This window comes from Neisseria sp. 74A18 (genome assembly GCF_001308005.1).
GTDB classification, from domain to species: domain Bacteria; phylum Pseudomonadota; class Gammaproteobacteria; order Burkholderiales; family Neisseriaceae; genus Neisseria; species Neisseria dumasiana.
Genome location: NZ_LGZA01000021.1, coordinates 1 through 47,493 on the forward strand (window position 1 = coordinate 1; position 47,493 = coordinate 47,493).

The 47,493-nt window shown below is 48.6% G+C and carries 45 protein-coding genes, 1 tRNA gene and 2 pseudogenes; 20 read left to right on the forward strand and 28 right to left on the reverse strand.

Translation table 11 applies throughout. From position 1 onward, the window contains the following. Nucleotides 1-194, forward strand: a pseudogene (locus AKG43_RS07600) (IS1595 family transposase); the annotation flags it as partial. A gap of 20 nt (nucleotides 195-214) precedes the next feature. On the opposite strand, the gene AKG43_RS07605 reads toward AKG43_RS07600, so the two are convergent. From AKG43_RS07605 to AKG43_RS07630, 6 genes are all read right to left on the reverse strand, one after another. Next, complete coding sequence (locus tag AKG43_RS07605; protein WP_054599971.1) at nucleotides 215-1,051, reverse strand: crotonase/enoyl-CoA hydratase family protein; 837 nt, start codon at nucleotides 1,049-1,051, stop codon at nucleotides 215-217. A 443-nt stretch (nucleotides 1,052-1,494) separates the two neighbouring features. Next, nucleotides 1,495-1,851 (reverse strand): 50S ribosomal protein L20, encoded by a 357-nt coding sequence (gene rplT, locus AKG43_RS07610; protein WP_054599972.1) that lies wholly within the window; start codon nucleotides 1,849-1,851, stop codon nucleotides 1,495-1,497. Between the two features lie 12 nt (nucleotides 1,852-1,863). Then, the gene (gene rpmI / locus AKG43_RS07615) at nucleotides 1,864-2,061 is read right to left on the reverse strand and encodes a 50S ribosomal protein L35 (protein WP_004284178.1); all 198 of its coding nucleotides are present in this window, start codon (nucleotides 2,059-2,061) and stop codon (nucleotides 1,864-1,866) included. 151 nt (nucleotides 2,062-2,212) lie between these two features. After that, complete coding sequence (infC, locus tag AKG43_RS07620; RefSeq protein ID WP_082403024.1) at nucleotides 2,213-2,734, reverse strand: translation initiation factor IF-3; 522 nt, start codon at nucleotides 2,732-2,734, stop codon at nucleotides 2,213-2,215. A gap of 170 nt (nucleotides 2,735-2,904) precedes the next feature. Continuing rightward, on the reverse strand, nucleotides 2,905-4,809 hold the full coding sequence (gene thrS / locus AKG43_RS07625) for a threonine--tRNA ligase (protein WP_054599974.1): 1,905 nt from the start codon (nucleotides 4,807-4,809) through the stop codon (nucleotides 2,905-2,907). A gap of 86 nt (nucleotides 4,810-4,895) precedes the next feature. Beyond that, nucleotides 4,896-4,972: transfer RNA gene (locus AKG43_RS07630), tRNA-Val, on the reverse strand. Nucleotides 4,973-5,241: 269 nt separating this feature from the next. On the opposite strand from AKG43_RS07630, the gene grxB reads away from it, so the two are divergent. Continuing rightward, on the forward strand, nucleotides 5,242-5,889 hold the full coding sequence (grxB, locus tag AKG43_RS07635; protein ID WP_054599975.1) for a glutaredoxin 2: 648 nt from the start codon (nucleotides 5,242-5,244) through the stop codon (nucleotides 5,887-5,889). 72 nt (nucleotides 5,890-5,961) lie between these two features. Here grxB and ccoP read toward each other — a convergent pair whose 3' ends face one another. Genes ccoP through ccoN form a run of 4 tightly spaced genes read right to left on the reverse strand, consistent with a single transcriptional unit; the run spans nucleotide 5,962 to nucleotide 9,605 of the window. Beyond that, nucleotides 5,962-7,326: a cytochrome-c oxidase, cbb3-type subunit III gene (ccoP, locus tag AKG43_RS07640; protein WP_082403025.1), complete on the reverse strand. Its 1,365-nt coding sequence runs from the start codon at nucleotides 7,324-7,326 to the stop codon at nucleotides 5,962-5,964. A 30-nt stretch (nucleotides 7,327-7,356) separates the two neighbouring features. Then, on the reverse strand, nucleotides 7,357-7,524 hold the full coding sequence (locus AKG43_RS07645; RefSeq protein ID WP_054599976.1) for a CcoQ/FixQ family Cbb3-type cytochrome c oxidase assembly chaperone: 168 nt from the start codon (nucleotides 7,522-7,524) through the stop codon (nucleotides 7,357-7,359). A gap of 4 nt (nucleotides 7,525-7,528) precedes the next feature. Continuing rightward, complete coding sequence (gene ccoO / locus AKG43_RS07650; protein ID WP_054599977.1) at nucleotides 7,529-8,140, reverse strand: cytochrome-c oxidase, cbb3-type subunit II; 612 nt, start codon at nucleotides 8,138-8,140, stop codon at nucleotides 7,529-7,531. A 28-nt stretch (nucleotides 8,141-8,168) separates the two neighbouring features. After that, nucleotides 8,169-9,605 (reverse strand): cytochrome-c oxidase, cbb3-type subunit I, encoded by a 1,437-nt coding sequence (gene ccoN, locus AKG43_RS07655; protein ID WP_197273135.1) that lies wholly within the window; start codon nucleotides 9,603-9,605, stop codon nucleotides 8,169-8,171. Nucleotides 9,606-9,927: 322 nt separating this feature from the next. On the opposite strand from ccoN, the gene AKG43_RS07660 reads away from it, so the two are divergent. Next, entirely contained in the window at nucleotides 9,928-11,679 is a 1,752-nt protein-coding gene (locus AKG43_RS07660; protein ID WP_054599979.1) for a M61 family metallopeptidase, read from the forward strand. Between the two features lie 97 nt (nucleotides 11,680-11,776). Further along, a complete protein-coding gene (locus AKG43_RS07665; protein WP_054599980.1) occupies nucleotides 11,777-12,214 on the forward strand; it encodes a TIGR01244 family sulfur transferase in 438 nt (145 codons plus the stop codon). Between the two features lie 164 nt (nucleotides 12,215-12,378). Here the strand turns inward: AKG43_RS07665 and AKG43_RS07670 are convergent, their stop codons facing one another. Next, on the reverse strand, nucleotides 12,379-13,947 hold the full coding sequence (locus tag AKG43_RS07670) for an inorganic phosphate transporter (RefSeq protein ID WP_054599981.1): 1,569 nt from the start codon (nucleotides 13,945-13,947) through the stop codon (nucleotides 12,379-12,381). A gap of 236 nt (nucleotides 13,948-14,183) precedes the next feature. Here AKG43_RS07670 and AKG43_RS07675 point away from each other — a divergent pair, with 236 nt between their 5' ends. Beyond that, complete coding sequence (locus AKG43_RS07675) at nucleotides 14,184-15,287, forward strand: anhydro-N-acetylmuramic acid kinase (protein WP_082403026.1); 1,104 nt, start codon at nucleotides 14,184-14,186, stop codon at nucleotides 15,285-15,287. 9 nt (nucleotides 15,288-15,296) lie between these two features. Here the strand turns inward: AKG43_RS07675 and AKG43_RS13320 are convergent, their stop codons facing one another. The 5 genes from AKG43_RS13320 to AKG43_RS07695 form a co-directional block, all read right to left on the reverse strand. Beyond that, on the reverse strand, nucleotides 15,297-15,503 hold the full coding sequence (locus tag AKG43_RS13320) for a signal peptidase (protein WP_231718134.1): 207 nt from the start codon (nucleotides 15,501-15,503) through the stop codon (nucleotides 15,297-15,299). Further along, nucleotides 15,464-16,069 (reverse strand): nucleoside triphosphate pyrophosphatase, encoded by a 606-nt coding sequence (locus AKG43_RS07680; RefSeq protein WP_054599983.1) that lies wholly within the window; start codon nucleotides 16,067-16,069, stop codon nucleotides 15,464-15,466. Before AKG43_RS07680 ends, AKG43_RS13320 begins: the two co-directional genes overlap by 40 nt. Next, nucleotides 16,066-16,908 carry an SDR family NAD(P)-dependent oxidoreductase gene (locus AKG43_RS07685; protein ID WP_054599984.1) on the reverse strand — a complete coding sequence of 281 codons (843 nt, stop codon included), beginning with the start codon at nucleotides 16,906-16,908 and terminating at the stop codon, nucleotides 16,066-16,068. The genes AKG43_RS07680 and AKG43_RS07685 overlap by 4 nt, the downstream gene beginning before the upstream one ends. A 239-nt stretch (nucleotides 16,909-17,147) precedes the next feature. Further along, nucleotides 17,148-17,594, reverse strand: coding sequence for a hypothetical protein (locus AKG43_RS07690; protein ID WP_054599985.1), 447 nt, complete (start codon nucleotides 17,592-17,594; stop codon nucleotides 17,148-17,150). Further along, a complete protein-coding gene (locus tag AKG43_RS07695) occupies nucleotides 17,587-17,976 on the reverse strand; it encodes a YbjO family protein (RefSeq protein ID WP_156300639.1) in 390 nt (129 codons plus the stop codon). Before AKG43_RS07695 ends, AKG43_RS07690 begins: the two co-directional genes overlap by 8 nt. A gap of 108 nt (nucleotides 17,977-18,084) precedes the next feature. Between AKG43_RS07695 and AKG43_RS07700 the strand changes: the two genes are divergently transcribed. The 5 genes from AKG43_RS07700 (at nucleotide 18,085) to AKG43_RS07720 (ending at nucleotide 21,679) form a co-directional block, all read left to right on the forward strand. Further along, the gene (locus tag AKG43_RS07700; protein WP_054599987.1) at nucleotides 18,085-18,465 is read left to right on the forward strand and encodes a hypothetical protein; all 381 of its coding nucleotides are present in this window, start codon (nucleotides 18,085-18,087) and stop codon (nucleotides 18,463-18,465) included. Between the two features lie 93 nt (nucleotides 18,466-18,558). Next, nucleotides 18,559-18,969 carry a YqaA family protein gene (locus AKG43_RS07705; protein ID WP_054599988.1) on the forward strand — a complete coding sequence of 137 codons (411 nt, stop codon included), beginning with the start codon at nucleotides 18,559-18,561 and terminating at the stop codon, nucleotides 18,967-18,969. Between the two features lie 122 nt (nucleotides 18,970-19,091). Continuing rightward, nucleotides 19,092-20,102: a ferrochelatase gene (gene hemH, locus AKG43_RS07710; protein ID WP_054599989.1), complete on the forward strand. Its 1,011-nt coding sequence runs from the start codon at nucleotides 19,092-19,094 to the stop codon at nucleotides 20,100-20,102. A gap of 127 nt (nucleotides 20,103-20,229) precedes the next feature. After that, nucleotides 20,230-20,568 (forward strand): iron-sulfur cluster insertion protein ErpA, encoded by a 339-nt coding sequence (erpA, locus tag AKG43_RS07715; RefSeq protein WP_054599990.1) that lies wholly within the window; start codon nucleotides 20,230-20,232, stop codon nucleotides 20,566-20,568. 442 nt (nucleotides 20,569-21,010) lie between these two features. After that, nucleotides 21,011-21,679: a hypothetical protein gene (locus tag AKG43_RS07720; RefSeq protein ID WP_054599991.1), complete on the forward strand. Its 669-nt coding sequence runs from the start codon at nucleotides 21,011-21,013 to the stop codon at nucleotides 21,677-21,679. Nucleotides 21,680-22,067: 388 nt separating this feature from the next. On the opposite strand, the gene AKG43_RS07725 is transcribed toward AKG43_RS07720, so the two are convergent. Next, nucleotides 22,068-24,527, reverse strand: coding sequence for a FimV/HubP family polar landmark protein (locus AKG43_RS07725; RefSeq protein WP_054599992.1), 2,460 nt, complete (start codon nucleotides 24,525-24,527; stop codon nucleotides 22,068-22,070). A 237-nt stretch (nucleotides 24,528-24,764) separates the two neighbouring features. Between AKG43_RS07725 and AKG43_RS07730 the strand changes: the two genes are divergently transcribed. From AKG43_RS07730 to AKG43_RS07750, 5 genes are all read left to right on the forward strand, one after another. Continuing rightward, nucleotides 24,765-25,298 carry a septation protein A gene (locus AKG43_RS07730; RefSeq protein WP_054599993.1) on the forward strand — a complete coding sequence of 178 codons (534 nt, stop codon included), beginning with the start codon at nucleotides 24,765-24,767 and terminating at the stop codon, nucleotides 25,296-25,298. Between the two features lie 4 nt (nucleotides 25,299-25,302). Next, entirely contained in the window at nucleotides 25,303-25,593 is a 291-nt protein-coding gene (locus AKG43_RS07735) for a YciI family protein (RefSeq protein WP_054599994.1), read from the forward strand. After that, nucleotides 25,593-25,865, forward strand: a complete 273-nt coding sequence (locus AKG43_RS07740) for a BolA family transcriptional regulator (RefSeq protein ID WP_054599995.1) — start codon at nucleotides 25,593-25,595, stop codon at nucleotides 25,863-25,865. Before AKG43_RS07735 ends, AKG43_RS07740 begins: the two co-directional genes overlap by 1 nt. Before the next feature lie 63 nt (nucleotides 25,866-25,928). Beyond that, nucleotides 25,929-26,804, forward strand: coding sequence for a peptidyl-prolyl cis-trans isomerase (locus tag AKG43_RS07745; RefSeq protein ID WP_054599996.1), 876 nt, complete (start codon nucleotides 25,929-25,931; stop codon nucleotides 26,802-26,804). 21 nt (nucleotides 26,805-26,825) lie between these two features. Continuing rightward, entirely contained in the window at nucleotides 26,826-27,593 is a 768-nt protein-coding gene (locus AKG43_RS07750; protein ID WP_054599997.1) for a peptidyl-prolyl cis-trans isomerase, read from the forward strand. Between the two features lie 154 nt (nucleotides 27,594-27,747). Here the strand turns inward: AKG43_RS07750 and AKG43_RS07755 are convergent, their stop codons facing one another. The 6 genes from AKG43_RS07755 to pyrF form a co-directional block, all read right to left on the reverse strand. Continuing rightward, nucleotides 27,748-28,455 carry a GntR family transcriptional regulator gene (locus AKG43_RS07755; RefSeq protein ID WP_054599998.1) on the reverse strand — a complete coding sequence of 236 codons (708 nt, stop codon included), beginning with the start codon at nucleotides 28,453-28,455 and terminating at the stop codon, nucleotides 27,748-27,750. A 193-nt stretch (nucleotides 28,456-28,648) separates the two neighbouring features. Next, complete coding sequence (locus AKG43_RS07760; protein WP_054599999.1) at nucleotides 28,649-29,068, reverse strand: OsmC family protein; 420 nt, start codon at nucleotides 29,066-29,068, stop codon at nucleotides 28,649-28,651. 5 nt (nucleotides 29,069-29,073) lie between these two features. After that, on the reverse strand, nucleotides 29,074-29,568 hold the full coding sequence (gene rraA / locus AKG43_RS07765; RefSeq protein WP_054600000.1) for a ribonuclease E activity regulator RraA: 495 nt from the start codon (nucleotides 29,566-29,568) through the stop codon (nucleotides 29,074-29,076). A gap of 132 nt (nucleotides 29,569-29,700) precedes the next feature. Next, a complete protein-coding gene (gene rfaD / locus AKG43_RS07770; RefSeq protein WP_054600001.1) occupies nucleotides 29,701-30,702 on the reverse strand; it encodes an ADP-glyceromanno-heptose 6-epimerase in 1,002 nt (333 codons plus the stop codon). Nucleotides 30,703-30,765: 63 nt separating this feature from the next. Further along, a complete protein-coding gene (rfaE1, locus tag AKG43_RS07775) occupies nucleotides 30,766-31,737 on the reverse strand; it encodes a D-glycero-beta-D-manno-heptose-7-phosphate kinase (RefSeq protein WP_054600002.1) in 972 nt (323 codons plus the stop codon). Between the two features lie 63 nt (nucleotides 31,738-31,800). Then, entirely contained in the window at nucleotides 31,801-32,541 is a 741-nt protein-coding gene (gene pyrF, locus AKG43_RS07780) for an orotidine-5'-phosphate decarboxylase (protein WP_054600003.1), read from the reverse strand. A 184-nt stretch (nucleotides 32,542-32,725) separates the two neighbouring features. Here pyrF and mnmC point away from each other — a divergent pair, with 184 nt between their 5' ends. Beyond that, on the forward strand, nucleotides 32,726-34,399 hold the full coding sequence (gene mnmC / locus AKG43_RS07785; RefSeq protein ID WP_054600004.1) for an FAD-dependent 5-carboxymethylaminomethyl-2-thiouridine(34) oxidoreductase MnmC: 1,674 nt from the start codon (nucleotides 32,726-32,728) through the stop codon (nucleotides 34,397-34,399). A 584-nt stretch (nucleotides 34,400-34,983) separates the two neighbouring features. Here the strand turns inward: mnmC and AKG43_RS07790 are convergent. Both AKG43_RS07790 and AKG43_RS07795 read right to left on the reverse strand, forming a co-directional pair. After that, on the reverse strand, nucleotides 34,984-36,027 hold the full coding sequence (locus AKG43_RS07790) for a hypothetical protein (protein ID WP_054600005.1): 1,044 nt from the start codon (nucleotides 36,025-36,027) through the stop codon (nucleotides 34,984-34,986). Between the two features lie 200 nt (nucleotides 36,028-36,227). Beyond that, nucleotides 36,228-37,787 (reverse strand): surface lipoprotein assembly modifier, encoded by a 1,560-nt coding sequence (locus AKG43_RS07795; RefSeq protein ID WP_082403028.1) that lies wholly within the window; start codon nucleotides 37,785-37,787, stop codon nucleotides 36,228-36,230. Nucleotides 37,788-37,991: 204 nt separating this feature from the next. Here AKG43_RS07795 and AKG43_RS07800 point away from each other — a divergent pair, with 204 nt between their 5' ends. From AKG43_RS07800 to AKG43_RS07810, 3 genes are all read left to right on the forward strand, one after another. Beyond that, on the forward strand, nucleotides 37,992-39,020 hold the full coding sequence (locus tag AKG43_RS07800) for a Slam-dependent surface lipoprotein (RefSeq protein WP_054600007.1): 1,029 nt from the start codon (nucleotides 37,992-37,994) through the stop codon (nucleotides 39,018-39,020). A gap of 307 nt (nucleotides 39,021-39,327) precedes the next feature. Continuing rightward, a complete protein-coding gene (locus AKG43_RS07805) occupies nucleotides 39,328-41,769 on the forward strand; it encodes a TonB-dependent hemoglobin/transferrin/lactoferrin family receptor (RefSeq protein WP_054600008.1) in 2,442 nt (813 codons plus the stop codon). Between the two features lie 75 nt (nucleotides 41,770-41,844). Beyond that, nucleotides 41,845-42,450: a biliverdin-producing heme oxygenase gene (locus tag AKG43_RS07810; RefSeq protein WP_054600009.1), complete on the forward strand. Its 606-nt coding sequence runs from the start codon at nucleotides 41,845-41,847 to the stop codon at nucleotides 42,448-42,450. 259 nt (nucleotides 42,451-42,709) lie between these two features. On the opposite strand, the gene AKG43_RS07815 is transcribed toward AKG43_RS07810, so the two are convergent. The 3 genes from AKG43_RS07815 to AKG43_RS07825 all read right to left on the reverse strand — a co-directional run bounded on the left by AKG43_RS07815 (nucleotide 42,710) and on the right by AKG43_RS07825 (nucleotide 46,966). Next, the gene (locus AKG43_RS07815; protein WP_054600010.1) at nucleotides 42,710-43,582 is read right to left on the reverse strand and encodes a DUF1853 family protein; all 873 of its coding nucleotides are present in this window, start codon (nucleotides 43,580-43,582) and stop codon (nucleotides 42,710-42,712) included. Between the two features lie 116 nt (nucleotides 43,583-43,698). Then, entirely contained in the window at nucleotides 43,699-45,489 is a 1,791-nt protein-coding gene (locus tag AKG43_RS07820; RefSeq protein ID WP_054600011.1) for an aminopeptidase P family protein, read from the reverse strand. A 25-nt stretch (nucleotides 45,490-45,514) separates the two neighbouring features. Further along, a complete protein-coding gene (locus AKG43_RS07825) occupies nucleotides 45,515-46,966 on the reverse strand; it encodes an oligopeptide:H+ symporter (protein WP_054600012.1) in 1,452 nt (483 codons plus the stop codon). 309 nt (nucleotides 46,967-47,275) lie between these two features. Between AKG43_RS07825 and AKG43_RS12780 the strand changes: the two are divergent. Then, nucleotides 47,276-47,493, forward strand: a pseudogene (locus tag AKG43_RS12780) (IS5/IS1182 family transposase); the annotation flags it as partial.

Below are 47,493 nucleotides of genomic sequence, written 5' to 3' on the forward strand. Positions count from 1 at the left end.
AAAAGTTTGCCGACCGACACAACCATATCAACGGCATTGAGAATTTTTGGAATCAGGCGAAACGTGTCTTGCGCAAATACAACGGAATCGACCGAAAATCTTTTCCTCTGTTCTTGAAAGAATGTGAATTTCGTTTTAACTTCGGGACACCAAAGCAGCAGTTAAAAACTTTGCGGCTTTGGTGTGGTGTTTAGGGCTAATCTACTTCAGCCCCTTAATTTTTAACCTTAACAAACTTATTGGCTTGTCGATGCAACAAATGTGACATCACGTGCAAATCACGCTCAGTCAATTTCAACGCAGCATCTACCCAAATCGTTGTAATATCTATCAGCTCTTTATACGAAACAGGATTACAATAATCTTTCACTTTTCGCATAGCCCGATAACTGTTGGGCGTCTTCTCAACTTTTTCCATATACTGCAACACTGCATCACGTCCGCAACCTTTTTCGGTCAAAATATCTACCACTCCCATTTCAAAAAGCTGCTCGGCAGTATAGATTTTACCGCTCATAATAATTTCTTCAGCCATCCCCGCTCCGACTTTGCGCAACAACATCGAATACGCCCCCATACCCGGGAAAAGGTTAAACATCACTTCCGGCAGACCCATACGGGAACCTTTTTCTGCCACCAAAACATTACCCGCCAAAGCACCCTCAAAACCGCCGCCCAAGGCGTCGCCCGCAACACAATTAATCGTAGTTAACTCTTCACACCCCAAATGAGTCATAACTGCATAAAGAACGTCAATACAATCTGTTGCATAAGCCATTAATGTATCACGATCTCTATTTCTAATTGCCTGAGAAAACAGCTGTAAATCTCCGCCAAGGTTATACACTCCTGTTATAGCAGAAGTTCCTACAATATATCGGTATTTATCTCCGTTCCGTTTCATTTCTGCGCGCACATCGTCAAAATATGCCAGCAAACTTTTTAATAATGTTGACGTAAAACACGGCAAAGGCTTTGCAGCCATTTCAACCCAGTCTGCTTTATATTTTTCATCATATGTTACACACATATGCTGATAGCGATTATTCAACTTAAACCCTTTCTATCCAACACCAGCTATTATTAGGCAATCAACTTAATTTTTAATACAAAGCAATAAGCCGCTCACAGTATACGTCGCACGGAACTGATTCCATTACCGCTTTAGCGGCTTATACAATCGTTCTACTTGGGCCAAGGCGCAGGATTGCCGCAATAAAAATTAAGCTGATGCCATATTGCATATAAATTTATTGTTACAGCATGAATACGCGCAGCTCAAAATCAATTTTATGGTTCGTATAAATACATTCCACCCAAGCCAAGATGTATCAACCTATTTAGCGGAGTAAATTTATTTGCTATATAGATATACTGATGATGACTCTGCGATAAGAAAAGTTCCCGGATCGATTTTTGTTCAACATAAAGGCAGAAAAACAAAATAAAAAAAGGAAACCGAAGTTTCCTTTTTTAAATTTTAGCAAGCAAATATTAAGCTAAAGCTGCTTTGGCTTTTTCTACCAAACCTGCAAAAGCTGCTTTATCGAATACAGCCAAATCTGCTAATACTTTACGGTCAATCTCAATAGCAGCACGTTTCAAGCCATTCATGAATTTGCTGTAAGACAAACCGTTTTCGCGGGCACCGGCATTAATACGAACAATCCACAGTTGGCGGAATTGACGTTTGCGTTGACGACGGTCACGATAAGCGTATTGACCGGCTTTCATTACTGCCTGTTTGGCAACACGATAGACGTTTTTACGACGACCACGATAGCCTTTGGCTAATGCTATTACTTTTTTGTGACGGGCACGTGCGGTAACACCGCGTTTTACGCGTGGCATATTTCAAACTCCTTAAGCGTAGGGTAACATTTTAGCAACAGAAGCCAAATCGCGCTCATTTACCATAGAGGTACCACGCAATTGACGTTTGTTTTTAGTGGTTTTTTTGGTCAGAATGTGACGCTTAAACGCATGAGCGCGCTTCACTCCGCCGTTACCCAGTACTTTAAAGCGTTTTTTAGCGCCCGATTTGGTTTTCATTTTAGGCATGGGAAAACTACTCCATATTATTTATTAGATAAGGCATAAGGGGTTTTAAAACTGTATTTTAAAAACTTGAGACCCAGATACCACGGTTTTTGCCGCAAAAATCAATAATCTTACCCCGTGCGACAACGGGAGCAAGCTTTAAATTATAGCTTTATTTCTTTTTAGGCGCAATCATCATAACCATTTGACGCCCTTCCATTTTCGGAAACTGCTCAACGGTTCCGACTTCCGCCAATTCTTCTTTTACCCGCTCCAGCAGCTGTGCCCCCAATTGTTGGTGAGCCATTTCGCGACCACGGAAACGCAAGGTAACTTTTACCTTATCACCATCTGCCAAGAAGCGGTTGATATTGCGCATCTTGATTTGGTAGTCTCCTTCATCGGTACCCGGTCGGAATTTGATTTCTTTAATTTGCACCTGCTTTTGGTTTTTCTTGGCTTCATCGCGCTTTTTGGCTTGTTGGTATTTATATTTACCAAAATCCATAAGCTTACATACAGGAGGCTTTGCGGTTGGTGAAATTTCTACCAAATCCACGTCCTGTTCCTCCGCCATAGATAAGGCTTCTTTCAAAGAAACCACACCAAGCTGCTCGCCTGAGCCACTGATTAAGCGCACTTCTTTAGCGGTAATTTCGCCATTAATTCGTGCTTCGCGTTCTTGTGCGATGATACTTCTCCTATTAAAAGGTTGATTCAGAAATGTGTTGTTTTAACTAAAATAACACATGATGATTTCAAAATTTTGTGGTTTTCAAACGGCACTACCGAATATTACTCTGTTCATAATTTAATGTTGAAAACCATTGTATGTTCAATATTATATTATCCTAAAACAGCGATTTAAAATTCTGCTTCCAGCTCTTCCTGTAAACGTGCTACAAACTCTTCAATCTGCATACTGCCGAGATCTTCGGCCTTACGGCGTACTGCGACTTTACCGTTTTCTTTTTCATTCTCTCCGACTACGATTTGATAAGGATAGCGGTATTGACTATTGTCGCGGATTTTGTAACCGATTTTTTCATTACGCAAATCAAGCTCTGCACGGAATCCGGCTTCACGCAATTTTTCTACCACTTCACGACAATAATCGGCTTGTTTTTCTGTGATGTTCATTACCACCATTTGAACCGGCGCCAACCATAAAGGGAAGGATCCTGCATGGTTCTCGATCAAAATGCCGATAAAGCGCTCCATCGATCCTAAAATGGCGCGATGCAGCATTACCGGTCTGGCACGGCCATTGTCTTCGGTTACATATTCTGCACCTAAACGTTCCGGCAATACAAAATCCAATTGAATAGTGCCGCACTGCCAAGAACGACCGATAGCATCTTTAATGTGATATTCCACTTTAGGGCCGTAGAATGCACCCTCGCCCGGCAATTCTTCCCATTCTATACCGCAAGCCATCAAAGCATCCCGCAAACCTTGCTCTGCCTTGTCCCAAATATCGTCAGAACCTGCCCGCTTTTCCGGTCGAAGGGATAATTTAACGCTAACGTTATCGAAACCGAATTGTTTATAAACTTTCATAACCAATTCGTTAAACGCTTTGGCTTCTTGGGTAATTTGCTCTTCAGTACAGAAAATATGAGCATCATCTTGAACAAATCCACGCACCCGCATCAGACCATGTAACGCCCCCGAAGGTTCATTTCGATGACAAGACCCGAATTCAGCCAATCTCATCGGCAGGTCACGATACGACCGTAAGCCGTGATTAAAAATCTGCACATGGCCGGGACAGTTCATTGGTTTGACTGCATACTCGCGTTTTTCCGATGCGGTCAAAAACATGTTGTCTTTATAGTTTTCCCAATGTCCGGACTTTTCCCAAAATGATTTGTCCATAATTTGCGGGGTTTTTACTTCGCGATAGCCTGCTTCATCTAACTCGCGACGCATATGCTGTTCGATGATTTGCCATAAAGTCCAGCCACGGGGATGCCAAAACACCATGCCCGGCGCTTCATCTTGAAGATGGAACAAATCAAGTTGCTTGCCTAATTTACGGTGATCGCGCTTTTCGGCCTCTTCCATTCGGATAATGTAGGCTTTTAAGTCTTCTTTAGTGGCCCACGCAGTACCATAAATACGTTGCAACATTTCATTGTTGCTGTCGCCGCGCCAGTAAGCTCCCGCCAATTTGGTTAATTTGACATTCTTTAAGAAGCGGGTATTCGGCACATGCGGGCCACGGCACATATCTACATATTCTTGATGATAATACAAACCCATAGCATCGACTTCAGGCATGTCGTCAATCAGCCGCAACTTATAATCCTCTCCGCGCGCTTCAAAAGTTTTAATGGTTTCTGCCCGAGGCGCCATTACCTTTATCACATCATAATCTTGAGCAATCAGCTCCTTCATGCGCGTTTCGATTTTGGCCATATCTTCCGGCGTAAACGGCTTGTCTGTTGCTATGTCATAATAGAAACCGTCTTCAATTACCGGACCGATTACCATCTTAGCATCAGGATACAGTTGTTTAACTGCGTGACCAACCAGATGTGCGCAAGAATGGCGGATGATTTCCAATCCCTCTTCATCTTTAGGGGTGATAATTTGCACATGTGCATCTGAAGTTATTTTATCGGATGCATCCACCAGTATCCCGTTTACTTTGCCTGCCACGGTAGCTTTTGCCAAACCCGCTCCTATTGACGCAGCCACTTCGGCCACACTGACGGGTTGTTCGAACTGACGGACAGAACCGTCCGGCAAAGTAATATTGATCATCAAGATACTCCAAAACCGACAAAAGGCCTTTTCAGACGGCCTGATAAAATAATAAACAACAAACATAAGCTTGTTGTTATGCAAAATGGTAGGCATGATTGGATTCGAACCAACGACCCCCACCATGTCAAGGTGATGCTCTAACCAACTGAGCTACATGCCTGTAAAGATGTGAATTATATTGGTGTTTGCACGCTTTTACAAGTTTAGGCAGTGTACGAAGGAATGTTGGGAGAAATCATCTCAACATAATATTTCTCTAAAATTTTCAATAACCGTTGATAGGGAAAATCGAGAGAGAAAACACTATAAATGCATATTAATCGTAACCACCATTGCAACTAACCCCAAACTCATTCAACACACAAATGCTGGAGCTTGTATCGGCATTAGCTATAATGTTGATACATTTATCAACAAAGGAATCAGGTTATGAAACTCTATATTTATGATCACTGCCCTTTTTGCGTTCGTGCGCGTATGATTTTAGGCATTAAGGGAATAGATGCCGAACAAATCATATTACAGAACGATGACGAGGACACGCCAATTGGAATGATTGGTGCAAAACAGGTGCCTATTTTGCAAAAACAAGATGGCTCATATATGGGTGAAAGTTTAGATATTGTCCGATATATCGACGGGCTATCAAATGAAGGCCGTCTGAAAGAGGAAATCAGAACAGAAATACAAACTTGGTTAGATAAAGTTAACTCATACTCATCCAAATTAATCCAGCCACGTACTGTTTTGATCGACTTGCCTGAATTTTCCACTCAAAAAGCCATAGATTATTTTGTGCATAAAAAAGAACAAAATATAGGCAGTTTTCAAAACAACTTAGAAAAAACAAATGAATATTTGCAGCAGATTCATCAAGATTTAGTTACATTGGTAGATTTAATTCAGTCTGAACAAGCTTTGAATAAGGAAATAAGCATGGAAGATATTCATGTATTTCCTATATTGAGAAATCTCACTATTGTGAAAGATATCGTATTTCCTGAAAAAGTCGAGAACTATATAAAGAATATGAGCAGTTTAACAGGCATCTCTCTATATACAGAAAAAGCTGTTTAAATAAATCGCTGATGCAAAATTGCCCCCGACCTTAAGAGCGGGAGCATTTTTATTGATAAGCATTACCTATTTTTATTCGACTTTGACATCTACTCGACGACCCGAAGCATCATTACCTTTGGCGGCTGTAATATTTTCAGGTTTTCTCAACTCGATATTTTTTACATCTACGCCTTGAGCTTTCAAAAACGCTTCTACTGCCTGAGCACGCTTTTTAGATAACTCGGCATTAGCTGCCGCATTGCCGGTACTATCGGTATAGCCACTCACAACCAGTTTTTTGCCTTCTTTACCTGCTTTAATTAAGTCCGGCAGCACTTTATCTGCATTGGCTGCAATATCGCTTTTTCCGGTAGCAAAATAGAAAGTAGCAACGGCTTGTCCTGCCTGAGTATCATAAATAACCTCGGCCTTATCCTCTGCCGGAACTGCTTGAGCAGAAATATTAGGGGCAGATGCTTCTACCGGTTGCACAGCTTTGGCTTCTGCTTTTTTATCTGAAGCCGGTTTTCCGCCTTTGTTAGATAATCCCCAAACATAAGCAGTCATAATATGCAGCTTATCTTTATCCAAAAAGTTATCCCATGCCGGCATTTGGTTATGGCGACCGTTGGTAATGGTTTCGATAATTGCCTTTTGGGTTCCGCCCCACAACCATACATTGTCAGTTAGATTTGGGCCCAAACCTTGCACACCTTGACCTTTATCGCCATGACAAGTAAAACAGTTGGCGGGCGCACCGTTAAACAATGCTTTACCTCGTTCGGCACGGGCTTCATCATATTGATCTTTGCCCTTAGATAAAGACATTACATAGTTTGCAACATCTTTAACCCGCTCCTCACCCAAAGCAGGACCCCAAGCAGCCATAATACCTACGCGGCCTTTCTTAAGGGTTTCTTTGATTTGCTCAGGTTCTCCACCCCACAACCAATCGTGATCCGTCAAGTTGGGAAAACCTTTGGAACCTTTTGCATCTGAACCGTGACACTGAATACAGTAAGTATCAAAAAGATTTTTGCCGATGCGTTGGGCTTGGGGATCTTTGGCCACGTCTTCAACAGGCATATTGGCGAACTTAGCATACAGCTTGCCATATTGCTCATCGGCTTTTTTAACTTCTTTTTCATACTGGTTTTGGCTTGTCCAATTCAAATAGCCTTTGTAATCACCCAAGCCGGGATATAGAAATAAGTATACCGCTCCGAAAACCCAAGTGCCTACATAAAGCCAAAACCACCAGCGCGGAAGAGGATTGTTATATTCTTCAATGCCGTCCCACGAATGACCCATGGTTTTAACATCTTCGCCTTTTGGAGGAGCTTTAACTTTATTCTGCGAAAGTAAAAGCCAAGCCAAACCGATAAAGCTGAGTAAAACGATAACGGCAATATAAATATTCCAGAAATTACTGGTAAATTGGGAAGTTGTGTTCATTATTTGCTCCGTTGTCACGGGGTAACTGGGTTAATGCCCGCTTTTATCGTTATCAGGGGTATCGTTATCTTCCATAATGCTGTTGGCAGCATCATCGTAATTACGTTTGTTACGCTTGCTCAATACAATATAAAGAACCAATACGAAACTAATAAATACCCACACCGTAAAAAGCGAGCGAACCCAGTTGATATCCATGATGTTACCTTACATTTTTCAGTGCCAAGCCTAATCCTTGCAGATAGGCAATCACCGCATCAAGCTCTGATTTGTTTTCTAATTCTTGAGGGGCTTTTTCAATTTCTTCATCACTGTAAGGTGTTCCGACTGCACGCAGTGCTTTCATATTGCTAACAGTTGCTTCCACATTAACTTTATTACGAGCCAGCCAAGGGAATGCAGGCATGTTAGATTCCGGCACAACATCACGGGGATTCAGCAAGTGGATACGGTGCCATTCATCTGAATAACGACCGCCTACACGGGCCAAATCAGGGCCGGTACGTTTTGAACCCCATTGGAACGGACGGTCATAAACCGATTCTCCACCCACGGAATAATGGCCATAACGTTCGGTTTCAGCACGGAACGGACGAATCATTTGAGAGTGGCAGTTATAACACCCTTCACGTACATAGATATCACGTCCTGCCACTTGTAGCGCAGAGTATGGTTTTACACCCTTAATCGGTTCGGTAACCGACTTGGTAAAAAACAACGGTACAATTTCGATTAAAAGTCCGAAGCTGATAACCAAGAAAGTGAATACAATCAATACTCCGACTTTTTCTTCGACTAATTGTTGCAATTTCATTTTGGTAGCCTGTCTTTCTTGTATTATTTTAGTGGTGTTGCGCTTGTGAAACGGCAGGAATTTCAGCATCAACCGCTTTGCCGCCGAGAACGGTACGGTAAACGTTGTATGCCATGATCAGCATGCCGCTAAGATACAGCACACCACCGGCAAAACGGATCATATAGAAAGGCATACTGCGTTTTACAGACTCAACAAAAGAGTAAGTTAAGGTACCATCGTCGTTCAATGCGCCCCACATCAGGCCTTGCATCACGCCTGAAATCCACATTGAAGAGATATACAGAACCACGCCGACGGTAGCAATCCAGAAATGCGCCTCAATCAGTTTAATGCTATGCATTTCTTTACGGCCGAACAAACGAGGGATCAGGTAGTAAATTGCACCAATAGTAACAAAGCCCACCCAGCCTAAAGCACCCGAATGTACGTGACCTACGGTCCAATCGGTATAGTGGCTCAAGGCGTTCACTGTTTTGATAGACATCATCGGCCCTTCAAAGGTAGACATACCGTAGAAAGACAGAGAAACAACCAAAAACTTCAAGATAGGATCGGTGCGCAGTTTATGCCATGCACCTGAAAGTGTCATGATACCGTTGATCATACCGCCCCAAGAAGGCGCAAAAAGAATCAACGACAGAACCATACCCAAAGATTGGGTCCAGTCGGGCAATGCAGTATAGTGCAGATGGTGAGGGCCTGCCCACATATAGGTAAAAATCAGGGCCCAGAAGTGAACCACAGACAAACGGTAAGAATAAACCGGGCGGCCTGCTTGTTTGGGAACGAAGTAATACATCATGCCCAAGAAGGCTGCCGTTAAGAAAAAGCCTACCGCGTTGTGACCGTACCACCATTGAACCATGGCATCAATCGCACCTGAATAAATCGGGTAAGACTTCATCATGCCCGAAGGAATGCTGAGGTTGTTTACGATGTGCAGCAACGCCACAGCAAGAATGAATGCACCGTAGAACCAGTTTGCAACATAGATGTGCTTGATTTTTCGGGTGGCGATGGTTCCGAAGAACACAATGCCATAGGCAACCCACACCAAGGCGATCAGGATATCGATAGGCCACTCCAACTCGGCATATTCTTTGCCTTGGGTATAGCCTAAAGGCAACGTGATTGCCGCCAGCACGATAACCAGCTGCCAACCCCAAAAGGTAAAGGCAGGCAGGAATTTGCCGCCGAACAAGCGCACGTTACAAGTACGTTGGACAACGTAATAAGATGTGGCAAACAAACCGCAGCCGCCGAAAGCGAAAATAACGGCATTGGTATGCAGCGGACGGATACGGCCGAAGTGGAACCACGATCCGATATCAGAGAGATTCAGCACAGGAGCAAACAGCTGGGCGGCTGCGATAACGCCGACCAACATACCCACAATGCCCCAAACTACAGTCATGATGGCAAATTGGCGCACCACCTTGTAGTTATAAGTTTGCGTTTCCATAAGGGTCTCCATTAAACATGGCATTTAACACTTATCGGTTTGCTCCGGCTTGCTCATACACACGCAAGATACACCCGATTTTTCTTAATTTAACACCGCCCGTATTTATCATTCATACTCAAATGCGGTTTAACTTTCACATTCTAAATCAAAACCTGTACGACACCAAGTTTAATCGGCAGAATACCGGTTTTGTGCCTGTAAATGCCGGTTGCGTTCCATCATATTTTGTTAGATTATAGATTACCTACATCATCTTTCTTGATTCAGGTCAAACACTTTCAATTAAGAAAAACAAAACTTAACAATCTAAGGCAGTCTCATGCTCCTATATACTATACGCCCGCAAACTTTGTCGCACGAATGGCAGATTTGCCTCAGCTTCGCGCAAAAAAATAACAATCCTTTACAAATCAAACTCCCAAACTGGGTTCCGGGCAGCTATCTTATCCGTGATTTCTCCCGTCACATCGTCAGCATCAAAGCTGTTTGCAACGGAACGCCCCAATCTCTGCGCCAATTGTCTAAAAACTGTTGGCAAACAGAATCTGTGAGCGGCAAGTGGGAAATCTACTACACCGTATATGGTTATGATTTATCGGTTCGCAGTTCGTTCCTTAACCAAGACCGCGGTTTTTTCGACGGTGCGTGCTTGCTGCTGAATGTTTCCGGGTATGAACACCTGCCCCATCAAATTATTTTTAAAGATCTTCCTGATTCGTGGGATATCGCGACCTCGCTTCCGAAAATTGGTCATCACACTTTTCAGACGGCCTCTTATGCCCGGCTGATCGACCATCCTGTTGAATTGGGTTGTTTTGAAACGCTTTCGTTTGACGCCTGCGGCATTGCGCACCGTATTGTTTTGAGCGGGGTTTACCGTGATTTCGACCGTGAAAGACTGGTCGATGACGTTCGTAAGATCTGTACCGCCCAACTTAACATGTTCCCCTCCCCTGCTCCGTTTGAAGAATATCTGTTCCTGCTTCATGTGGGCGACGATCTTTACGGCGGGCTGGAGCATACCAGCAGCACGGCTTTGTTTGCCGACAGGCACAGCCTTCCTTCTTTGAACATGGAGAAACCTTGCGAAAGTTATGTGCAACTGCTGGGGTTGTTCAGCCATGAATATTTCCATGCTTGGAATGTCAAATCCATTAAGCCCGAAGTATTTGCACCTTACCGTTTGGATCACGAAAACTACACCGAGCAGCTTTGGGCGTTCGAAGGCATTACTTCTTATTACGATGATTGGTTTCTGCTGCGCAGCGGCGTGATCGACTCGGAAACTTATCTGAAATTGCTGGCGGCAGGCATAACGCGTGTTCAACTGCACAAAGGCCGTCTGAAACAAACTTTGGCCCAATCCAGCTTTACCGCATGGAACAAATTTTACAAGCAGGATGAAAACAGCCCTAACGCCATCGTTAGCTATTATCAGAAAGGAGCTTTGGCCGCACTGTGTTTGGATTTGTTGATCCGCCAAAAGAGCGGCGGCACCCAAAGTCTGGACACCGTTATGCAGCACTTGTACCGCAACTGGCTCGAACACGGCAAAGGCATTCCCGAACAACAATGGCAAGTGTATTGCCAAGAGATTACCGGCATTGATCTGCAAGCTTTTTTTCAGACGGCCTTATATTCAACTCAAGACTTGCCCTTGGAAGCCTGCCTGAAATATGCCGGCATATCATTAAATTGGCGTGCAGCGCCACGCAGCCACGGCGGCGGCTTACTTAAAGATGCGCCCCGTGCAGACGAGCCGGCTACCGATTTCGGCGCACGCTTCAAGCAAGTTTCAGACGGCATTACCCTTACCCATGTATTCAACGGCGGCAGTGCGGAACAGGCAGCTCTTTGCCCTCAAGACAAAATCATTGCATTAAACGGTTTCGCCTGCACCGCTTTTGAAAAACAATGGTCTCAATTTCAGGCCGGCGAACAAATACAGATACATTACTTTAGGCAGGGCGTATTGCGCGAAACGCTGCTCACCGTACAAAACATTAAGGCGGATACCGCGTTTCTGCATATAGCAGACCTCGTGCTGTTCGACCAATGGCTGAAATCATGAAGCCTTGCGCCCGATATTCAGCAACGCCCGGAGTCCATCCATATATTTTCAGACGGCCTCACCCCACAACCTGAAACCAACCTCAGAAAGGCACGACATGGCAATCCGACAACTCGCAAACCGGCTGTATGTTTCTCCGCAGTTAACCCAAACAGATATTCAGAACGCCGCCGACCTCGGCATTCAAAGCATTATCTGCAACCGCCCCGACGGTGAAGAAGACGGCCAACCCGCTTTCCAACAAATCAAACAATGGTGCGAAGCAGCAGGCATCCGGCATGTTGTTCATCAGCCGGTGGTTGCTCCGTCTATTAACCGGCAAGATGTTGACCGTTTCCAAGACTTATTGGCAGAAGCACAACAGCCCGTATTAGCTTATTGCCGCACCGGCACGCGCTGCTCTTTGCTTTGGGCTTATCATCAAGTGGCTGAAGGCATGCCGGTAGCTGAAGCCGTGTCGGCGGCCAAACAGGCCGGTATTGATCTGACCGCTTTTGAAACCCGCTTGAACGAAGCCGCCGCAGGTTCTATGTAAGCCTGCGAGCAAATAAAAAACGGAGTCTGAAACCGGACTCCGTTTTTCAATCATTACAGCAATCATATATTTATCTGATTCAAACTTAATAAAATTGCTCCAAAACAGTTTTTTCAGACGGCTTTAAGAGCCGATACTCTGAGGCCTTCTGAAATATCGTTTGCTTATCCGAATACGCTGCGCAGCACCAAGAAGCAGACAACCGATAACACCGCCGCCGCAGGAAGGGTGATTATCCATGCCAAACCGATCGGCTTCATCAACGCCCAGTTGGCATTGCGGTTAACCAAACCGATGCCCAACACCGCACCCACCAAAATGTGGGTACTCGACACCGGCAAGCCCATCAACGAAGCAAGCATAACAACCGATGCGGCGGCCAGCTCGGCAGCAAAACCGGAAGATGGGTGCATTTCCGCCAAACTGGTTCCCACGGTTTGAATCACTTCTTTACCGATAAACCACAAACCTACAATCAAAGCGATACCGAAAGTCAACATGGCCACAGGGGGAACGGGAGCTTGGGCTCCGATGTCTCCGGTACGCAATACATCCATAATAGCCGCAAACGGGCCGATGGCGTTGGCGATATCGTTGGCACCATGGCTAAATGCAAACCCTGCGGCGGTAAACACCTGCATCCAGCTGAATATCAGAAAAGTTGACTTGCCCAAATCTTTACGCTTCAACGTTTTGGCATAGATAAACGTAGCCATCCAAATAGCCGCACCAATCATAAAGATGGTGAGAAAGCTACCCACATTGCTCATACCCAATTCGAGATTCTTCAAACCTTTGAAAATCAGCATCGCCGCAATCATCATGCCGCCCAAAGAAGCGATAATCGGCACCCACGAATGCAGGGCTTTATAAGCATCGATGCTGTTTTTGCGGTTATCTATTTCATATAAGCCTTTGTAGTATAAAGACTCAAGCTCATTGGGATCTAAATCGGATTCGCCGTAAATCTGCGCATCGCGCGCCATAGCCGTGGCACATTCGATTTTGGCGGCTTCATCCAAACTTTCAAAATACAGGCGGTGCTGGGCTTTATAAGCTTTCTTTTCCTGCTTGATGGATTTTAAGTTTTCTTCGGCTGCATAGTTGTAATCCAGCACATGTTTTTTTATTTGTGAAAACAGAATGAAAGACACCAAGCCGCCTAAAACGGGAGAAAGCACCCAAGAGATGGCGATTTCAGCAATGTTGTCCCATTGAACCAATGCAAACGCATTGCTGCCGCCGCTCATCACACCCAAACACAGCGCACTGCCGACGATGCCGCCGATAATCGCGTGGGTTGTCGATACCGGCAAACCTTTCTTGGTGGCAAACAGCAGCCACAAAGCGGCAGCCAGCAGAGCCGACATCATGATGTATACAAACTGCATCGGCTCCAAATGCATCTGGTTCAGATCGATGATGCCTTTGCGGATGGTGTCGGTTACCTGCCCGCCGGCAATCACGGCGCCGCTCACTTCAAAAATCGCGGCAATAATCAAAGCTTGCGGAATAGTCAGCGTTCCGGCGCCCACACTGGTGCCGAAAGAGTTGGCAACATCGTTACCGCCGATGTTGAACGCCATAAACACACCGAAAAAAGTAGCCAGCAGAAACAGCGAGGTATGGCTTTGGTTGGTATAACCCAACCCCCAAAAGATAAAATAGCCGACCATGCCCAACAGCAAGGCGGCAAATGCAAAATTGATTTTCTGTATAGATGGTGAGTTCATATAGATTGTGAACCTCGCTGTTTACATTAACAATAAAACGGAACAATAACCGTTGTAAATATTCCCGCCCATTCAAACGGTAACTGCCGAGCGGAATACTTTTTACTACATCTATTATAAAGATATTGCCGCACGTCGTCATGCAAATACTCTATTGGGTATTTCTAACTGCAGCTATTGTCCGTGCCAAACAAAATCACGTTACAATAATGCTTTTTCAGACGGCCTTATTTACGATGGATAGCCAACTCTATATCGGTTTGATGTCCGGTACCAGCATGGACGGTGTCGATGCCGTGCTGGTACGCATGAACGGCAACCGCTGGCTGGCAGCCGAAGCCCATGCGTTCACGCCTTATCCCGGCCGTCTGAAACAAGATTTGCTGGCACTGCAAAATACCGGCTTTAACGAGCTGCATAACAGCATGATGCTGGCACAAGAGTTAAGTCGGCTATATGCCGAAACCGTGCATCAGCTGCTCGACAAAACCCAACTGCACGCCGACCGGATTACCGCCATCGGCTGCCACGGCCAAACCGTGCGCCATGCTCCCGAGTCGAGTTACAGCATCCAATTGGGCAATCTACCCCTGCTGGCCGAGCTTACCGGCATCACAACCGTAGGCGACTTCCGCAGCCGCGACTTGGCGGCAGGCGGGCAAGGTGCGCCGCTGGTCCCTGCCTTCCACCAAGCTTTATTCCGAAGCGATACAGAAACCCGCGTAGTGCTGAATATCGGCGGTATCGCCAATATCAGCGTGCTCCCGCCCCACCAACCTGCTTTCGGGTTCGACACCGGCCCCGGCAATATGCTGATGGATGCGTGGGTTCAGCACATCTGGCATCAACCTTATGACGAAAACGGTATCAAAGCATCGCAGGGCAAGGTGCTGCCCGAACTGCTGGCCACCTTGCTCAGCCATCCTTATTTTTCACAGCCTTATCCTAAAAGCACCGGTCGCGAGCTGTTTTCCTTATCATGGCTGCTGCCCCAACTTTCAGACGGCCTCAACCCTCACGACGTATTAAAAACCCTACTCGAATACACGGCGCAAACCATTGCCGACGCAGTTCTGTATGCCGCCCCCGAAGTGCGCAACATTTTCGTTTGCGGCGGCGGCATACAAAATTCATCGTTAATGGAAAGCCTGAAACAACACTTTTCTGCCCAAAACATCCGTTTGCACAGCAGCCTCGCCCTCAACTTAGATCCGCAATGGATGGAGGCTGCCGCCTTCGGTTGGTTGGCTGCCTGCTGGATTAACCGCATTCCGAGCAATCCTTATCATGCTACCGGTGCGCATAAACCCTGCATTTTAGGAGCAGGTTACTACCCTTAAGGCGCATTATCAAAAAGCGTATGTTTGCCATATCAGACCGAGACCTTTGCCCCCAAGATGCGGATGCAGTTCAAGGCGTAGCAGCACAGCGAATGCAGACATATCATACAGATAGGCAAACGAGCGGGCAGCGCACAACGCAGAAATGCAACGCAGATGGGGGCTTTGCAAAGGTCTCAGGCCGTCTGAAAAGGCGGCACCGCCAGCCCCAATGATTGAAGCAGCGCTATCGTTTCAAAAACCGGCAACCCCATCACTCCCGTGAAACTGCCCGACAACCGCTCTACAAATATTCCGCCCAATCCCTGAATACCGTAAGCACCCGCTTTATCCATAGGCTCTCCGCCGGCGATATAAGCGCTGATTTCTTCATCAGCCAAAGGCTTGAACACAACATCGCTCTGCTGCATCAACGCATGGGTTTGCCCTTGCCAATACACGCATACTGCCGTTAACACCTGATGCGTTGTTCCCGAAAGGCGTTTCAGCATGGCAAACGCATCGTTAGTCGATTCGGGCTTTCCCAAAATATGGTTGTGCAGAGCCACAGTGGTATCCGCACTCAACAACGGATACTCAGGCACAAAAGGATATTGCCCTTGCCAATGGGCTACCGCCGCCGCATTTTTCTCAAAAGCCATTCGCGCCACATAAACCGCTGCCGATTCGTGCGGATAAGGTGTTTCGTCGATGTCTGCCGGCAAACGGGCAACTCGGTATCCCAAATTTTCTAATATTTCCCGACGGCGCGGGCTGCCGGAAGCCAAATAAAGCGTATTCATTTACCCTGCCCCTCTACTGCACTCCGCTGCAAACGGTCGAGCAGCACGGTCGGCAACAAGCGCTTCAAATACCAAAACAACACCGTAGGAAACGTAACCAGATAACGTGCTTTAGGCTTTTCTGCCGTTAATGCCTGCACACATATTTTGGCACAGTCGGGAGAAGACATTGTAAACGGTGCCGCGTCTCCCTCTTGCTCAAGGCGGTTGAGTTGAAAACGATAGTTAGCGGCATGCACGCTGGATGCAATATCAATGTGTTCATGCAGTTTTTTCAAAGCATTTTGACGGAAACGCGTAGCAATCGGCCCCGGTTCGACCAAGCTCACAAAAATCCCGCTGCCATGAGTTTCATGACGCAATGTGTCGCACATGCCTTCCAAAGCAAACTTAGTGCTGTTATAAGCCCCTCTCCAAGGCATAGCGGCAAAGCCCAAAATACTGCTGTTAACCAAAATCCTTCCGTGCCCTTGGCGACGGAACACTTTCATCGCCAACGTAATACATTCCCACGCACCAAACACATTGGTTTCAAACTGTTCTCTCAAGGCTTGCCTCGGCACATCTTCCACCGCACCCACTTGCCCGTAGCCCGCATTACAAAACAAGGCATCCAACGCACCGCCTGTTTGCTGCATGACCGCATCAAAAGCCGAGCGGATACTGCTGCTGTCGGCAACATCCAATTGCAGGGCGTCTATCAATCCTTCCGCGCGCAAGCGTTCCACATCATCCATGTTCCGGCAAGAAGCAAACACCCGCCACCCCGCCTGATGAAGCTGTTTGGCGGTATCGTAGCCGATACCGCTGGAACAGCCGGTTATTAAAATCGTTTTCATCGGTTTTCTCTTGTAAAAAATCATGCCGTATAGCAAATAAAACAATGGCAGTATATCCCAATATCGAAAAATGAAAACGGCAACCGAAGTTTGCGGAATAAAGCACAAGGTTGACAATCAATAATCAAAAAGGCCGTCTGAAAACACACTTTTCAGACGGCCTCTTCACAGCCTCACATCAAAATCAGCGTTGCCACGGCACGCACCGATATAGGCAACAACTATTGACTCCAACCTGATTACAAACGCTGAACCCTCTGTTTCAACGCATCAATTTTCATTTTCAAATTCGTTACTTTTGCGTGCCACAGCACCAACCCGGCAGCAACAACCAAATACAGAGCAAGAACCACTCCGCCGGTTCGGTAATCGCCGAAATCTTTCAACGACACCACATTACCCGCCCCGGCAATAATCGAGATACCGGGCGCAATCAAAATAGCAAAAATAACACCGCACACCACCAAACACGCAATCAGCAACAACAGCCCCGAACGGAAACGCCAATTCTTAAACCGGCCCAAAGCCAAAGCCACTACAAACAAAACCGCACCGACGGCAGAAAAAGCCAACAATGCCGACCATTTATCCACCACAGTTTGTGTCGAAATAAACGAAGTCAAACCAAACATATAAAAACAAAACAGCGCACCGGAATAAAATATGACACTTAAAAAACTACGCATTACCTATCCCACCGGAAGTTTGAAAATAAAAATGTGTCCGCGAACGGAACAAAAAATACACGATACAGATAAACAACACCATACCGTAAAGCAGCATCGGCTTATCGGGCGATGCCGTTACATTAAAAACCATGCCGGCCGAACCGCACAACACATAAAGCCAACGCCCCCAGTTTTTCGCCCGAAGCATGGCAATACCCGCGACAATGTTGATTACCGTTCCCCAGCCGCCTGCGATATGAATGCCCAACAGCAGAGGCATGTGACGGATTACCTCCTGCATATCGGAATAATTATGACTTAGCGTCATAACCCCAACCGAAAGCAAAGACATAACAATTAAAAACGATGCAAAAACCGTTACAAACATCGGCCGTTTCATAATTCAACTTATCCAATATAAACATAATTTAACAAATGTAATTATGCCAAACAAATTACATGCGTAATCATTTTTATGATAAACGGTTAAATAAACGGCTTGAAATTCATGATTCGTTTTGCAAAAAATATTTTTCAGACGGCTTGGAAATTTTGCACACAAATCAAAAATAAATTAATTTTATATATTAAAAACAGAATATTAAAATCAATTCAAACTTTTTTTATCAAATCATATTTTCGAACAAAATGCTTCGAAACAACCGGTATGCCGCCAAAATTCGGATTCGTTACAGCTGTAACACATCCGCAACAAACCGTTAAAAAGCCATTCACAATGGCAATTTCACACGATAAACCTAAAAATAATTTATCTAAAATTAACGTAAAAATACTAAATCAGATTTTATTAATGAAGCATTCTAAAATTTTTGACTATTTTTACAAAACCATCACGCCGGTCAACCTTTGTCATACAGATGGGCTGTGAAACCGCTTAACGGTATCCCCTCCACGCCCATGTTGCCCATGTTAATGGCTACTCGGTTAAAATAGCGAACTTACTTACCGACTACGCGTTTTAATGGAACTATTTTGGCCTTATCTCGCCCTCGCGGCTTCTTCATTCACTTCCGCAACCATACTGCCGGGCACATCAGAAGCTGCCTTCCTTTTATTTATCAACAGCTATCCCACCGCACAAACAGGAGCGTTACTCGTTGCCGGCTTGTGCAACGGATTAGGCAGCATAGTTTCTTATTATATGGGGCGGTATATCCCGCTTAATAAAAGGCCGTCTGAAAAAACCTTCCGCCTGCTCAACCGTTACGGCGTGTGGACGCTTTTATTTGCCTGGCTGCCGATTGTCGGAGATGCACTACCGATCGCCGCAGGCTGGCTGAGATTAAACGCTTGGAAAAGCAGTATGATGCTCATTGCAGGAAAATTTATACGCTACACCATCCTACTCACCGGCTTAAATATTTGGATGTAAATCATTATTTTTATACAAATCCCAATGTATCTTTGCAATCCCCTCCATAGCCTGCCCGGAAGTTTCCTACACATTAAAAATACCGTAAGATGCCGCTTGAAAACAAATATTAGGATATTCTCATGCCGCGCTTTCTCCCCGAACCGCCCACACCCCATCACCTTCAAGAAAAAACCGCCGTACTCCTACTAAACCTAGGTACGCCGGAAGCGCCGACTGCAGCGGCCGTCCGGCCATATCTACGCGACTTCCTCTCTGATCAACGTGTCGTCGAACTTCCCAAACTAGTGTGGCAGCCCATATTGCGCGGGCTGGTACTGACTCTACGCCCTAAAAAAAGCGCCCACGCTTATGAAAAAGTATGGCTTCCCGAAGGCTCGCCTTTAGCTGTCTACACAGAAAAACAAGCGGAATTAGTTGCAGAACAAATACCCAACATTACCGTACGCCACGCCATGACTTACGGCTCTCCCAATGCCGCTTCAGTATTGGCAGAACTCAAAGCCCAAGGCATAACCCGCGTGCTGGCCATTCCGCTTTACCCCCAATATGCAGCCTCCAGCACAGGAGCCGCATTGGATAAAATATTTGAAACACTATTGAAACAGCGCAACCAAATCAGCATCCGTACCGTTTCCCGTTTTTATAGCGACTCCGGCTACATAGATGCCATGAAACAACAGATACAAGCATTTTGGGCTCATCACGGACGAGGCGAAAAACTCATGTTGAGTTTTCACGGCATCCCGCAAAAAAACAGCGACGAAGGAGATCCTTATGCCTACGAATGCCAGAAAACTGCCGAACTTTTAGCAGATGCACTGTCTCTCGAAAAAGACGACTACATCGTCTCGTTCCAAAGCCAATTCGGCAAAGCAAAATGGATAGGCCCGAGCACACAAGATTTATTTGACGAGTTACCCAAACAAGGCATAACCAAACTGGACGTATTCTGCCCCGGGTTTGTCAGCGACTGCTTAGAAACGATGGAAGAGATTGCCATAGCAGGCAGAGAGCAGTTTCATGAAGCCGGCGGAAAACAATATCAATACATCCCCTGCCTGAACACCCACCCCGCATGGATTGATGCTTTGTCGAATATAGTTAAACAAAATATTCAAGGATGGGATTAATTTTTCAGACGGCACCCAACCCCTTCTTAATTGTTTTCAAAGACACCTATTGAATTTATACTGAACAGCCTAAATTTAGAAAGCAATATTGGTTGCTGCCAATCACACCATATTAAAGGAATAAATCATGTCAGAAGAAACCCCTATTATTTTTACCGAAAGCTGCTGCACCAAAGTTGCAGATTTGATTGCTGAAGAAAACAACCCCGATTTGAAGCTTCGCGTTTTCGTCAACGGCGGAGGATGCTCAGGATTCCAATACGGTTTTACCTTTGATGAAATCAAAAATGACGACGACTTCGAAATCGAAAAAAACGGCTTAACTTTTTTGGTTGATCCAATGAGTTATCAGTATTTGGTAGGTGCAGAAATCGACTACACAGAAAGTCTTCACGGCTCCCAATTCGTTATACGAAACCCTAACGCAACCACCACATGCGGATGCGGCTCTTCTTTCTCGGTGTAATGCTTTCAGCACAACATGCCAATAAAATAAGGCAGTCTGTCTAGCAGGCTGCCTTACATTTTAAGTACACCAAAGAAAAACCGTACTTGATATTCTGGCGATATCAGAATGTTTTTCACCATACCAACCGCCTGATAAAAAAATTTACATCTTTTAAATACCTAATTTATAATTACAAGAACTTTTGCTGAATTTACAAAAACCCATTGGTAATAGATTTACTAGCCTAAATATTAAACACTAAATCGATTTGATATGTAAGCCATCGTAAATTTATACCGCTTAGATACATTCAACTGACAAAACTCGGTTAATCACATAACCTTATTCTCCGAGACAAAAATCGGATTTTAACTGAAAATTATCTCTGATAATTTATAGCTATACTATTGTTGGAAACACAAAAACCCGAAATCCAACAGCATGATTTTACGGAAGAATAATGCAAAACCAAAAATTATATGATGTTTACGTATCTTATCCGCCAAATGTCGACAGAGAAAGAATAAATGCCTGCTTGGTAGACAACTTGCCGGAAAACGAAGCCAATGACTTGATTCAAGCATTGGCTGAACGTCCCCAAGCAATCATTGCCGAAAATTGCACAAGAGAAGAGCGTGAAAATGCGCAACATTATTTCAGCTATTTAGGGCTTGACGTTATTATCCGCCATTCTCTCGAATTATTACCGGATGAGAGTCAAAACGAAGAAGAAGTTAAAAAAATTGTAGACCAATGTCCTGTCTGCCGAACAATAGTAGAAAACCCGGAAGACACTACAGAATGCCCCACATGCCGTTTACACTTCTCATCTGCCACCGAAGCCGTTATCCAACGTAAACGAATAGAGTGGGAAGAAAAAGTCGCTTTTGAGCATAAAAAACAACAGGAAATCGCTTTAAAGCTCCAGCAGGAACAGCAGGCCGAAGAAAAGCGCCTACGCAAACAAATTCGCGCCGAGCTTGAAGAAAAACTTGAACGTGAACTAGGCCGCTCAAGCCTTATATTTTCATTAAAAGGCCGTAAAGTTTTAATGTTAGTTGTTTCTATTGTCTTTATCTGCTTAATTTTAATAGGATTAGGTTATTTCCTTGCTCAATCTATGAAATAAAACCAATCACTCTAAAAATAAAGCCCTGATCTAGCATAACCAGAATGCCGGATCAGGGCTTATTACCTTATGAGATCTTTAAAAACCGCGGATGTTGATGCAATTCAAAGCAGGCAGCACAGCGAAAGCAAACATATCACACGATAAATCAATCAACTTAACTTTTACTACCGAGTGCTACTGCTACTTGCCGTACTACCTGTACTGCCTGCGGCTTGCTGCCCTGCATTAAAAATGTATTGATTGATGACTATAGAGAGAAGATAAATTCATCCTCAAAAAAAAACCGAACCTGATAATCCTATCAGGTTCGGTTTTGAAACAATTTTTATCAAAAAATTATATTTAGCTCCGGCATACTGCGGATAAATGTCAAATAAGAGATTAATTATTTATTCAACTCGGCAAGCATAGTCTCTGTTTTTTCCAAGATACTTCCATTTGCTTCTTCAAGCAACTCCTGGAGTGTCTCTCTTGCGGCATCAGGATCGCCGATTTCCACATACATTTGTGCCAACTCATATTTAGCTTCAAGCGGAGCGGTCATACCTACCGATTCAGAAATAAAACCGGTTTCACTACGCTCACTATCACCCTCCAGCTCCATGCTTTCCCATTCGATGGTTTCACCATCATCATCAGAAACATTGACCTCAACAGGCTTAGCCAGTTCTTCATCTTGGAAGGCGATAGCGCTGTTATCAGCATCTGCAGTTATCCACGCTTCACCAACTTGGCCGTCTGAGGCTTGATTAGCGAATGATGTAGCATCGTAAGTTTCAGTAATTTGCTCAACTGATCCGCTTTCGACAACCTGATTATCAAACTCGACTATCGACTCTGCAGAATTTGTTTCCGTTACCTCTGCCGAATCAGCCGGAACTTGATCAAATGTAGAAGGCTCACTCTCTGATAAAGCCAATTTATCTGCTTCTGAAGAGTCAGACGCTTCAAATTCAAGTGGTTCAAATTCTACGGTGTTAACCGCAACGCTCTCGTCTTGCTGAGAAGAAATTTCCGAAACATCAGCTTCTTGAACTGTTGAAACTTGATCCTGATTCTCGGTTTCAAACTCGATATTTACCGCATCAGGCTCATCACTCTGCTCAAGCTTGCCTTCATTTGAAGAAATCTCTGCAATCTCAACCACTTCAACAGATTGAGCTGTATCCTCAACTGGCGTAAATTCAACTGCTACATGTTGGTACTCGTTTTCGGGCTCAGGCTCGTAAACACTTTCAGTTGATTCAATAGCATCCCAATTAGCATTTTCACGCTTCTGGGTTTCTTCATCTTGAGTTAATGCGCCGGATACGATACCGTCTTGGGCACGGTCAATCGAACCTAAATCCAAGCTGAAATTGTTTTCAGATTTATCCGCAGGAATAGTTTCGGTTTCGGTAAAGAAAATCTCATCGTCAAAGTCATCTTCTACATCCAAACCTTCTTCAGCAGTTTTAGTTTGTGTTGCTGCGGCAACAGTAGCAGCCGCAGCGCCCGAAACAGCCCCGGGATGCGGCAAGGAAGATTCTGAAGGTTTAACAACTGTAGAAGATGCAGACGAATTCAGATTTTGAGCGTGAAGATGGGTTTCTTCTGCTGCTTCCTTCAAAAGAATCTGATCATTTTCATCTGCCTGTTCAACATGATCTTTCTTTTTGGTAGCCAATCTGAGAAGCAACCACAACGCAATTGCACCCAAACCGGCAAAAAGAAGCCAACGCCACCAGCCACTATTTTCAGTTTCTGCAACAGCAGGTTTAGTTGAGGGCACTGCTTCAGATTTAGGCGTATTTTCTGTGGCAACAGCTGCAGGAGCGGACGCTTTTTCTTCTTCCGCCTTGGTTACAACAGGCTCAGATGCAGCAGGCGTAACACTGGCAGTTGTTTGGGATTCAGATGTTTTTTCGGCCTCGCCAGGTGCCTCAACCGACACAGCCGGTTGTGAAGCCTGCGCTGTTTGAGCAGGGGTTTCAACAACTGTTTCTTCTGTTTTCTTAACTGCAGCAACACCTTGTTTTGAAAGGCTTCTAAGCTCCGCCGCAGAAGGGATACTTAACGTGCTGCCGGCAATAACGATATCAGGATTGTTATCGGGAAAAACTTTCGGGTTGGCCAAAACCAAAGCGTTAATGGTTTCAGATAAAGTCAGGCCTTGAGGACGCACTTTTTCAGCGATGAATGTTAATGTTTCACCATGGCGGACTTTATAATTGCCTTCAAGAGGAACAAATGATTTTTGTTCGGCGGAAGCTGCATCGCGACTTCTCTCGACTTTGGAGTAGGCATTAGATTTTTTATTTTCTTTTCTTATCTTAGCCTGCTCTTGAGCTTGCTTGATACTCGGTTTTTGTTGTGCCGAACGTGGAGATACGGTGCGTTCGCTTGCCGATTGGTCGACAGCGGCGGATCTGTTTTCACCCTGAGATGCTGCCGCACTTCCTGCTGCATAGTCGGCAGGATCGATAATAGCGGTGTATTGACGCGATTGTGAACCGACACCTACTTGGAAAACCAAAACAGGATCGTTTATCGGTGTATTGGAACGGATGTTGATGACGGCTTTATCGCCGGACTTTCTGACGCTGGTGCGCAAATTACTGTCTGAAAGCGATGCATTCCCGCCGTTAAGCAGAACTTTAGCTTCTTCCCCTGTAACCGTTACCGTGCCGGAGAACGGCTCGCCCAAATTCGATTGAACATTCAAGCCGCCCAAGCCGCCAACTGCAGATAATGATGTCGTTAAGGCCAAAGAAGCAGCAATCAGTTTGATTCTATGATTGTTTTTCAAATTATTATCCCCTGTTCGAGTTGGCAGCCTGACTGCCTGACTGTATATAATCAGCATGATATATGCTGACTGCCTACTCTGCCAAGTAAATTTGCTAATTTATGTAAACGATAAGCTGGCAATTGCAACTTTATAACCACTCTTTGATTTACTTTAAAGTAAATCCGACAATCGGCCTTTTTTTCAGACGGCCTGACGTGCCTTGTTAGCATTGACATAAGTAATGCAAAAGAGTTCATCTACCTGTATGATTGTGAAATTCTCACGGTTTGATTCATTTTATCCTGCACAAAGATGAAGATTTTAAACGATTTCATTGCCATTATTCTGTTTTTCGTTATTTATACGACTACTAAAAATATTATTTGGGCAACAGCCGTTGCACTGATGGTTGGCATTATTCAGGCAGCCGTAACGTGGTTGAAGCACAAAAAACTCGATACGATGCAGAAAGTTAATTTGGGGTTGATTGTGGTGTTCGGCGGGGCAACCATCTTATTGCGCGATCCCCGTTTCATTATGTGGAAACCCACACTGCTGTTTTGGTTTGGCGCCGCGGCCTTAGCTGTTAGCCATATCATGAAAAAAAACGGTTTGAAGGCCATGATGGGCAAAGAATTGAAGTTGGATGACCGTATTTGGGGCAACCTGACGATTGCTTGGGTGGTCTTTTTAATCTTTATGGGTGCAGCCAATTTGGTAGTGGCCCATAATTTTTCCGAACAACAATGGGTGAACTACAAGCTTTTCGGAACACTGGGTTTAATGATGGCTTTTGCTTTAGGGCAAGGCGTATATTTGAGCAAGCATTTACCTAAAGAAAGTTGATTATATGGAATATTTTATGTTATTGGCCACCGATGCCGAAGAAGCGCACGCAGCGCGTTTGAACGCCCGCCCCGCTCATTTGGAGCGTTTGGAAAAGCTCAGATCGGAAGGACGTTTGCTGACGGCCGGCCCAAACCCTCTTCCCGACAACCCCGAACGGGTTTCCGGCAGCCTGATTATTGCGCAGTTTGCTTCGTTGGACGAAGCGCAGGCATGGGCCGAACAAGACCCTTACGTTGATGCCGGCGTATATGAAGAAATTTTAATCAAGCCTTTTAAAGCGGTGTTTAAATAATGCCTACCATGCAAGAAATGATAGAAGGCCGTCTGAAAAGCTTGCGGCCTGAAATATTCGAGTTCCGCGATGACAGCCATCTGCATGAAGGCCACGCGGGCAACCGCGGCGGTGGGCACTACGCCATATTGTTGGTCAGCGAAGCATTTGCCGGAGTAAGCCGTTTGAACCGCCAGCGCATGGTAAAGGATTTGCTTCAAGACTTTTTTTCAGACGGCCTGATACACGCTTTGAGTGTCAAAGCCGTTACACCTGAAGAATATTTCCATTAGGCCGAGCCGGTTGCAAGCCGGTTCGACCCATTCCCGTTTTATTTGAAAAAGCAGAGAATCGACATGAAAAAATCTTATTTTGCTTCAGCCCTGTTGTTGGCTTTGGTTTCCGGCAGCTTGTGGGCGCAAACGATTGTTACTGTTAACGGCAGCAAAATCGACAGCAAAGATATTGATGCACAAGTAAAAATGCTGCAAAGCCAAAACCCGCAAATCCCAGACACACCGGCTCTGCGCCGCGACTTGACCGAACGCCAGGTTACGGCCATTTTGATCAGCCAAGAAGCCAAACGCCTGAAACTCGACCAATCGGCCGAATACAAAAAAGCCCTTGAGCGCGCACGTTCCGATGCAAAAACCCAAGGAGTGGATAAACAGCCCGGTTTTAAAGAACAATGGACGGCTTTTGAAAACGACTTGCTCAATCAAGCTTATTTTGTATATCTTTTGCGGAACAATCCCATCGGTGAAAACGATTTGAAAACCGCCTACGGCGAATTCAGCAAATTCTACCAAGGCAGCCACGAAGTCCAACTCGGCGAAATCCTGACATCCAATGCCGCCGACGCCCAAAAAGCCATTGCCGACCTTAAAGCCAAAAAAGATTTTAAAACCGTTGCCGCCCAATATACGGTTGACCCGCGCGGCAAAGCCAATAACGGTCTGAACGCCGGATACGTTAATCTTAAAGACTTGGAACAAGGTGCACCCGAAGTTTACGCAGCCGTTAAAAACCTTGCCAAAGGCGGATTCACAGCCACGCCCCTGCAAGACGGCAACGGCATGTTCGGCGTTTTCTATATCAACGACAAACGTGCCGCCAAGGTTCCTTCATACGAAACCGCCAAAAACGGCATTGCACAAGAGCTTCAAGCCGCCCGCATAGACAGCGCCATCGAAGCCCTTTACCGCAAAGCCAATATTCAGACGGCCAAATAACTTCAAAACACATAAAGCAATATGAAAAAACAAAAAAAGATTATATTTTTTGCCGCAGCCGCCTTGGCTGCGGGCATCGCCATCGGCAAAGTTCCCGAAATCGAACGCAGCCGTGTTGATGCTTTGGTGGCAGAAGAGCTTGAAAACGCTTCCCTGATGCCCGACGGCCAAAAGCCCGACGTGGAAAGCCTGCGTAAAAACATTACGCTGCAACTGCAAACCGTTGAAATTCTCAAAAACGAAGCGTTGAAAATAGGCTTGGATAAAAAACCCGAAGTTCAGGCTCATTTTAAAAATGCAGAAGCGCAGTTTTATGCCACACAATACGCATTACACCTTGAGCGCGAAGCACAGGTAAACGAAGCAGACATACGCGCCGCTTACGACAGCCAAACCCGTGCAGTGAAAATCCAGCAGGTTAATTTTGCCACCGCAGAAGAAGCCCGTCAGGCACAACAACTGTTATTGAAAGGTTTGTCTTTCGACGGTTTAATGCAGCGCTACCCCAGCCCCGAGCAAATCGGCGGCTTTATTTCGCCCAATCAACTGCCGCCGGTTTTGGCGGATGTGATCAACCGGATGTCGCGCGGCCAAATTACCCGCGAGCCGGTAGAGATGAACGGCAGATTTTATCTGTTTAAACTCACGGCTTCCGAACGCAACCCCGACGCGCCGCCTTTCGAGCAAATTAAAGATATTCTGATCCGCAAGGCCAAGCAGGAAAAAATGCAGCAACAGATTGACGAACTGCTGCAAAAAGAAGGCATGACCAAACTGAAGCAGCCTTAAGCCTGCCGCCAGGCATTGCCCGAACGGTAAGGCCGTCTGAACAGCTAAGTTCAGACGGCCTCGTTTTTGTGTGCATGATACTTTACGGTTAGACCACTTCATTGCCAATTCAAAACAGTAAAGCATCTTTCATTGATTCCCGCCCCAAAGATTTTCAGGCTTCGGCCTCAAACTTTCTCAACAAACGCGCTTGGCATTGACCTAGATGGCGTCTCATCATCTTGCAGGCACGGGCTTTTTTGCCTTCCACCAGCAAATCGAGAATCTCGCGGTGCTCGCAATAGGTATGGCGCAAACGGTCTTTCGGTGCGTCGAACACGGCGATAATCAAAGACGAACGGGCGCACAACGTATTCACAATTTCCAGCAGCACATCATTATTCAGCAAACGCGCCAGCTCGACATGGAAAGCATTGGACAAGCGGTTCCAGCTTACCCGGTCGCCGCGGTTGAAGGCTGCCTCTTCCTGATCGATCAACGCATAAAGAGGCTTGGCTTTTTCCGCCAAGTTTTCTTCTTCAAGCAGCATGTTGATGATGGTTTCTTCCAAGGCGATACGCATTTTGAACACATCTTGCGTTTCTTTGGCATCGGGCACATGCACGAATGCGCCGCGATTGGGCAGCAAATCAACGATTTTATCGTGTGCCAGCAAAGAAAGCGCGCTACGCACTGTGCTGCGCGAGCAAGTCATCTGGCGGCACAGGTCGGATTCGGTCAGCTTATTGCCCGGACGCAGGTTGTGGTCGGTAATGCCGTCTAAAATTCTGGAATATACGCGGAAAAGCTCGGCATCGTGCCGCTCTTCCAGCAAAGACGAGGTTGCGGGTGCTTGCGGAAAATTGTTTTCGTTATCTGTCATACCGGTTCTCCTGCCTGATCAGGCAGTTGGAAGTATTCGAGTAGTTATCGCAAATATACTTAACTTGCTACGGTGTTGCTGCCTTGTATCAAAATTAAGTGGATTGACTATATTGCCGGCCGTTTGAACCATTCTGAATCGTAGGCAAGTCAAGGCCGTCTGAAAACCTTGTTTTCAGACGGCATGTTTTGATTTAAGCCGTTTCGACAACCTCGAAGCTGTGCGTCACTTTGGCCGCTTTGCCCAACATAATCGAAGCGGAACAATATTTTTCGGCAGACATCTGCACGGCTTTTTCAATCGCACTTTCTTTCAGGTTGCGGCCCAGCACTTCAAAATGGATGTGGATTTCGGTAAACACGCGTGGCGTGTCGTCGGCACGCTTGGCGGTAACAGTTGCCCGGCAATCCACTACGTCCTGACGCTGCTTTTCGGCAATCATCACCACATCAATGCTGGAACAGCCCGCCACGCCCAGCAGCAGCATTTCCATCGGGCTGGGGCCGCGCTTGGCCTGCCCTTCCTGCGCCGAACCTTCCATCACGACGCTGTGGCCGGCTTCGGTTGTGCCGACAAAACACATGCCGTCTATCCATTTTGACGTTACTTTCATATCGTTTATTCCTCGTGAAGCGGTTGTTCAGACACTAAGATGCCGTCTGAATCGCTGTATAAATAATGTCCCGGGGTAAATGTTACGCCGCCGAAAGTGACCGGCACATCCACTTCGCCCGCGCCGTCTTTCGCACTCTTGCGCGGGTTGGTGCCCAAGGCTTTCACGCCGAACTGCATGGTGTTGATGGCTTCGTTGTCGCGGATGGGGCCGAAAATCACCGCGCCCGCCCAGCCGTTGGCCGCGCCCGCACCGGCAATCATATCGCCCATCAATGCGCTGTATAAATCGCCGCCGCCGTCCACCACCAGCACTTCTCCGTCGGAATGCGTGTTCATCAGCTTTTTGACCAAGCCGTTGTCGCGGCTGCATTTTACCGTGCGGATTCTGCCGCAGAAACGGTGCCGGCGGCCGAAATGTCGGAACTGTACTTCGCACGAAGGCGTGTCGGGGGCGATGTCGATTAGATCGGCGGTTGCAAAATCATTTTTTCCGCTCATGGTTTTCTCCTTTGCTTGTATTGTGTGCGGTTTTCTTTTCCGCTTGCGGCAGCCCGAAAACACCACAGGCCGTCTGAAAAGCATTATAAAGTATTTTTGCCTTTCAGACGGCCTGCCGTGGGCTTGCGTGGCTTAAAGGTTTTCCATCATCCAATGCACATAGCGGCTTACACCTTCGTCCACATCTAAAAACGCTTCTTCGTAACCGGCTTCGCGCAAACGCGAAATATCGGCCTCGGTAAAGCTCTGGTATTTGCCCTTGAGCGAATCAGGGAACGGAATGTAGCGGATCAGCTCTTCTTTAACCAATTCCTGAAGGCTCATCGCGGGCTTGCCCTCGGCGACGCGGCAGGCGTTTACGGTGGCGGCGGCCAAATCGTTAAACGGCTGGCTGCGGCCGGTGCCCAAGTTGAAAATACCTGATTTTTCAGGGTTATCGAAGAAGAACAGGTTCACTTTCACCACATCTTCCACACTCACGAAATCGCGGGTTTGCTCGCCGTTGCCGTAACCTTCGTTTTCGCCGAACAAATTCACATAACCCTGCTCGCGGTATTGGTTGAAATGGTGGAACGCCACCGAAGCCATGCGGCCTTTGTGCTGTTCGCGCGGGCCGTACACATTGAAATAGCGGAAACCGGCCACTTGCGCGGTCAAGCCCTCTTCCATGCGGCGGCGCACCACTTGGTCGAACAGGAATTTGGAATAGCCGTACACATTGAGCGGTTTTTCCAATTCGCGCTCTTCGCGGAAAATCTCGCCTTTGCCGTACACCGCCGCGCTGGAGGCGTATAAAAACGGAATACGTTCGTCCTGACACCAATCGAGCAGATCGAGGCTGTATTGGTAGTTGTTGTCCATCATATACAGGCCGTTGTGTTCCATGGTGTCGGAACACGCGCCGTCGTGGAACACGGCTTCGATATCGTCAAACGGCAACAGATGCTCGCGCACTTGGCGGATGAACTCGTGTTTGTCGAGATAATGGGCGATTTCGCACTCGGCCAGATTTTTGAATTTCTCGCCGCGGGTCAGGTTGTCGACGGCAATGATGTCGGTTATACCGCGCTCGTTCAGGGCTTTAACGATGTTGCTGCCGATAAAGCCGGCGGCACCGGTTACGATGATGGTCATAATCTTTTCCTTTTGGTTTTGAAAACAAGGAGTCGGCCGTCTGAATATGGTTTGAAAAACCTTTCAGACGGCCTGTTGTTCTTTCAAAGCCGCGCTCAGTTCTTCAAACGAACACACCGCCGTACCCAGTTTCGCCACCACCACACCGGCGGCGGTATTGGCAATGTGCATGGCTTCGGGCAGGCTGAAACCGGCGGCCATGCCCAAGCCCATGCTGGCAATCACGGTGTCGCCTGCGCCGGATACATCATAAACCTCTTGGGCGCGGGTGGACTGGTGGTCGATCTGGCTGCTGCGAAACAGCGTCATGCCCTCTTCGCTGCGGGTTAGCAGCAGGGCTTCCAAATCCAAATTACGGCGCAGGTTTTGGGCTTTTTCGGTCAATTCCGCTTCATTGCGCCAACTGCCCACCACTTCTTTCAGCTCGGCACGGTTGGGCGTGAGCAGGGTGGCGCCGGCGTATTTTTCGTAATCGTCGCCTTTCGGGTCGATCAACACGGGCTTGCCTGCCAAACGTGCCCATTCGATCATGCCGGCCACATGCGTCAACCCGCCTTTGCCGTAATCGGACAACACCACCACATCGTATTCGGGCAGCAGTTTGCGATATTGATCTTTAACCGAATCGAGAATCTCGCGGTGCGGCATTTCTTCAAAATCAAGGCGGATAAGCTGCTGGTTGCGGGCAACCACGCGCAGTTTGACGGTGGTAGAAATTTCTTTGTCGCGCATCAGATACGAAGCCACACCGTCTTGCTGCATCAATTTTTCCAGCGCATTGGCGGCTTCGTCATCGCCGGTTACAGACAGCAACGCCGCTTTGCCGCCCAGCGAGGCGATGTTGCGGGCAACGTTGGCGGCACCGCCCGCGCGTTGGTCGGTTTTAGAAATTTTGGCAATCGGCACGGGGGCTTCGGGGGAAATACGGGCAACGTCGCCGAACCAGTAACGGTCGAGCATCACGTCGCCCACCACCAAAACGCGGGCTTGTGCCAAACGCGACTGTAATTGCTGTATATCGGTGTTGAGTACCATAGGAATATCCGTTTATCTGTGTTTCAGACGGCCTCTTTATCACAAGAGACCGTCTGAACATATTTAAATCGAAATCTGATTGGCTGCCGCATTCACTTCGCGCAACACGGCCACGGGGTCGGCGGCCTGCGTAATCGGCCGCCCCATCACCAAATAGGTGGAACCCGCCGCCAACGCTTGCGCGGGAGTCATGATGCGGCGTTGGTCGTCGCTGTTGCCGGCGGTATCCAAGCGGATGCCGGGCGTAACCAGCACAAATGCTCCGCCCAACTCGCGGCGCAGCGGTGCGGCTTCATGGGCGGAACAGACTACGCCGTCCAAACCGGAGCTTTGCGCCAGCTTCGCCCAACGCAACACCAATTCTTCTACCGGTTGATTTAGGCCGATTTCGGCAAGGTCGCTCTGCTCCATGCTGGTCAGCACGGTAACGCCGATCAGCAGCGGTTTTTGCGCATGGTTGGCCACGGCTTCGGCGGCGGCTTCCATCATGCGGCGGCCGCCCGAAGCGTGCATGTCCACCATCCACACGCCCATATCGGCCGCTACTTTGCAGGCGAGGGCTACGGTGTTGGGAATGTCGTGGTATTTCAAATCGAGAAACAGTTTGAAGCCTTGGTTGATCAGGCTTTCGGCCAAACTGCGGCCGGTGGCGGTAAACAGTTCTTTGCCGATTTTCAAACGGCATAGGGAAGGATCGAGACGGCGCACAAAGGCAAGCGTGTCGTGTTCGTTGGCAAAGTCCAAAGCCACAATCACGGGCGTGCGGGCGGATTCGGTTTGGAAGTCGGCGATTAATGGGTTCATAGCAGGTTCCGTGGCATATTTTCAGACGGCCTGCGGCTCGTGATGCAACAGCTTTGCATGGCTTGCCGCCGCAGGCCGTCTGAAATCATAAAATCGCACAAATTTTAGCAGCTTTCCAACCTGTTTGTCCGCCGTTTGCTCGTGATAAACTGGCTGCCCGCACTATTTTCAGACGGCCTCATTTATGAACTGCCTTGCTTGGAACGCCCCGCCCCCGCTTGCCGCGCTTGTGGATACTGTCCGCCGCCATGCCAAACCGCTGTATTTGATCGTATGCCTGCCCGACCGCCGCATCCCCGAATTCAGGCCGTCTGAACAACCATGCGTGGAAGAAAGCGCGCTGCGGCAAGCCATAGCGGGCAAGCTCGGCTGCATCCAGTTCAACGGAGCCAACGTGTTGGAGAACATTTTGCCCGGCGTGCATTTATGGCTGATGCCGTCTGAAAACGCCGCGCGGCTGGGCGAACATTTTCCGCAGCCCATACAATGGCAGACCGAAGCCGTGCCGCAACTGCCGCCGCAACCCGTCAAACCGTGGTTTAGGCCGTCTGAACACCGCGCTGTGCCCAGCCGTGCCGTTATCGTCGGCGCAGGCATTGCCGGTGCAGCCACCGCCCGCGCACTGGCGGAACACGGCCTGCCCGTTACCGTACTGGAAGCCGCCGAACCTGCCAACGCCGCGTCCGGCAACCGCCAAGGGCTGCTGTATGCCAAGATTTCGCCGCACAACACCGAGCAGACCGAACTGCTGCTGTGCGGCTACGGCTACACCCGCCGCCTGCTCGAAACCCTGCTGCCCAACCGCGAAAGCTGGGGCGGAAACGGCGTGCTCCATCTCAACCACGATGCCGAAGAAACCCGCCGCAATCAGGCTTTGGGTACGCACAGCCACCACGCCCACCTTTACCGCCCCATCGATGCCGACGAAGCCGCGCAGATTGCCGGCATCGAAACCGTACAAAGCGGCCTGTATTGGCCGCAAGGCGTGTGGCTGAACCCGCCCGCGCTCGTCCGCGTCCTGCTCGACCATCCGCTGATCGAACTGCACACCCGCACGCCCGTGCTTGCCGCCGAACACGACGGCAACGAATGGCAAATCCGCACGCCCGAACGCACCTTCAGCGGCAGCCATTTGATTTACTGCACCGGCGCACACAGCCCGCAAGCCGCCGACCCCAACGTCTCCGCCCTGCCTTACCGCTTGGTGCGCGGGCAAACCGACCTCGCCGCCGCCGTGCCGTATTCCGAACAACTGCGCTGCGCCCTTTCCGGTGCCAGCTACATCAGCCCCGCATGGCAAGGCTTGCATTGCTACGGAGCAACCTTCGTCCAGCACGACAGCGGCACCGACTGGCGCGAAACCGACCGCCAAACCAACCGCGCCAACCTGCACGAATTAAACAAACAACTGGCCGCGCAACTGCTTTGGCGAAGCCCACCAAGTTCGCTTTCAGACGGCGTTGACGGTTCTCACCAACACCAAAGGCCGTCTGAAATCCGTTCAGACGGCCTCACCCCGCAAGGCCACGCCGCCCTGCGCTGCGACAGCCCCGACCACCTGCCCATCGTCGGCGCACTCGGCAACATCGCCGCCATGCAAAACGTGTACGCCAAACTCGCCCTCGACAAAAACTACCGCCTCAACGCCCCCTGCCCCTATCTGCCGAACGCCTACATCAACACCGCCCACGGCAGCCGCGGGCTGGCCACCGCCCCCATTTGCGCCGCCGCCGTCGCCGCCGACATCCTCGGCCTGCCCAACCCGCTGTCGCCAAGAATCCGCCACGCCCTCGCCCCCAACCGCACCGTTATCCGTGCCATCGTGCGGCAGCAGCCGTTGTTGGGAAAGGCCTTCTGAAATGGTTTAGGTTTTCAGACGGCCTCAATAACACCCACTCCAAACCTTACCGACCTTCTCCCGTAGGGGCGGATTACATATCCGCCTGTTGCCGCCACACCTGCCGCCGCAACACCAACCAACTCCGCCGGCATCCCCATGACAAAAAACACAAACGCCAAATGCCGACGACTTTCCCGCACATAAACTCAATGCACACACGGGCGGATATGTAATCCGCCCCTACAAACCGCCATGAAAAAAATGCCTTGCTACCAAAACCGAGAGGCCGTCTGAAATGGTTTAGGCTTTCAGACGGCCTCAATAACATCCCACTCCAAACCTTACCGACCCCATCCGTAGGGGCGGATTATATATCCGCCCGTTGCCGCCACACCTGCCGCCGCAACACCAACCGAATCCGCCGGCATCCCCATGATAAAAAACACAAACGCCCAATGCCGCCGACTTTCCCGCACATAACCTCAATGCACACGCGGGCGGATATGTAATCCGCCCCTACAAACCGCCATGAAACAAAATGCCTTGCTACCAAAACCCAAAAGGCCGTCTGAAAAAATTCAGACGGCCTCCCGTTATCCCTGCTATTGAAATTTACGCTGTAAAAAACGGCGCACCGCCTGCGGCATTTTGTTTTGCAGCCTTTGCGTATAAACCGCTTCGTTCTTCTGCCACCACACGCCGATACACACAATCAGCAAACCGATCAGCGTAAGCGAAATCGGAAACAGCCAACTGTCTTTAAAAATCTTATCGGCCAGATGCCAGCAATAACCGAACATCCCCAGCGCGCCGAACACGGCAAACACACGGCGGCGGATCAGCACGCCGGTAAACACCATGCCCATGTTTAACAAGAAATAAATAAACTTGTTCCACTCGCTGTCGGACTCCATAAAGCTCAGGCCGCCCCAAAACGTGATCACGCCGAAAAGATACAGCCAAAACGGATAATCGCGCTCGCTTTGGTTGCGGAAATCCACCCAAAACGCCAGCAAAATCATTGCCGCGCCAAACAAAGCCGAAACCTGCTGCTTGAGCGTCCAATCGTACACCCCGTTATGGCCGTAGAAAATCCAATCGGCAATGTCCATCGACATATACCACAGCGTAACGGCCACCGGCATCACCAAAAACGGATAACGGTAACGCCACAGCATCACGGCAGCGGCAGCCAGCGTGGCCAGCTCCATCATCAGCCAGCGCCAATCAATCCAGCGGTGGTAATCACGGTACACCATTTCATTATCCGGCCAAAAACCCAATGCCTGCTGCAAGCCGTACACCGCCAGCGGCACCAGCACCACCACAAAAGTAGCGCAAATGCCCGCCGGAATGTGCAGACTACGTTTGCGGAAATATTCAGTCAGCGCCACGCCTGCCGTGCCGTACACCAAACACAGCACCACAATCGCCGTGCCGCCGAAGGCTTCCCAACCCAAATTCATAAACAGCGACATCGCACCGATGGCCAACAGCCCGCCGAGATAATACAAAACATGGGTAAAACCGAATTGCGGCACATGGCTGTTTTGCTGCTGCCACAACGCCCACAAAGCATCGGCCTGCTGCGGGTTGATAATGCGCTGTTCAACTGCCTGTTGTAAGTGGTGTTTGCGGATATCCATCAAGATGCTCCCGATTCGCAAAGCAACTCGCCCTGCCTTAATCTATTCGACCCGATGGGCAGCACATCGGCAAACCGTTCTGAAATCATGCGCTTGTTTATACCTTGCGATTCAATTTAAACGGTTGTGCCCAAGCCCGAACCATCTTGTTCATTTTATAGCGAAACCGTTTCATTTCAATAGATTGGCATCAAACCTGCTTAAAACGTTTTTTCAATTTCCACAAACAGACGGTTGTTTTTGCGCTCCGCCCATTTATGCGTGCTGCGGATGCGGCTTTGCTCCCAAGTTAGGCGGGGCATGAATTTGGCTATCGACAGTTTGGGATGGGCCGCCGAAACGCTGTACAGAGTTTCCTTGTTGCGCTGCGCCTGCCATTCAAAATCGGCATTCAGCGCACTACCGCGATAACGGCGGTCGGTGTAAGCAGCTCTCAGTTGCGTGTTCAAGCCGCCCCATTTCGGCCACGTTGCCAACCAGCCGCCGCTCACACCGCGGCGGTTGTTGCCTGCATTGTTAGTTCGCCCGCCGATTAAGTCATTGCTCGGGCGGAAAGTGCCGCCGCTTAAGCCTGCATAAACCGTTTGCGTCGGCGTTAAGCGATAAGCCGCCGAACCGAAAAGGCTGTAATGTTTGCCGTCGTTGCGCTCCGCACGTTCCGGCTCGCGGTAGTGCTGGCGGTAAGCCTCGCCCGACACATGCGCCTGCAAGCGGGGGGTAATCTGCCGGCTTAAGGCCGTCTGAAAACCCGCAGCATGAGCGAGCATATCCATATTGAACGTTTGCTCTTTCTGCGTTTTGCGCTGCCATTCGTCGCTGCCCGCAAGCTGCCATTGGTAAAACGGCAGAATATTGAATGTGGTGCGCGCGCTTTGATATTGCCAGCCCAGATAAGCACGCCCAAACGCATTGTCGTATTGGGATTTTTTGTCGAAATAATAGCTGACGCCGCTCAAATTGCTGCGAAACAGCACATTATGATGGCCTTTAACCGGCGTGTTTTTTTCTACCGAAAGCCGGTAATTCAAGCCCGTTGCACTTTCGGCCTGTTGTTTGACGCAACCCAGCGGCGAACAGTAAGGCGGAGCGGCATTGTTCACATTGTTATCGCGCGTAACGCTAACACCGCCGTTGAAATGCCATTTGTTCGCCTCTTCGCTTTGCTTGCGGTACACAGCGATATTTTCCAGCACCCCCTCCGGCAGCTGCGGCGTGGCGGCGGCTTCGGCAAACAGCCTATCGGCCTCTTTCCACTGCCTGTCTTCCCATAAAATCGCCGCCGTATCCAGCGTAATGCGCGTATCTTCGGGGTGAGCTTCATGCAGCTTGGTGTAAACCGCCGTTGCCTTCGGATAATCGCCTTTGTAACGCGCAATCATCCCCTCCGCCCGCGCCAGCAAAACAGCATCGGCTTGAGGCTGTTTTCTATACGCAGCAGTGAGCGATTCCAACAAATGCGGATCGCCGCTGTTGATCGCCCTCTGCATCAAGTTGTGCAGCAATTCGGGCTGCTTCATTAAATCTTCATTGGTAACAGGCTTGATTGCTTCTTTTTCTGTTTGTTTTGGTAAAGCATGGTCAGAAGGCGCGGCAATTTGCTCCAGCCATACGTTTTCCTGCATGCGCACCGCAGGCTGCTCCTGCTTGAGGCCGTCTGAAGCCCTATCCGGTAAAGCATTTGCTCGAGAATACGGCGAAAAAGCGGCGGATACGGAGATAAATAGAAAGGGAGCAAAAGATAATTTTCTGAAACTGTTCATCGGAATTGTGTAAAAAAATTATAAAAAAATGTTTGTAACAACCATCGTTTTCAGAGTATATTTCATATGGAAATAAAAACAAATATTATTTACCTTCATAATTTTAGTAAAAATAATCCAGTTTATTTTAATTAATGAAACTCTTCAATTAAATGAACGGCATATCAGCCGAATCGACAAATATCCAACCAACGGAGGTAATCCATGCATAACCGGTCTTTCAGACGGCCTTATATCAGTTTGGTTCTGCCATTTATTTTAGCCGCGTGTGCGGGGGGCGGCAGTGTAAACCAACCCGACGTATTTGTAGAACGCCCCACTCTTCAGCCTTTGGATGTTGGTGCAGCCAATGTTAAAAAGCACGCCGATACCGATAATTATTTTACAGTCAGCACTAATGGCGGCGAGGTAGAAAAATATACCGTAACCACAAAAGAAAAATCGAGCTGGAGTAACAACTACTACGACGTTAATAAAGATGTAACCGTATATAAAACGCCCGACGGCAAATATTACCAATTCGGTAACTTCAATACTCCGGTCGTACCCGATTACTCTTCTCCGAGCAAAAAATTCCTTACCAGCCATGAAATGCAGTCAACCGCAGACGGCGGCAAAATCTTTGCCTGCTGCGACAGCAGCCATACCGACCGCCCTGCAATTAATATGCGGGGCACTATGTATTACGGTGCATGGATTTCTCCCAAAGGCGAAGCCAGCCTGTTTGCAGGTGGTTCTTTAGCCGATGCTGCCTACATGCAAGGCGGTTCGGAAGCCAAAGGAGTCAAAGGCAAAGCAACTTATGATGTTTGGGGCATTCGTGTCAAAAACGGCAAAGTGGTCAGCTCTTCCTACACACCGAAAAACCCCAACAAAGCTGACGCGCCCACGGTGATTTCCCAACTTACAGTTAACTTCAACACAGGAAAACTGGGCGGCGAAATCATCGGCAACAAAGATTTCGGCGACTCTGTAGTTATGAAAGACGTTAATGTAAACGGCAACAAATTCAGCGGAACCGCCACCTCCGGCAATGCAACAGGCCAAGTGGAAGGTGCATTCTTCGGTGCCCACAGAAAATCCTACTACGGCAATATCTCCGAATACGGCGGAAACTCGATAGGCGGCACAGTTAAATTCGACGGCAACAAAACACTGGATACCGCTTTTGGCGGCACACGCACAGCCACCGATCTAGAAACCCAAGATACCGACTTGACACCCTTGAAATAACCATCGGAATCTTTTATCTACACCATATCGTTTTTCAGGCTGTTTCAACATGCCTGAAGTGTTGGAAAAGGTCGGGTTATTTACACTTTTTATGCCAAACAGCTTTTGTTTTTTTTTGCAGGAATGATGGTTTCGTGATTTTTGAGTATTCTCAAGAACGATGCGGCTTCGCCGTGCCTTTCGGTATTCTTGACAACCCTCAAAAATCCCAAAATGGGTCTGCATGCAAAAAACGGAAAGTGTAAACAACGCTAGAGTTTCTTACACCTTAGCCGTCTGAAAAACGACTGTTTACAGAAAGTAAAACATGAACAACCCATTCAAACTTACCTTGATGGCTTTATTGGTAGTGAATGCATTTCCTGCTTATGCAGAAGACACATCTCAACAAGAAGTCAATCTTGAAACAGTTGAAGTGAAAGGCAAACGACCAACTTCCAAATTGGGGGAAACAAAAACCCGCCGCAACCAGTTGGATGAAAACCTTGTTCAAGACGTACGCGATTTAGTCCGTTACGACCCCGCCGTTTCCGTTGTAGAAGGCGGCCGCGGCAGCACCAATGGCTTTGTTATCCGCGGCGTGGACAAAGACCGCGTGGCCATTAATGTAGACGGCCTGACTCAGGCAGAAAGCCTATCTTCAGAGGGTTTCCAAGAACTGTTCGGTGCATATGGCAATTTCAATGCCAACCGCAACGCTGCCGAACTGGAGAATATTTCCGAAGTCAGCATACGCAAAGGTGCCGACTCCATCACATCGGGCAGCGGCGCATTGGGTGGTGCAGTAGAATACAAAACCAAATCACCCGCCGATGTCGTTAACGAAGAAAAACCCCTGTATGTCGGCTTGAAAGGCGGCTACACAGGCCGCAACAGCGAATACGTCGGCAGCACCGACTTGGCCGCTTATTTTAAGGGCTTCGACACCCGTTTTGTTTATACACGCCGCCACGGCCACGAGCTAAAAAACCACGGAGGCGGCAGCGATTACACGCAACACAACAAATCCGACGGCGTATATAACCCCTTAAGCAACAACAGGAGCTATTTCGGGTCTTTCGGTAAATTCCGAGCCAAACCCGATCCCCAATACTACGTTTCCAAAAGCACGCTGTTCAAAGCCGGTTACCACTTCAACCCCTACAATTATCTGAGCGGTGTGTATGAAGACTACCGCTTAGACAGAAAAACCGACGAGCTTTCCAACCTGTGGGCTGCCGACTACCAAGGCAATGTCAGCTACGAAATGCGTAAACGCAACGACATCACTTACCAAAAACGCAGCGGCATAGAATATGAGAACCAGCTGGCATCAGGCCCGTGGGACAAACTCACGCTCAATTACGACAAACAGAAAATCCAAATGAGCACGATGACGTGGGACGTACCTAACGATCTTGCCAGAAGCGGCACCAATTCCGACCTATATTTCGTCTTCCGCCGCCGAACACAGGATTTAAAACAATTTCGTGCAAAAGCCGATAAAAGCTTTGATTTCGGCAACAACAGCTGGAGCATGACTTACGGCGCAGGAATCGGCAACGAAAAAAACAGCAACGATAACTACACCGTTTTCGTTCGCGCTTTCAGGCCGGAGCTGGAAACCAGCCGTCGGACAACCGACACATTGCTGCTCGATGCCCGCAGCAAAAAACACCATATTTTTTGGAACAACAGCTTTAATCTGAATGGCAAGTACCGTTTCGGTGCAGGCATCCGTTACGACTGGATACGCAACAACATCCTTCCCAACAACCAATTCATCAATGCCATGAAACAAAAAGGGTTGGATGAAGCCAAAGCCAAATTCGGCGCTCCCAGCTACGCACTCCATTTCGACTGGAAATTTGCTCCCGGCTGGACATTTTTAAGCAAATACTCCACCGGTTTCCGCGCCCCCACAACCAACGAAATGTGGTTCACTTTCCCCCATCCGGATATGACCGTTTTAGCCAATAAAGATTTGAAAGAAGAAAAAGCCCACAACTACGAATTGGGTATCAGCAATCAGGGCAAATGGGGCAATGTGTTGCTGTCGGGCTTCCACACCCGATACAAAGATTTCATCGACTTCGCATACTTGGGTTTGCGCAACACTGAATTCTGGAACGTTAACGAACAAAAATGGCAACCCCGCCCCTATACCGCTCCAACTTGGCAAAACGTCAACCGTGACAGTGCCACTGTAAACGGTATAGAGCTGAGCGGTAATTGGAAACTTAACAGCATCGGCTTGCCTGAAGGCATGTTTGCCAGCTGGACAGCCAGCTACATCAAAGGTAAAGCCAAACAAGAAGACGGCAGCAAAACGCCTATCAATGCGCTGGCACCGTTTGGTGCGGTTTTCGGCATCGGTTACGTGCAACCTGAAGACCGCTGGAGCCTAAAAACCAATTTAAGCTACACTGCGCGCAAAAAGCCGAAAGACACCGTTCATAGTAATGATGATCTAAAGAATCCGTGGCCTTATGCCAAACACAGCAACAACTACCTTTTAGTGGATTTGGTGGGTCATTACCGTTTCGGCAAACATGTAACCTTGCGTGGCGGTGTATTTAATCTGTTTAACAAACGCTACTACACTTGGGACAGCTTACGCAGCATTCGTGAATTCGGCACAGTAAACCGTGTCGATAACTGTAACGGCAGCGACGGCACGCCCCAACACGCCAGTTGTGCCCACCAAGGGATTCAGCGTTTTACCGCTCCGAAACGCAGCTACGGCTTGACATTAGAAGCCAAATTCTGATTTGATAATCTTTTTTCAGACGGCCCAAATGAAGCCGTCTGAAATTTGATTCGAATAATGAAAAAGGAAAACAACATGACAAACGAAGCTCAAACTTTTGCCCAACGTCTGAAAGAAGAAAACCGCACCACCCACGACAGCGTCGATAATTTGGTGATGTCGGTACAGCCTTTTGCCAACAACGAAAATTACTCGAAATTTTTGAAGCTGCAATCGGTGTTCCACAAAATCGTCGACGGCATTTACAAAGACGAGAAGCTCAACCGGTCTATTCCGCAACTGGCCGACATGGCCCGTTATGATGCCGTGTTGCAGGATTTGGAAGATTTGAACAGCGAGCCTTACCAATTCTCCGGCGAGCTGCCTAAGCCTGAAGGCAACAAGGCCATCGGTTGGCTTTATTGCGCCGAAGGTTCCAACTTGGGGGCGGCGTTTTTGTTTAAAGATGCGCAAAAGTTGAGCTTCAATGCGGAAAACGGTGCGCGCCACTTGGCTCCGCATCCCGACGGCCGCGGCCGCCACTGGCGTGAGTTTGTAGATTATTTAAACGATTTGGGCTTGGATAAATCCGCTCAAGACGAAGCGATTCAGGGCGCAAAAGAAGCGTTTGCTTTTTATAAAGTGATTCTGCGCGAAATCTTCGGCCTTCCCGAAGGTGCGGAAGCACCTGCTCAAGTGTAACCAAGGCTGAAAGAGCGGTTTAAAAACCTTGAGGCCGTCTGAAACGATTTTCAGACGGCCTCAAGGTTTTTAGTCAATCAACTTAAGTTGAGTAACAAAATCGTAGGGGCGGATGGCATATCTGCCCCTGCAACATTGCAGAGAACAATTTTACTGGTTATATCAAGCCACTTCATTAGAAGCCGTGCCGTTATACTTGATCAAGCCAGAGTACAACGTTTTTGTATTAAATTTAAGCAGATTAACTATACATACCTGCTCAATCTTCGCGCTGCACTTTCATGATGCGTCGGACTTCGTGCCAAAATCCGTCCGGCCGCTGCTCAAGCACGGCGAGTATGCCGCTGCGGATTTTGCGGGTTTCTGTTTCGTTGAATGTTCCTTCGGCGCACACTCTGGCGGGGGCGAGCAGACCTAAACGCGGAAGCAGGAAATGGCGGCGCGTAAGGCCGTCTGAAAAGTCGTATTCCGCCCAATCTTCAAGATAAAGGCCGTGCCAGCCGTAGGGGTTTAACGGGGCTTCGTCTGCCGCCTGCGGTTGGGATGAGAAGCCGTTGCCACGCACAATCGAAACGCTGCGTAGTTCTTGGGGATTGAGCTTCAGGCCGTTCAATACTTTCCGCCCTTCTTCACTCTCCAGCAGGCGCAGCTGCTGCGGCAGTTTGGCGGCTTTGTGCATCAGCGTGTCTTGAGTGTCCAATCCGACCATTTCAGACGGCCTTCCCGAACGGCAGCCGTAAAATTTGCAGGTCAATTCGATGTGGTAGGGTTTGCCGTTGAGCGTGGCGATAAAATCGGCGGCTCCGCTTGTTTGCCCTGCGGCATTTTTAACGGTTAGGTTTTGCCCGAGCAAAGAGGCATGGGGTGCGGTTTCAAGCCAGAATGCCAGCAGGTGTTCGGCATAAAATCCGAGGCGGCCGGCGAATGGTTTTTTATGGTGCAAAGCTTCGTGGAGCTGCGTGGGATAATCGTTGAGATCAAGCAGATAGCGGAATCCCGTTTCGCCAAGCAGCTCGCTTACGGGCAGCTCGCAACCGCTCAACCACAAGGGGGGTGCGGTAAGAACGGCGGCCAAATCGCGCACATGCGGGTCGGTGAGCCGCCACCAAAGGGCATCGAGTGCATAATTCATAGTGTTTTGATGTATGAGTCTGCAAAAGATTATGCAGGCCGTCTGAAAAAGTTATGTTGCAATGTGCGGCACCTGCCAAGCAGGCAACCGCAGGTTATCGTTTGAACGCGCGGTGATTAAACAGGTTGTGTGCGTTCTTCCAGCCATGATTTGGCTGCACCTTCCACCAACGGCAACAGTTTTTCGCGCACTCGGGCATGATAGCTGTTGACCCATTCGATTTCGTTTGCCGACATCATGGTAACGTCCATCAGGCGGGTGTCTATCGGGCAGAGGGTAACGGTTTCAAAGCATAAGAATTTGCCGAACGCGGTTTCTTCAGGCTGTGCAACGGGGCGGTTGATCACCAGATTTTCAATGCGGATACCCCACTTGCCGGGGCGGTACAAACCCGGCTCGTTCGAAGTAAACATGCCTGCTTTCATGGCGTGGTTGGGGTTGGTGATGGCGTGGTAGGAAATCACTTGCGGCCCTTCATGCACGTTGAGGAAGTAGCCTACACCATGGCCGGTGCCGTGACCGTAGTCGCATTGGGCTTTCCACATGGGCGCGCGGCAGATGGCATCGAGCATCGGCGCGGCAATGTTTTCGGGAAACACGGCTTCGGCCAGCACGATATGGGCTTTCAACACCAGCGTAAAGTCGCGTTTTTGCTCGGCGCTCGGTATGCCGATGGGAATCACGCGGGTGATGTCGGTGGTGCCGTTTTCATACTGGCCGCCCGAATCAATCAGCAGCAGGCCGTTGCCTTCAATCAGGCTGTACGCTTCGGGCGTGGCGCTGTAATGCGGCAACGCACCGTTGGCGTTGTAACCGGCAATGGTGCCGAAGCTGTGCGAAATGAAGTGCGGGCGGCGGCTGCGGTGCGCCAGCAGCATGGTGTCGATATCCAGCTCGGACACGGTTTCGCCGTCGGCCAGTTTTTGTTCCAACTCGGCAAAAAAGCCGCACAACGCCGTGCCGTCCTGCCGCATGGCTTCGCGGATGTGGGCAATGTCGGCGTCGGACTTGATGGATTTAAACAAAGTGCTCGGGTTGATGCTTTCCAGCAGTTTCACGTTATCGGGCAGCTTCTGCAGGGTACTCACGGCGGTTTTGGCCGGATCAATCAACAACGCGCCGGAAACGGCGGCCAAAGCATCGGCGGCGGTGTGATAATCGGCGGTGCTGATGCCTGCTGCTTTCAGGCATTGGGCAGATTCTTCGCTCAAGCCGCTTTGGTTCACAAACAGCGTGGCAGTGTCCGCGCCGATCAACAGATAAGACAGAAACACGGGGTTATAAGACACATCGCTGCCGCGCAGATTGGTCAGCCATGCAATATCGTCGAGTGAAGAAATCAGGTGGTAGTCCGCGCCTTTTTCTTTCACGGCCGCCCGCACGCGTGCCAGTTTTTCGGCGGCGGTTTCACTCACAAATTCGGCCTTGTGCGGATAAATCTCGCTCGACGGCAACGCGGGGCGGTCTGCCCACAAACCGTCGAGCAAATCGCTTTGATGGTTGAGGCCGATATTTTTTGCCGCAAAGGCCGTCTGAAGCTGACGTTGCGCCGTTAACGACAACATATCCGGCGCAACGCCTACCCGGGCGTTTTCCGGCAGGCTTTGCGCCAAATCTTCCACATGGGTTAATCCGAAACCGAGTTTTTTCAATTCGATACCGCTACCCGCAAGCTGCTTTTCCGCCTGCTCCCAATAGCGGCTGTCGGCCCACAAATCGGCGCTGTCGGCCTTAACCACCAACGTGCCCACCGAGCCAGTAAAACCCGAAACATACACCCTGCCCTGCCAATGTTCGGGCAAGTATTCCGAAAGGTGCGGATCGGCCGAAGGGATAATCCAAGCATCAAACTTCTGCTCCTGCATTTTTTTGCGCAGTGCAGCCAAGCGTTGTGAAGGGGTATTCATCAGGGGGTTCCTTATCCGATAGTGCTTAATCCACGCCTTTGAGCAAACGGTTCAACACCGGCACAAGCAACAGCAGCACCCCACCCGCAATCAAACCGGCCATGCCGATTAAGCGGTAGAACGCTGCGGCGGTTTCAGCAGCATAATATTTTTTAAACACGAGGCCGCCCAAAGTAAAGCCGAGCGACAAAGCGAGAAAGTTCAACGCAACCATTTGCGTTTTAAAGTGAGAGGGGGCGATTTTGGTAGCAAGCGACAGCGAAATCGGCGAAAGCAGCAGTTCGGCAATCGTAATACCCAAAATAACCAACGCAAACACGGCCAACGGCATAACCGTGCCGCCGGCAATAAAGGGAACGAAACACCAATACGACACCCCCAACACCATCAGTGCCAAAGCAAATTTCAACGGCGTTTTAGGCTGTTTTTCACCCATTTTCGTCCACATGGCGGCCATCAAGCCCGAAAACACCACTACCCAGAAGCTTTGCAGCGAATCTTTCCACGATACCGGAATCGTAAAACTGCCGACCGCACGGTCGATGGTTTCGTCGAAATACACGGTTACCGAAGTGAATACCTGAAACCACAAAGCCCAGAAAATACAGATGGCCAGAAACAAAGGCACATAAGCCATAATATAACGTTTGTTTTGCTCTTCAACCGAAGGGCTGGCCAACAAGCGCGCAAAATACACCACCGTGGCCGCAATCACCGTGCCCAAGAGCACTTTCGAAAAATTATCCAGATTCAACCAGCCCAAAGCCACCACCGCGAAAATCAACCCTGCAACCGCAACGGCCGCCAGCGCGGCAATCTTGCCCTGCCCCTGCCGTAAAGGAAAAGGTGCGGGCGTATGCGGCAAAAACTTTCTGCCGCGCGCGTATTGCCACAAACCGAAAGCCATGCCCACCGCCGCCGCACCGAAGCCGTAGTGGAAGCCGATATTGTTTTGCAGCAGGCCGGTAATCAGCGGGCCTAAAAAACCGCCGATATTGATCGAAATATAAAAAATCGAGAATCCGGCATCACGCAGCGGGCGCAATTCGTCGCTTTCATATAGAGAACCGACCATCGAGCTGGCCGACGCTTTCACACCGCCGCTGCCCAATGCAATCATCACCAAGCCGCACAGCAAACCGGCAAAGCCCGGAATCACCGCCAAAGCGATATGGCCGCCCATTACCAAAATGCCCGAATAAAACAGCGTTCGCTCCGCGCCCCACAAGCGGTCGGCCAACCAGCCACCCAAAATCGTCGAAAGATACACGCTGCCGCCATACGCGCCGACAATGCCGCCCGCTACTGCCTTATCCATACCCAAACCGCCCTGTGTGGTCTGGTAATACAGATAAATCAGCAATATGCCCTGCATTCCGTAGAACGAAAAGCGTTCCCATAATTCGATATGGAACAGCGTGGAAAGCTGCCACGGATGGCCGAAAAATTTTTTGTGTTCAGGTAACTGTTTTTCCATGATTCTCTCCTCTCAAAACCATCATGCACGGCATATTCTTGGCAGAAACCGTTGGATACGGATATTTTTCTTTTTATATCATGCCCCCGTTTTAACACTTTCACCCACGGCCTGCAATACACAGCAGGCTGCGAACCGCCGTGCAGCAGCCCCAACCGCCTGCTTTTTAAATGTCCGCTTCAACGTGTGAATATATTAAAAGAGGCCGTCTGAAAACATTTTCAGACGGCCTGAGACCTTTGCAAAACCCTCAAAAATCCTCTAAATTCCCACTCACATCAAACTCCGGGAATTTAGAGGATTTTGTTCATGAGCAGCTTTTTACACACCGACGCCCTCAACCACATCGAAAAACATCTCGACCGCTTCCCCCTCATCAAACTCGACCGTATTCTTGACCGGACACCCATCGAACAATACCTCGCCGGCCGCAAAACCCGCTACGTGCGCGACAACGGCGGCCGTCCCGCCTATCCTTTGCTCTCCATGTTCAAAGCCGTCCTGCTCGGCCAATGGCACAGCCTCTC

What these genes read in the sequence shown, in the direction of transcription:
- rplT (WP_054599972.1), bottom strand. Translation starts at nt 1,851, where the DNA reads ATGCCACGCGTAAAACGCGGTGTTACCGCACGTGCCCGTCACAAAAAA.
- rpmI (WP_004284178.1), bottom strand. Translation starts at nt 2,061, where the DNA reads ATGCCTAAAATGAAAACCAAATCGGGCGCTAAAAAACGCTTTAAAGTA.
- thrS (WP_054599974.1), bottom strand. Translation starts at nt 4,809, where the DNA reads ATGATCAATATTACTTTGCCGGACGGTTCTGTCCGTCAGTTCGAACAA.
- grxB (WP_054599975.1), top strand. Translation starts at nt 5,242, where the DNA reads ATGAAACTCTATATTTATGATCACTGCCCTTTTTGCGTTCGTGCGCGT.
- ccoP (WP_082403025.1), bottom strand. Translation starts at nt 7,326, where the DNA reads ATGAACACAACTTCCCAATTTACCAGTAATTTCTGGAATATTTATATT.
- AKG43_RS07645 (WP_054599976.1), bottom strand. Translation starts at nt 7,524, where the DNA reads ATGGATATCAACTGGGTTCGCTCGCTTTTTACGGTGTGGGTATTTATT.
- ccoO (WP_054599977.1), bottom strand. Translation starts at nt 8,140, where the DNA reads ATGAAATTGCAACAATTAGTCGAAGAAAAAGTCGGAGTATTGATTGTA.
- ccoN (WP_197273135.1), bottom strand. Translation starts at nt 9,605, where the DNA reads ATGGAAACGCAAACTTATAACTACAAGGTGGTGCGCCAATTTGCCATC.
- AKG43_RS07660 (WP_054599979.1), top strand. Translation starts at nt 9,928, where the DNA reads ATGCTCCTATATACTATACGCCCGCAAACTTTGTCGCACGAATGGCAG.
- AKG43_RS07665 (WP_054599980.1), top strand. Translation starts at nt 11,777, where the DNA reads ATGGCAATCCGACAACTCGCAAACCGGCTGTATGTTTCTCCGCAGTTA.
- AKG43_RS07670 (WP_054599981.1), bottom strand. Translation starts at nt 13,947, where the DNA reads ATGAACTCACCATCTATACAGAAAATCAATTTTGCATTTGCCGCCTTG.
- AKG43_RS07675 (WP_082403026.1), top strand. Translation starts at nt 14,184, where the DNA reads ATGGATAGCCAACTCTATATCGGTTTGATGTCCGGTACCAGCATGGAC.
- AKG43_RS07680 (WP_054599983.1), bottom strand. Translation starts at nt 16,069, where the DNA reads ATGAATACGCTTTATTTGGCTTCCGGCAGCCCGCGCCGTCGGGAAATA.
- AKG43_RS07685 (WP_054599984.1), bottom strand. Translation starts at nt 16,908, where the DNA reads ATGAAAACGATTTTAATAACCGGCTGTTCCAGCGGTATCGGCTACGAT.
- AKG43_RS07690 (WP_054599985.1), bottom strand. Translation starts at nt 17,594, where the DNA reads ATGCGTAGTTTTTTAAGTGTCATATTTTATTCCGGTGCGCTGTTTTGT.
- AKG43_RS07695 (WP_156300639.1), bottom strand. Translation starts at nt 17,976, where the DNA reads ATGAAACGGCCGATGTTTGTAACGGTTTTTGCATCGTTTTTAATTGTT.
- AKG43_RS07700 (WP_054599987.1), top strand. Translation starts at nt 18,085, where the DNA reads ATGATTCGTTTTGCAAAAAATATTTTTCAGACGGCTTGGAAATTTTGC.
- AKG43_RS07705 (WP_054599988.1), top strand. Translation starts at nt 18,559, where the DNA reads ATGGAACTATTTTGGCCTTATCTCGCCCTCGCGGCTTCTTCATTCACT.
- hemH (WP_054599989.1), top strand. Translation starts at nt 19,092, where the DNA reads ATGCCGCGCTTTCTCCCCGAACCGCCCACACCCCATCACCTTCAAGAA.
- erpA (WP_054599990.1), top strand. Translation starts at nt 20,230, where the DNA reads ATGTCAGAAGAAACCCCTATTATTTTTACCGAAAGCTGCTGCACCAAA.
- AKG43_RS07720 (WP_054599991.1), top strand. Translation starts at nt 21,011, where the DNA reads ATGCAAAACCAAAAATTATATGATGTTTACGTATCTTATCCGCCAAAT.
- AKG43_RS07725 (WP_054599992.1), bottom strand. Translation starts at nt 24,527, where the DNA reads ATGCTGATTATATACAGTCAGGCAGTCAGGCTGCCAACTCGAACAGGG.
- AKG43_RS07730 (WP_054599993.1), top strand. Translation starts at nt 24,765, where the DNA reads ATGAAGATTTTAAACGATTTCATTGCCATTATTCTGTTTTTCGTTATT.
- AKG43_RS07735 (WP_054599994.1), top strand. Translation starts at nt 25,303, where the DNA reads ATGGAATATTTTATGTTATTGGCCACCGATGCCGAAGAAGCGCACGCA.
- AKG43_RS07740 (WP_054599995.1), top strand. Translation starts at nt 25,593, where the DNA reads ATGCCTACCATGCAAGAAATGATAGAAGGCCGTCTGAAAAGCTTGCGG.
- AKG43_RS07745 (WP_054599996.1), top strand. Translation starts at nt 25,929, where the DNA reads ATGAAAAAATCTTATTTTGCTTCAGCCCTGTTGTTGGCTTTGGTTTCC.
- AKG43_RS07750 (WP_054599997.1), top strand. Translation starts at nt 26,826, where the DNA reads ATGAAAAAACAAAAAAAGATTATATTTTTTGCCGCAGCCGCCTTGGCT.
- AKG43_RS07755 (WP_054599998.1), bottom strand. Translation starts at nt 28,455, where the DNA reads ATGACAGATAACGAAAACAATTTTCCGCAAGCACCCGCAACCTCGTCT.
- AKG43_RS07760 (WP_054599999.1), bottom strand. Translation starts at nt 29,068, where the DNA reads ATGAAAGTAACGTCAAAATGGATAGACGGCATGTGTTTTGTCGGCACA.
- rraA (WP_054600000.1), bottom strand. Translation starts at nt 29,568, where the DNA reads ATGAGCGGAAAAAATGATTTTGCAACCGCCGATCTAATCGACATCGCC.
- rfaD (WP_054600001.1), bottom strand. Translation starts at nt 30,702, where the DNA reads ATGACCATCATCGTAACCGGTGCCGCCGGCTTTATCGGCAGCAACATC.
- rfaE1 (WP_054600002.1), bottom strand. Translation starts at nt 31,737, where the DNA reads ATGGTACTCAACACCGATATACAGCAATTACAGTCGCGTTTGGCACAA.
- pyrF (WP_054600003.1), bottom strand. Translation starts at nt 32,541, where the DNA reads ATGAACCCATTAATCGCCGACTTCCAAACCGAATCCGCCCGCACGCCC.
- mnmC (WP_054600004.1), top strand. Translation starts at nt 32,726, where the DNA reads ATGAACTGCCTTGCTTGGAACGCCCCGCCCCCGCTTGCCGCGCTTGTG.
- AKG43_RS07790 (WP_054600005.1), bottom strand. Translation starts at nt 36,027, where the DNA reads ATGGATATCCGCAAACACCACTTACAACAGGCAGTTGAACAGCGCATT.
- AKG43_RS07795 (WP_082403028.1), bottom strand. Translation starts at nt 37,787, where the DNA reads ATGAACAGTTTCAGAAAATTATCTTTTGCTCCCTTTCTATTTATCTCC.
- AKG43_RS07800 (WP_054600007.1), top strand. Translation starts at nt 37,992, where the DNA reads ATGCATAACCGGTCTTTCAGACGGCCTTATATCAGTTTGGTTCTGCCA.
- AKG43_RS07805 (WP_054600008.1), top strand. Translation starts at nt 39,328, where the DNA reads ATGAACAACCCATTCAAACTTACCTTGATGGCTTTATTGGTAGTGAAT.
- AKG43_RS07810 (WP_054600009.1), top strand. Translation starts at nt 41,845, where the DNA reads ATGACAAACGAAGCTCAAACTTTTGCCCAACGTCTGAAAGAAGAAAAC.
- AKG43_RS07815 (WP_054600010.1), bottom strand. Translation starts at nt 43,582, where the DNA reads ATGAATTATGCACTCGATGCCCTTTGGTGGCGGCTCACCGACCCGCAT.
- AKG43_RS07820 (WP_054600011.1), bottom strand. Translation starts at nt 45,489, where the DNA reads ATGAATACCCCTTCACAACGCTTGGCTGCACTGCGCAAAAAAATGCAG.
- AKG43_RS07825 (WP_054600012.1), bottom strand. Translation starts at nt 46,966, where the DNA reads ATGGAAAAACAGTTACCTGAACACAAAAAATTTTTCGGCCATCCGTGG.